The 57,671-nt window shown below is 50.9% G+C and carries 46 protein-coding genes (1 of these 46 running past the window's edge); 34 read left to right on the top strand and 12 right to left on the bottom strand.

Annotated elements, in window-relative coordinates:
- From fni to QZV31_RS05120, 6 genes are all read left to right on the top strand, one after another.
- Positions 1 to 973, top strand: the 3' portion of a protein-coding gene (fni, locus tag QZV31_RS05145) for a type 2 isopentenyl-diphosphate Delta-isomerase (RefSeq protein WP_295358754.1). Its footprint begins 83 nt before the window's first position; the window shows 973 of its 1,056 coding nt (coding positions 84–1,056); its start codon lies beyond the left edge, outside the window; the stop codon is at positions 971 to 973.
- 270 nt (positions 974 to 1,243) lie between these two features.
- Positions 1,244 to 2,953: a GGDEF domain-containing phosphodiesterase gene (locus QZV31_RS05140; RefSeq protein WP_295358752.1), complete on the top strand. Its 1,710-nt coding sequence runs from the start codon at positions 1,244 to 1,246 to the stop codon at positions 2,951 to 2,953.
- A 99-nt stretch (positions 2,954 to 3,052) separates the two neighbouring features.
- A complete protein-coding gene (locus QZV31_RS05135; protein WP_295358750.1) occupies positions 3,053 to 4,474 on the top strand; it encodes an aminopeptidase in 1,422 nt (473 codons plus the stop codon).
- Positions 4,475 to 4,598: 124 nt separating this feature from the next.
- On the top strand, positions 4,599 to 5,459 hold the full coding sequence (locus QZV31_RS05130) for a flavodoxin (RefSeq protein WP_295358748.1): 861 nt from the start codon (positions 4,599 to 4,601) through the stop codon (positions 5,457 to 5,459).
- A 19-nt stretch (positions 5,460 to 5,478) separates the two neighbouring features.
- Positions 5,479 to 9,141: an autotransporter outer membrane beta-barrel domain-containing protein gene (locus QZV31_RS05125; protein ID WP_295358745.1), complete on the top strand. Its 3,663-nt coding sequence runs from the start codon at positions 5,479 to 5,481 to the stop codon at positions 9,139 to 9,141.
- A gap of 1,039 nt (positions 9,142 to 10,180) precedes the next feature.
- Complete coding sequence (locus QZV31_RS05120; RefSeq protein ID WP_295358743.1) at positions 10,181 to 10,789, top strand: C-type lectin domain-containing protein; 609 nt, start codon at positions 10,181 to 10,183, stop codon at positions 10,787 to 10,789.
- A 166-nt stretch (positions 10,790 to 10,955) separates the two neighbouring features.
- Here the strand turns inward: QZV31_RS05120 and hemL are convergent, their stop codons facing one another.
- From hemL to QZV31_RS05090, 6 genes are all read right to left on the bottom strand, one after another.
- Positions 10,956 to 12,260 carry a glutamate-1-semialdehyde 2,1-aminomutase gene (gene hemL, locus QZV31_RS05115; RefSeq protein ID WP_366508689.1) on the bottom strand — a complete coding sequence of 435 codons (1,305 nt, stop codon included), beginning with the start codon at positions 12,258 to 12,260 and terminating at the stop codon, positions 10,956 to 10,958.
- 77 nt (positions 12,261 to 12,337) lie between these two features.
- Positions 12,338 to 13,324 carry a porphobilinogen synthase gene (gene hemB, locus QZV31_RS05110; protein WP_295358739.1) on the bottom strand — a complete coding sequence of 329 codons (987 nt, stop codon included), beginning with the start codon at positions 13,322 to 13,324 and terminating at the stop codon, positions 12,338 to 12,340.
- Between the two features lie 91 nt (positions 13,325 to 13,415).
- Positions 13,416 to 14,936: a uroporphyrinogen-III C-methyltransferase gene (gene cobA, locus QZV31_RS05105; protein WP_295358737.1), complete on the bottom strand. Its 1,521-nt coding sequence runs from the start codon at positions 14,934 to 14,936 to the stop codon at positions 13,416 to 13,418.
- Between the two features lie 234 nt (positions 14,937 to 15,170).
- Positions 15,171 to 16,094, bottom strand: a complete 924-nt coding sequence (hemC, locus tag QZV31_RS05100) for a hydroxymethylbilane synthase (RefSeq protein ID WP_295358735.1) — start codon at positions 16,092 to 16,094, stop codon at positions 15,171 to 15,173.
- On the bottom strand, positions 16,066 to 17,376 hold the full coding sequence (gene hemA, locus QZV31_RS05095) for a glutamyl-tRNA reductase (protein ID WP_295358734.1): 1,311 nt from the start codon (positions 17,374 to 17,376) through the stop codon (positions 16,066 to 16,068). Before hemA ends, hemC begins: the two co-directional genes overlap by 29 nt.
- Positions 17,345 to 18,001, bottom strand: coding sequence for a bifunctional precorrin-2 dehydrogenase/sirohydrochlorin ferrochelatase (locus QZV31_RS05090; RefSeq protein WP_295358732.1), 657 nt, complete (start codon positions 17,999 to 18,001; stop codon positions 17,345 to 17,347). The genes hemA and QZV31_RS05090 overlap by 32 nt, the downstream gene beginning before the upstream one ends.
- Before the next feature lie 395 nt (positions 18,002 to 18,396).
- Here QZV31_RS05090 and QZV31_RS05085 point away from each other — a divergent pair, with 395 nt between their 5' ends.
- Positions 18,397 to 18,894, top strand: coding sequence for a nitroreductase family protein (locus QZV31_RS05085; protein WP_176760472.1), 498 nt, complete (start codon positions 18,397 to 18,399; stop codon positions 18,892 to 18,894).
- 107 nt (positions 18,895 to 19,001) lie between these two features.
- On the opposite strand, the gene queC is transcribed toward QZV31_RS05085, so the two are convergent.
- Positions 19,002 to 19,697 (bottom strand): 7-cyano-7-deazaguanine synthase QueC, encoded by a 696-nt coding sequence (gene queC, locus QZV31_RS05080; protein ID WP_295358826.1) that lies wholly within the window; start codon positions 19,695 to 19,697, stop codon positions 19,002 to 19,004.
- Positions 19,698 to 20,049: 352 nt separating this feature from the next.
- On the opposite strand from queC, the gene QZV31_RS05075 reads away from it, so the two are divergent.
- The 6 genes from QZV31_RS05075 (at position 20,050) to QZV31_RS05050 (ending at position 26,566) form a co-directional block, all read left to right on the top strand.
- Entirely contained in the window at positions 20,050 to 20,331 is a 282-nt protein-coding gene (locus QZV31_RS05075) for a hypothetical protein (RefSeq protein WP_093730597.1), read from the top strand.
- A gap of 94 nt (positions 20,332 to 20,425) precedes the next feature.
- Positions 20,426 to 21,616, top strand: coding sequence for a D-alanyl-D-alanine carboxypeptidase family protein (locus tag QZV31_RS05070; RefSeq protein WP_295358728.1), 1,191 nt, complete (start codon positions 20,426 to 20,428; stop codon positions 21,614 to 21,616).
- A gap of 115 nt (positions 21,617 to 21,731) precedes the next feature.
- Positions 21,732 to 23,201: a PTS transporter subunit EIIC gene (locus QZV31_RS05065; RefSeq protein WP_295358727.1), complete on the top strand. Its 1,470-nt coding sequence runs from the start codon at positions 21,732 to 21,734 to the stop codon at positions 23,199 to 23,201.
- Positions 23,202 to 23,403: 202 nt separating this feature from the next.
- Positions 23,404 to 24,609 carry a dicarboxylate/amino acid:cation symporter gene (locus tag QZV31_RS05060; RefSeq protein WP_295358726.1) on the top strand — a complete coding sequence of 402 codons (1,206 nt, stop codon included), beginning with the start codon at positions 23,404 to 23,406 and terminating at the stop codon, positions 24,607 to 24,609.
- 253 nt (positions 24,610 to 24,862) lie between these two features.
- Positions 24,863 to 25,354 carry a YcxB family protein gene (locus QZV31_RS05055; protein WP_093730566.1) on the top strand — a complete coding sequence of 164 codons (492 nt, stop codon included), beginning with the start codon at positions 24,863 to 24,865 and terminating at the stop codon, positions 25,352 to 25,354.
- A gap of 168 nt (positions 25,355 to 25,522) precedes the next feature.
- Positions 25,523 to 26,566, top strand: a complete 1,044-nt coding sequence (locus tag QZV31_RS05050; RefSeq protein WP_295358724.1) for an AbrB family transcriptional regulator — start codon at positions 25,523 to 25,525, stop codon at positions 26,564 to 26,566.
- 264 nt (positions 26,567 to 26,830) lie between these two features.
- Here QZV31_RS05050 and thiD read toward each other — a convergent pair whose 3' ends face one another.
- The 4 genes from thiD to QZV31_RS05030 form a co-directional block, all read right to left on the bottom strand.
- Positions 26,831 to 27,631: a bifunctional hydroxymethylpyrimidine kinase/phosphomethylpyrimidine kinase gene (gene thiD / locus QZV31_RS05045; RefSeq protein ID WP_295358723.1), complete on the bottom strand. Its 801-nt coding sequence runs from the start codon at positions 27,629 to 27,631 to the stop codon at positions 26,831 to 26,833.
- A gap of 27 nt (positions 27,632 to 27,658) precedes the next feature.
- Positions 27,659 to 29,356, bottom strand: a complete 1,698-nt coding sequence (locus tag QZV31_RS05040; RefSeq protein ID WP_295358721.1) for an FAD-dependent oxidoreductase — start codon at positions 29,354 to 29,356, stop codon at positions 27,659 to 27,661.
- A gap of 220 nt (positions 29,357 to 29,576) precedes the next feature.
- Positions 29,577 to 30,089, bottom strand: a complete 513-nt coding sequence (locus tag QZV31_RS05035) for a C-GCAxxG-C-C family protein (RefSeq protein WP_295358720.1) — start codon at positions 30,087 to 30,089, stop codon at positions 29,577 to 29,579.
- A 329-nt stretch (positions 30,090 to 30,418) separates the two neighbouring features.
- A complete protein-coding gene (locus tag QZV31_RS05030) occupies positions 30,419 to 31,318 on the bottom strand; it encodes a hypothetical protein (protein ID WP_295358717.1) in 900 nt (299 codons plus the stop codon).
- A 211-nt stretch (positions 31,319 to 31,529) separates the two neighbouring features.
- Here QZV31_RS05030 and QZV31_RS05025 point away from each other — a divergent pair, with 211 nt between their 5' ends.
- Positions 31,530 to 32,240 carry a metallophosphoesterase family protein gene (locus tag QZV31_RS05025; RefSeq protein ID WP_295358716.1) on the top strand — a complete coding sequence of 237 codons (711 nt, stop codon included), beginning with the start codon at positions 31,530 to 31,532 and terminating at the stop codon, positions 32,238 to 32,240.
- Between the two features lie 140 nt (positions 32,241 to 32,380).
- Entirely contained in the window at positions 32,381 to 33,850 is a 1,470-nt protein-coding gene (locus QZV31_RS05020) for a bifunctional UDP-sugar hydrolase/5'-nucleotidase (RefSeq protein WP_295358714.1), read from the top strand.
- A 255-nt stretch (positions 33,851 to 34,105) separates the two neighbouring features.
- On the opposite strand, the gene QZV31_RS05015 is transcribed toward QZV31_RS05020, so the two are convergent.
- Positions 34,106 to 34,957: an undecaprenyl-diphosphate phosphatase gene (locus tag QZV31_RS05015; protein ID WP_295358713.1), complete on the bottom strand. Its 852-nt coding sequence runs from the start codon at positions 34,955 to 34,957 to the stop codon at positions 34,106 to 34,108.
- A gap of 420 nt (positions 34,958 to 35,377) precedes the next feature.
- Between QZV31_RS05015 and QZV31_RS05010 the strand changes: the two genes are divergently transcribed.
- The 19 genes from QZV31_RS05010 (at position 35,378) to QZV31_RS04920 (ending at position 57,473) form a co-directional block, all read left to right on the top strand.
- A complete protein-coding gene (locus QZV31_RS05010; RefSeq protein WP_093730575.1) occupies positions 35,378 to 36,124 on the top strand; it encodes an ATP-binding cassette domain-containing protein in 747 nt (248 codons plus the stop codon).
- On the top strand, positions 36,117 to 37,037 hold the full coding sequence (locus tag QZV31_RS05005; RefSeq protein WP_295358710.1) for a SufD family Fe-S cluster assembly protein: 921 nt from the start codon (positions 36,117 to 36,119) through the stop codon (positions 37,035 to 37,037). Before QZV31_RS05010 ends, QZV31_RS05005 begins: the two co-directional genes overlap by 8 nt.
- Entirely contained in the window at positions 37,034 to 38,527 is a 1,494-nt protein-coding gene (miaB, locus tag QZV31_RS05000) for a tRNA (N6-isopentenyl adenosine(37)-C2)-methylthiotransferase MiaB (protein WP_295358708.1), read from the top strand. Before QZV31_RS05005 ends, miaB begins: the two co-directional genes overlap by 4 nt.
- A gap of 116 nt (positions 38,528 to 38,643) precedes the next feature.
- A complete protein-coding gene (gene mutS, locus QZV31_RS04995) occupies positions 38,644 to 41,262 on the top strand; it encodes a DNA mismatch repair protein MutS (protein WP_295358706.1) in 2,619 nt (872 codons plus the stop codon).
- Positions 41,263 to 41,370: 108 nt separating this feature from the next.
- Complete coding sequence (mutL, locus tag QZV31_RS04990; RefSeq protein WP_295358704.1) at positions 41,371 to 43,425, top strand: DNA mismatch repair endonuclease MutL; 2,055 nt, start codon at positions 41,371 to 41,373, stop codon at positions 43,423 to 43,425.
- A 143-nt stretch (positions 43,426 to 43,568) separates the two neighbouring features.
- The gene (locus tag QZV31_RS04985; protein WP_295358824.1) at positions 43,569 to 44,351 is read left to right on the top strand and encodes a class I SAM-dependent methyltransferase; all 783 of its coding nucleotides are present in this window, start codon (positions 43,569 to 43,571) and stop codon (positions 44,349 to 44,351) included.
- A gap of 124 nt (positions 44,352 to 44,475) precedes the next feature.
- Positions 44,476 to 45,408 (top strand): tRNA (adenosine(37)-N6)-dimethylallyltransferase MiaA, encoded by a 933-nt coding sequence (miaA, locus tag QZV31_RS04980; RefSeq protein ID WP_295358703.1) that lies wholly within the window; start codon positions 44,476 to 44,478, stop codon positions 45,406 to 45,408.
- Between the two features lie 171 nt (positions 45,409 to 45,579).
- Positions 45,580 to 45,843, top strand: coding sequence for an RNA chaperone Hfq (gene hfq / locus QZV31_RS04975; protein ID WP_256324794.1), 264 nt, complete (start codon positions 45,580 to 45,582; stop codon positions 45,841 to 45,843).
- Positions 45,844 to 45,931: 88 nt separating this feature from the next.
- A complete protein-coding gene (xerD, locus tag QZV31_RS04970; RefSeq protein ID WP_093730599.1) occupies positions 45,932 to 46,819 on the top strand; it encodes a site-specific tyrosine recombinase XerD in 888 nt (295 codons plus the stop codon).
- 26 nt (positions 46,820 to 46,845) lie between these two features.
- A complete protein-coding gene (locus tag QZV31_RS04965; RefSeq protein WP_295358701.1) occupies positions 46,846 to 47,511 on the top strand; it encodes a hypothetical protein in 666 nt (221 codons plus the stop codon).
- A 56-nt stretch (positions 47,512 to 47,567) separates the two neighbouring features.
- Positions 47,568 to 48,809, top strand: coding sequence for an aspartate aminotransferase family protein (locus QZV31_RS04960; RefSeq protein ID WP_295358700.1), 1,242 nt, complete (start codon positions 47,568 to 47,570; stop codon positions 48,807 to 48,809).
- Positions 48,810 to 48,918: 109 nt separating this feature from the next.
- Positions 48,919 to 49,353 (top strand): aromatase/cyclase, encoded by a 435-nt coding sequence (locus QZV31_RS04955; protein ID WP_295358698.1) that lies wholly within the window; start codon positions 48,919 to 48,921, stop codon positions 49,351 to 49,353.
- Positions 49,354 to 49,491: 138 nt separating this feature from the next.
- On the top strand, positions 49,492 to 50,343 hold the full coding sequence (gene htpX, locus QZV31_RS04950) for a zinc metalloprotease HtpX (RefSeq protein WP_295358696.1): 852 nt from the start codon (positions 49,492 to 49,494) through the stop codon (positions 50,341 to 50,343).
- 145 nt (positions 50,344 to 50,488) lie between these two features.
- On the top strand, positions 50,489 to 50,905 hold the full coding sequence (gene ndk / locus QZV31_RS04945) for a nucleoside-diphosphate kinase (RefSeq protein WP_093730586.1): 417 nt from the start codon (positions 50,489 to 50,491) through the stop codon (positions 50,903 to 50,905).
- Between the two features lie 154 nt (positions 50,906 to 51,059).
- Positions 51,060 to 51,590, top strand: a complete 531-nt coding sequence (locus tag QZV31_RS04940; RefSeq protein ID WP_093730587.1) for a cob(I)yrinic acid a,c-diamide adenosyltransferase — start codon at positions 51,060 to 51,062, stop codon at positions 51,588 to 51,590.
- 220 nt (positions 51,591 to 51,810) lie between these two features.
- On the top strand, positions 51,811 to 52,260 hold the full coding sequence (locus tag QZV31_RS04935; RefSeq protein ID WP_295358695.1) for a hypothetical protein: 450 nt from the start codon (positions 51,811 to 51,813) through the stop codon (positions 52,258 to 52,260).
- An 80-nt stretch (positions 52,261 to 52,340) separates the two neighbouring features.
- The gene (locus QZV31_RS04930) at positions 52,341 to 52,760 is read left to right on the top strand and encodes a hypothetical protein (RefSeq protein ID WP_295358693.1); all 420 of its coding nucleotides are present in this window, start codon (positions 52,341 to 52,343) and stop codon (positions 52,758 to 52,760) included.
- Between the two features lie 192 nt (positions 52,761 to 52,952).
- On the top strand, positions 52,953 to 55,895 hold the full coding sequence (locus QZV31_RS04925; RefSeq protein WP_295358691.1) for an EAL domain-containing protein: 2,943 nt from the start codon (positions 52,953 to 52,955) through the stop codon (positions 55,893 to 55,895).
- Between the two features lie 354 nt (positions 55,896 to 56,249).
- Entirely contained in the window at positions 56,250 to 57,473 is a 1,224-nt protein-coding gene (locus tag QZV31_RS04920) for a DNA polymerase IV (RefSeq protein ID WP_295358690.1), read from the top strand.
- The last annotated feature ends 198 nt before the right edge of the window (positions 57,474 to 57,671 follow it).

Here is a 57,671-nt window from a genome sequence, read left to right as displayed (position 1 = left end):
TATCCGTTTTCTGCACAACTGCCTGACGCCGGTGGAACCGGACAGGGTGGATATACGCACCCGGATCGGCAACCTTAAACTGCCGGTTCCGGTGATGATTGATGCCATTACCGGCGGTGCGGACCGTGTAAAGGAAATCAACCGAAAACTGGCTGCAGTGGCAGGGCGTGCCGGTGTTGCCCTGGCGGTAGGGTCCCAGTACGGTTCTGTCAGAGAAGGGCAGCATGCAGATACCTTTGCGGTGATTCGTGAAGAGAATCCCGATGGCATCTTCTTTGCCAATGTCAGCGCTCTTGCTACGCCGGAAGAGGCAAGAGCTGCCGTGGATATGATTCGGGCAGACGCCCTGGAGATCCATCTGAATGTGACCCAGGAACTGATTATGCCGGAGGGAGACAAACAGTTTTCCCTGATCCGGGATAACCTGTCCCGTCTGCAGGATTGTACGAATGTTCCGATCATTATGAAAGAGACAGGCTGCGGCATGGCGGCGGAGCAGATACAGGAACTGCAGGCTATGGGCTTTTCCTGTTTTAACGTTGCCGGCCTTGGCGGCACCAGCTTTGCAGCCATTGAGGCTGCCCGGGGCCGGAACACACGCTATGAAAAGTTTACAAGCTGGGGGATTCCTACGGCCTGGAGCCTCATTGACGCGGCTCATGTGGCGAAACCATGGGACACGGTAATTGCGTCTGGGGGTATCCGTAACGGCTGGCAGGCGGCTCTGGCGATTGCGCTTGGCGCAGACGCTGTGGCCATGAGTGGAAACGTGCTGACAATGCTTATGCAGAACGGGGAAGAGGCTGCCGTTGCGTATCTGCAGGATGTAATCGCTGATTTAAAAGACATCATGGTGCTGACAGGCTGCCGGACTGTGCAGGAATTGCAGCGGGCACACCTGGTATATACGGGGGAAACAATGGATTTTATCCGGAGCAGGGGCTATGCGCCTTTAGATAGGAGAATACGGTGAAAAGAAGCCTCCGTTATGAAACAATTCCGAAACGATGAAATCTGATTGATGAATGATTCGAAACTCGCTGATGCATGCAAATGCAAAAGATAAGCTGGTGTGTTTTTTCTGGCAGAAGTCAGCTTTTTTTAGTATAATAAAAAGATAAGGATAGTACGAATCAGATGATATGAGTTAAGGAAACGCTGATTGATTCGTTATCGTACAAACTCATTGAATCAGCGTCTCCTTAAATGCCTCACCCCAATATTACCCGGAGGACGATGCAACGTGAGTGTAGATACCCTTTTAAAAAGGCCGCAGGAGAACCCGGTACCCCGGCTGACCATTGCCAAAGTACAGGAAATGCTGCAGGCTATGAGCCCGTTATATGAGATTGTGCGCCTGGTGAACCCCGGCGAATGCTTTGAACTTTCCGTCACCAAAAACGGAAAACTGAATTACGGGAAAAACTGCTTCTCCGTATGGGGACGCAGCAGCCGCTGCAAGAACTGTATCAGCTTCAACGCCTGTGTTTCCCATAAAAAATTCACCAAAACCGAAATTCTGGACGGGCAGGAGTATGTGATCAATGCCATGCCGGTGGAGGTGGAGATGGAAACCGGGGAGTTGATGAACTGTACTATTGAGATGGTGACACTGAAACCGTCGGAAATAGGGGAAAGTGTATCTGCCCGGGATGAGAGCCGGGAGAGAAGCAATTACACTACGGCTCTGTACAACCTGCGTCATGATCTGCTGACCCGCATTTATAATATGAAAGGTTTCAGCGAAAGCCTGCGGGAGCGGCTGAGCAGTGAGCCGGATGCGGACTTCGACCTGATCCAGATCAAAATCCGCGGCTTCGACCTGATCACCCAGCTCTTTGGCGCCAATCGGTGCGATCAGCTGCTCATTGGCCTGGCTCAGTATCTGGCCACGCTCCAAAAACCCTATGGCGCGTTGTACGGTCGCATCGGCCGGGATAATTTTGCGCTCTGTGTTCCTCATGGTGTCTTTGCGGACATCCCGCTGGAGAACGAACTGAAGATGCTGGCCGGGAGTCTCATGGGCCGGTCCTATCACGTACATTACCAGGTGGGCATTTACGAAAAGCTGGACAGAGGCTATTCCCTGGGTCAGATGCTGGACCGTACCACCATGGCCATCCAGTCCATCCGTACACAGGACGTGTATGCGGAACAGTGGTTTGAACAGAGCCTGCTGGAAACAGCTGTAAAGGAACGGCAGATCCTGAACGATTTTGACGATGCCCTGAAGAACGGGGAGTTGCGGCTGTTCCTGCAGCCCCAGATCGGTCTGGACGGAAAGATGCATCGGGCGGAGGCGCTGTCCCGCTGGTTCCACAAGGATCGGGGATTAATCATGCCAGGTGATTTTATCCCGATTCTGGAACGCTCGGATAACATTTACCGGATGGACCATTACATCTGGGAACAGGCAGTGAAACAGCTGGCCATCTGGGAAAAGTCCGGCCATGGGGATGTAAGCATTTCTGTGAACGTGTCTCCCAAGGATCTGTATTACGGTGATGTGGCAGACATCTTTATCCAACTGGCGGAAAAGTACAAGATCAATCCCGCCCGGCTCCATCTGGAGATTACGGAGTCAACCATCATCGAAAACTTTGATGCCTGCAATCTCATCATTGAGAAGTTGCGGGCCCGGGGGTTCCTGGTAGGGCTGGACGATTTCGGCAGCGGCTATTCGTCCCTGAACATGCTGCAGAATATCCAGGCTGACGTACTGAAGCTGGACATGGGCTTCCTCCGGAAACTGGATCACTGGGAACGGGGCAAGCAGATCATCAAACTGGTCATCGACCTGGCCAAGACCCTGGACATGGCCGTGGTGGCAGAAGGCGTGGAAACTGCCGAACAGGTGCAATACCTACGGGAACTGCAGTGTGATTACCTGCAAGGTTTCTATTTTTCGAAACCCATTGCGGTGGAAGAGTTTGAGAAAAAGTATTTTGCGTGAGCGCAGGGAAGTTTAAAATTGTATTTGCTGTGCATCCCGAAAGCCGGTTGCGCTGAAACCGTGAGGGTGAAAGGCAGCAAACAGAAAGGACGAAACAGATTGGAAAAGAAGAGCACGTGGGAAAACTATACACCGTCCCAGATTAAGGCCTGTCATGAATTCTGCAACGGATATCTGGATTTCCTGAGCAACGGCAAGACGGAACGGGAATGTGTGGAGCTTATCCTGGCGGAAATGCAGGAGGCCGGCTATAAAGACCTGGATGAACTGATCGCCAAAGGAAAGAAGCTGAAGACCGGGGACAAGGTGTACCGCATCAACATGAAAAAAGGCATTGCTATGTTCAATATCGGCAAAGAGCCCATTGAGAACGGCATGAATATTTTAGGGGCCCACATTGATTCCCCCCGCATGGATGTGAAGCAGAACCCGTTGTACGAAGACGGCGGCTTTGCCCTGCTGGATACCCATTATTACGGCGGTATCAAAAAATACCAGTGGGTGGCGATCCCCCTGGCGATCCACGGTGTCATCGTGAAAAAGGACGGCACGGTGGTGAAAGTTGCCGTGGGCGAAAAACCGGAAGACCCGGTGTTCTTCGTGTCCGACCTGCTGATCCATCTGGCCCAGGAACAGATGAACAAGAAGGCGACGACGGTGGTGGAAGGGGAAGCCCTGGATGTGATCGTGGGCAACCAGCCCATCAAAGTGGGCCGCAATGTGAAGGACGAAGACAAAAAGTCCGCAGGCAAGGAAGCCGTGAAGAAAGGCGTGCTGGCAATTTTGAAGAAGCAGTTTGGCGTGGCAGAGGAAGATTTCCTCTCCGCAGAGCTGGAAGTGGTCCCCGCAGGCCGCGCACGGGAAGCCGGTTTCGACCGGAGCATGGTGCTGTCCTACGGGCAGGACGACCGGGTCTGCGCTTACGGTTCCTACAAGGCCATGCTGGATGTGAAGGACGTGAGCCGTACCGCCTGCTGCATTTTAGTGGACAAGGAAGAAATCGGCAGCGTTGGCGCCACCGGTATGCAGAGTATGTTCTTTGAGAATACCGTGGCGGAGCTGCTGGAACTGCTGAGCAAGGGAACGGATCTGGCGTTGCGCCGCACCCTGGCCAACAGCACGATGCTCTCCAGCGATGTGAGCAGCGCGTTCGATCCGCTGTATGCATCGGCTTTCGACAAGAAGAACGTAGCCTACTTTGGCAAGGGCCTGGTGCTGAACAAGTTCACCGGCGCTCGGGGCAAATCCGGTTCCAACGATGCCAATGCGGAATACATCGCCCACATCCGCAGCATCTTTGCCAAAGAAAAGATTAACTTCCAGATGTCAGAACTGGGCAAGGTGGATTTGGGAGGCGGCGGCACCATTGCCTACATCATGGCGCTGTACGGGATGAACGTCATCGACAGCGGGGTGCCGGTGCTGAGCATGCACGCCCCCTGGGAAGCCACCAGCAAGGCTGACATATACGAGGCAAGACGGGGCTACGAAGCTTTCCTGAAACTTGCGAAGAGAGTGTGAAGTGGTCGAATTTGATGAACCGTCGCTGTGTGTGCAGCTGTGGGATGCTGCCCCAGGACAGAAATAAATTGTAAATGGAAGTTGTGAGTAATCCCTTTTCAATATTAATGGAGAATGTGACAATATGGCACAAGGAAAACGTTTTTATAAAAAGAATACCAATTCACCAGCAGGGCAGGGAACGCCAGAACAGAATGTAGCAAAGGCTGCCGGCGGAGACAGAGTAAATACAAATTACGAAAACAAACCCAATGCCGGTCAGGGCGGAAGACCCGGCAAACCGGGCCCGGGAACTGTCAACAAACCAGGCGGCAAACCGCCCCGCAAGTTCCGGAAGAACAACTGGGACGGCAATAAAGACCGGAATACGGTTGGTAAGGGAGCTAACCGTGAAGGTTACGCAGAACGCGGCGGCAAACGGCCGGAAGGCAAAGGGGAGGGTCCGGCGAACCGCAATGGTAACAGACCGGGGGGCAATCGTCCGTACAGACCGCGCTTTGAAAACCGGAAACCGCAGATGGCAGGCAAACTGCTGGTAGCGTTTTATTCCTGGTCCGGCGTAACGGAAAAGGCGGCTCAGAAGATCGCGTCTGTGGCAAAAGGCAATACCTACCGCATCCTGCCGGTGAAAGCCTATCCGTCCATGTACGGACTTTGCGTGGCCAAGGCCGGTATGGAAAAGGCCTCCGGGGCACGTCCGGAAATCAAAGGCTCGCTGCCGGATTGCAGTCGCTATGAGAAGATTGCCATCGGGTTCCCCATCTGGTGGTTCAGCTGTCCTAACATCATTCACTCGTTCCTGGAGAAGGTGAACCTGGAAGGGAAGAAGGTGTATCCGTTCTGCACCAGCAAGACCAGCGGACCCAAGAGCAGTGCGGACGCCATCCGCAATACCGTTCCCAAGGCGGACGTGAAAGATTGTCTGGATGCGAACAAGCTGGCTGAAATGAGTGACGAAGAGATTAAAAAGTGGCTGGAGATGTAAAAAGCTTACAAGGATAAGAATGAAAAGAACGAAACAACAATTGTTATTCAAGCGCAAACTGACATTTTTAACAGTTACGGTTTTCCTGGGGCTTTGCGGCTCTGTCGTACCTGGTACGGCAGAAGCTGCAAAGCTTATTGTTTCCGGTGGCGGGCGCAGCGTGTTTGATGTGAATTTTGTGAAGGTTACAGATCAAAACAAGGAAGCGGCCGGTGTACTGTTTGTTGATTATCTGGACGACGAAAGCAAGACCGTGATTCCCTATAACCATCCAGCGCAAACACAGAAAGGCGTTATAAATGGGGTGCAGTATTGGGCGGATATGCTGGGTTCCGATACAAAGAACCCTGTGCCGGCACAGATTTTCGTCAGAGGGAAGGCCCAACAAGGCAACGCATATGCGGCTTCGGTTGCTTTTAAGCAGGGAGAACCCGTCTCGGCCCACTATTGGATGCAATCGCTGCAGCAAGGGAAAGAACTGAACCGGATCGATGATTTTACAAAACTGAAGATGATATCTTCGGGCCAAGAAAAATTCATAATTTATGACGGGAAAAAACTGAATGATGAAGCCTACGGTATAATCAGCATAGGACAGTTTATGGGTGCGGACCGCAAGGGATGTGCAGATGGATGGTGGTCTCAGAAGGGAAATATCCTGCCGGATAATGAACAGGCGGCAGACTTGGCGGCTACCGTACGACATGAAATGGCCCATGCGCTTGGCTTCAATGTGATAACAGCATCCGTTGAGGATAAGAGAGGGAAAGAAATGGAAGACGCGGACGGTGTTCCCATCATGCAATTTCCCTCAGACATAACACAAGACAATGCTTGGATCTACCATCTGCGGGACCAGAACCTGAATCCGGCGACAAAAGGGAAGATGATTATTACTTCCCGTGAGTTTTCCAGAAGGAAAACAAAAGACCCATCATTACGGGAAGCTGATTTCTTTATTTTAGATAATAAGAGCACAACACAGCCCCGCTCTGGAAAAGCATACTTTGTTGGTGACGAAGTGACCAACGTATTGAAGGGCAAACAGTTTGACGGCGTGGACGGCCTGCCTGTCACCGGCTGGGAAACAAGTGGTCTGGACCTGTCCCATCTGGAAACCGGCGGGTTGATGAGTCATGCTGATTACCGGAACTACACTGTTTTTACAGAAGTGGAACTGGCGGCCATGCAGGATATAGGCTATCAGTTTGACCGTAAGGCCTATTATGGAAGATCGGTTTATAATGACGGACTGACCCTTATCAATACCCAGGGCTATTCAGCCCGGAATGCGGCGGGTACTGTCTATATTGCCGGAAAATACAGTGAAGTACCCTATGGCATAGGGCTTCATGTGTTCGGTTCCCGGAATACCATCACCCAGGCGGCGGATATCCTGACAAAAGGCGATGGCGCTGCAGGCATACGCATTGACGGTACGGAAAACACCGTTACCCTTGCCCGGGGGAATGCGGTCCATGCAGACGGCGCCAACGGGATCGGCGTACTGATCAGCTATGGCCGGAACCAAACGTTAAACCAGGAAGGGACGGTTACGGCGGACGGAACCGGCGGCAATGGAGTACAGTTTGATTTTGGCAGTAATATGCTGGGAGCGGGTTCAGAATACAGGGGGTCGTATATCCGCTTTTCCCGTAACGTGGATGCAGAAGACGGAGGTATAACAAGTTCCGTCAATAACCAGATCGATGAGACCGTTCCGGAACTGAATGGACCGCTGGTTACGGAATATAACCTGTCCGGATCCCTGTCCGGCGCGAAGAATGCGATTTATATCGGACGGAATGCCTTTGTCAGGTCGATTAATGTGAAGGAAGGGGCTTCCATCAGCGGGAACATAACTTCTGACTGGAAGCATTTCAAAACTGACGGCAGCTATGATGAAGTTCCGTGGGATAAAGTCGGTCAGGCACTGTGCCTCCAATATAATGGAAAAAACTATTCATATGACGTCTATATTCCCGACCTGGTGACGAACCTGAATTTTAATGCGAACATAACATATAACGGCAACATCTCCAGCCCGAACAATATGAAACTGAACGTAATGGGCGGAACGCTGACCTACGGAGGCAAGGCCGATGTGGTTGGGGTGCAGGTTGCCAAAGGCGCCAGCCTGTTTGGCGGCATCTATACGGTTCACGATATGACCGAATCTGTGGTGGACGATTTTGCCATGGAGATGGACAGTACGGATACGGGTTACCTGGTCAGTCACGGTACCATCGGCGCGCTCGACGATGCATCGTCTATGCATATTACCGGGAAACTGCTTTCCGACGGCATGCTGCAGGGCGTGGCCGGAGGAAAGGCCGGGACGATTCGTGTGAGTGATGAGGCAGAAATTGATGGTTCCCAGGTCATTGCGAAAAATCTGCTGCCGGATGAAACATTTGCGGTATTGCAGGCCGGTTCTGTCAGCGGTTCCGTAAAGAATACGGAAAACGCGCCGTATAAGTTCGGCATGCTGGATGAAATCGGTTCTGTGGAAGGGAACCAGGCGGTAGTGACCGGTAAAGCGGCCAACAACCTGGGCGCTGTAGATGCGGTGCAGAATGAAACGTACGGCGCCATGATGTCCATGTACAACAACCTGACTGCAAATGGAGATATGCGCCGTAATGAAATGCGTTCCCTGTTCACACTGACGCCTGCGGAGACAAAGAAAGCGCTGTCTTCGATTGCGTCCAACGCGTCGGCTAACAGTATGGCGTTGGCCCAGCGGAGCGTGATGACCCGTCACCTTTTGTCTTCCCGGCTTAACGAAGCCTTCCTGCCAAAACCGGTAAAGGTAAAACTGCCGGAAGCCAGTTTGGATGGAGGTAACGGCAGTGCTCTGGATGTTTCCCTGAAACTGCTGGAACCGGCGGAAAATGATATCTGGCTGAAGTTTGGCAAGAACTGGGGCGATTTGAAAGACGACGCCGATTACCACAGTTCCACTACATTACTGGGATGGGACAAAGCCGTTGCTCCCAATTGGAGGGCCGGGGTATATGCCGGTTACAGTAAAACTGCCTTTACGGACAGTACCGCAGGCAACGAACTGAAAGACACTCGCATTGGTCTGTACGCCGGTTACAACAAAGCCGGAAGGGAAGGCCTGGTGTTCCTGAATTATGGCTGGATGCGCAACAAACTGCACAGGGGTGTTATGGGCATGACTGCCAGCGCCGATTATCACAGCCGCATTCTGGAGCTGGGCGGCGAGTATCTGTACGACCTGCAGGCGCAGAAAGACGTTCCCTGGCATGTGCGGCCGTATGTGAACGTACAACTGTCCCGGCTGTGGCAGAACGGGTACAGCGAAACAGGGGCCGACGTATTTAATCAGGTCGTGGACAGCAAGCACAATGATTATTTTGGCGCAGGGGCAGGGGTAGAGTTCAAACGATATCTGTCCGGAGGGAATTACGCCATCCGGGTTGGTATCCGTCATGCCTTTGCCGGTGCGGAACCGAGACTGCGGTACAGTTACATGGGCAATCAGGCGAACAGCTATGATATGCGTAACGTACAGGACAAGACACACTTTGTTTTATCCATCGACGGGGAGACGGAACTTGCCAAAGGCTGGAGCCTCGGCGGCGACGCCGGCTTAACCCGCGGCAGTCACGACAAAGACTGGTTCTGTTCGCTAACGATAAAACGCATGTGGTAAAACGATATAAACTAAAAGTAAGAGGTATCGGATTTTGTCCGATGCCTCTTTTTTGCAAAACGATATGGTCAAAAATATCCATGTAATCAGGGGTATGCCATTAAAAAAACAAAAACCAGGAATACAATGATATTGAAAAGAAATCCAAAGATTCTGCTTCAGTGAATTACTGTTTTAACAGCAACATTATAAAGAATGGAGGTAAACAACGATGTTACGAAAATCCATACTGAAACGATTCATGATAGCTTCCATAATAACCGCGTGTCTGAGTACTACTTATTTTGCCGCAGAAGCCGCTCCGCCTAAGAAAGGCTATTATCCGAATCCTTCGCAACAGCAAAGTCAGCAGAACAGAAGACCGGCGGCGCAACAGACGAGACACAGCTCTCCACGCCAGACCATGCAGCAGCCAAGACATACATCTCCGAGGCCGGCGGTACAACATCAGAGACATACATCTCAGCGTCAGACAGTGCAGCAGCCAAGACACAACTCCCCGCGTCCAACGATGCAGCAGGCGAGAAACGGTAATCCGCGGCCGATGGTGAAGCAAATAAGACAGGGCTCTCTGCGTCCGACGGTACAACAGCAGAGAACCAGTTCTCCGCGCCCGGCAGTACAGCAACACAGAACCGGTTCTCCACGTCCGGTGGTACAGCAGCAGAGAAATACAACTCCGCGCCCGGTGGTACAGCAGCAGAGACAGAGATCTTCGAGTTCAACAAGGCAACAGACGAGACATACTTCTACGCAGCAAACGACGCAGCAGAATAAGCGTTGGAAACCAAAATATATAAAAACGAGTCATGAGAAGCCGCGTTTAAAAGTACAAGAACCGAAGCATAGTGTTGCGAAACCGATTACTCATGAGCCGAAGCACAGCGTTGCAAAGCCGGTTATACATGAACAGAAACGTTCCGTTGCAAAGCCCGTTAAACACGAACCCAAACACAGTGTTGCAAAGCCGGTTGAACATAAGGCAAAACGCGTTGAACACAGGAAACCGGGCCCAAGAAAAGATCTGCATCGCCCGCCTGTGAAAAGAACCTATAAAAATATGCATGTATGGCGCCGCGCCCCCAAACCTCCAAAAGATTACTGGTGGCATCATCGGCCCGCCCACAGGCCGGGGCGTTACAGAGGATATTATCACGGCGTTTACTATACGGACGTATTGTCTGTGTTGTTAGCAGCAGAAATTATTCATTCTTCGTACGATACCCATTATACAACCGTAATCAATCAGGCAGACGTCTCTGACTACGTCTTTATTCCTAAAGAAGCCATTAAATATAAAGGACATCACTATCTTGTATTCTCCGATATCGGCAAATCCATGGAAGACGCGCAGCAATTCTGCGAATCCATGGGCGGGCATCTGGCGACAGTCGGTGATGACGACAAGAATGAGCGTTTGTTCCGGCTGATCAACGACAGCGGGTATGATAACGAATCCTTTGAAAAAGAAGGCTATGACCGCTTCATACCCAATGAGCCTGTTACCTATGAAAAAGCGGTTTCGGATAATAATTCAGACGAAGAATTGTATTACGGACTGTATTACTGGAACTACAAGAACCTTAAAGAAGACGGTTCCATCGCCAGTACGGGCGGCAATGCCTTTGTCTGCGAATGGGATAGATGATTAACTAAACATAATAGATTGGTGTATCGTCAAGAATTGGAGACAGTAAGTAGACCCTCTGCACGTTCTGCAGAGGGTCCTTTTATACCAAAACAAAACCGACATCCGTTTTATCGGGTGCCGGTTTCTTATGTGAAGAGTGTACCTTTAAATTACATCGATGAAACTATTTGCTTTCTGCCACTTTCGTAAATGCAACTTTCGCTGCCGCTGCCGTCTTCGCGAAATCTTCGTCGCTGTGGGCCAGGGAGATGAAATTGGTCTCAAACTGGGAAGGCGGCAGGTAGATGCCCTGTTCCAGCATGCTGTGGAAGTAGATGCGGAAGGCGTCCAGATCGCAGGCGGTGGCGTCCTCGTAGTTGGTGACATCCTTCTCGGAGAAGAACACGGTGAACATGGAACCCAGGCGGGGAACCTGCACCGGAACGCCGGCTGCATCGGCGGCTGCTTTCAGCGCGTCTGTCAGTTCCGCATTCCGTTTTGTCAGCGTGGCGCAGACATCATTTTCTTTCATGTATGTGAGAGCCGCGATACCGGCTGCCATGGCCAGCGGGTTGCCGGAAAGCGTGCCGGCCTGGTACATGGGGCCTACGGGGGAGACCCAGTTCATGATTTCCCGTTTGCCGCCGTACGCCGCCACCGGCAGACCGCCGCCGATGACTTTGCCCAGGCAGGTGATGTCCGGTTCGATGTGATATAAGGACTGGCTGCCGCCTCGGGCGGAGCGGAAGCCGGACATGACTTCGTCGATGATCAGCAGGCTGCCGTATTTTTTTGTTAATTCGCGGATGGCCTGTAAGTAACCGTCTTTCGGCAGCACCAGCCCCATGTTGCCGGGGGTGGGTTCCATGATGACGGCGGCAATCTCTTTGCCTTTTTCCGCAAACACGTTTTCCAGCGCGGGCAGATCGTTAAAAGGAACGGAGAGGGTGGTCTCCGCCGTGCCTTTGGTCACGCCGGGGCTGTCGGGCACGCCGAAGGTGGTGGCGCCGGAGCCGGCATGTACTAACAGGGCATCGCTGTGGCCGTGATAGCAGCCGATGAATTTCACGATGCAGTCCCGTCCTGTGTAAGCCCGGGCCAGACGGATGGCGGACATGGTAGCTTCCGTACCGGAGTTGACCATGCGCACCATATCCATGGAGGGCACCAGTTCACAGACCAGTTTGGCCAATGCTACTTCCGCGCCGGTAGGAGCGCCGAAGCTGGTTCCTTTGGCAGCCGCTTCCTGCACGGCTTCCGTAACGACCGGGTGGGCGTGGCCTAACAGCAGCGGGCCGTAGGACAAAACATAATCAATATAGTTGTTACCGTCCAGGTCATACAGTTTGCTGCCTTCACCTCTGGTAATGAAAGGAGGATTGCCACCAACGCTGCGGAAGGAACGCACCGGGCTGTTGACGCCGCCGGGGATGTACAGTTTGGCTTCCGCAAAGACAGAAGAAGATTTGGATAAGGTATTCATTCGCATTCACCTGTTTTTCCTAAACTCATATAACATTGGCCGGAGCATTCGCAACCGGCCAAATTCATTTTTACTGTTTTTCGTTACTGTTCTTTCAGCCACTTTGCCACATCTAAGGCGTGGTAGGTGATGATCATCTTTGCGCCGGCCCGTTTGAAGCTGAGCATGGTTTCCATGACGATGCGCTTTTCATCAATCCAGCCTTTTTCAGCCGCCGCTTTCACCATGGCATATTCGCCGCTGACGTTATATACGCAGAGAGGACGGTTAAAGGTTTCGTGGGCTCTTCTGGTTACGTCCTGATAAGCCAGGGCGGGTTTTACCATGACGATGTCTGCGCCTTCTTCAATATCCAGCGCAATTTCCCGCATGGCTTCGTCGCTGTTGCCCGGGTCCATCTGATACCCCTTGCGGTCGCCTTTGCCGGGAGCGGAATCCGCCGCGGCACGGAAGGGGCCGTAATAGGCGGAAGCAAATTTGGCGCTGTAGGCCATGATGGCTGTGTTGGTGTAGCCCGCGTCGTCTAACGCTTTGCGCATGGTGGCCACGTAACCGTCCATCATGTTGGAGGGGGCGATGATATCCGCACCGCACCGGGCCTGGCTGACAGCCAGCTTGGCCAGGTTGGGCAGGGTCTTGTCATTGTCCACGGAGGCGCAGTCCGGGGTCAGAATGCCGCAGTGACCGTGGGTGGTGTATTCGCAGAAGCAGGCGTCGGTGATGACCACCATCTCCGGATATTTCGCCTTGATGGCTTTGCTGGCCCGCTGTACGGGTTCGTTGTCGTCCCAGGCGCTGCTTCCTTCTTCATCTTTGTAAGAGGGGAGGCCGAACAGCAGCACGGCGGGGATGCCCAGCTCTACTGCTTCGTCTACGGCTTCCATCACCCGGTCCACAGACCACTGGTAATTGTTTTTCAGAGTTTCAATTTCGTCCTTGACATTTTCGCCCGGTACCACAAACAGGGGGAAAATCAAATCTTTTACACTGAGGCTTGTCTCCCGGATCAGGCTGCGCAGGTTCTCGGTAGCGCGCAGGCGGCGGGGACGATAAATGGGAAATCCGGTCATGATGTAAACACTTCCTTTGGTTAAAATTTGATTATACTCAATATGCGGTTTTGCTTTTTGTAAATGTTTTTATCTGGGGCAAAACCCTATTTCATTTTACTGAATAAAAGGTATTCAGCGCTTCCACCAGGCCGTCGATGGTGTAGGTGTCGGCGCATACGGTGGGCTTCAGTCCGTTCTTTTCCATGGTTTTGGCGGTGATGGGACCGATGGCGGCCAGAGTCACACCCTTCAGCAGTTCTTTCTCGCTGTCCAGTGCTTTCAGCAGGTTGGTCACAGTGGAGGAACTGGTGAAGGTGATGCAGTCCACGGCTTTATTCTTTAATGCGTCCAGCAGCTCTTCCTTGTTTTCGCAGTCGCTGACGGTCTGATATACGGCAACCACATCCACATCGGCGCCGGCTGCTTGTAAGGAGTCCGGCAGTACGTTGCGGGCTTCTTTGGCCCGGGCCAGCAGTACTTTGCTGCCTTTGTGCAACTGTGGCAGCAGGGTGTCAATCAGGTCTTCCGCTTTGTAGGAGGCGGGGATTAAATCGGCTGTCAGTCCATACGCGGTCAGCATGTCTGCCGTGGCAGTACCGATGGCCGCGATTTTATTATGGGCAAAGGCGCGGGCGTCCTTGCCGTTCTGCAGCAGACGGTCGAAGAACAGGTCTACGCCGTTGGCGCTGGTGAAGATGACCCAGTCGTAGGAAGCCAGGTTTTTCTGTGCCGCATCCAGCGGTGCGAAGTCGTCCGGATCTGTAATCTTGATGGCAGGCACTTCCATCACCTTGGCGCCTTCCATTTCCAGTTTTTCCGTCAGTGCGGAAGCCTGGGCCCGTGCGCGCGTTACGACAAAGGTTTTTCCGAAGAGAGGCTTGGTTTCGAACCAGCTGAGGGAGTCCCGCAGTTTTACTACTTCGCCTACGATGAAGATGGCAGGCGGTTTCATGCCGGTGCGTACCACATCATCATACGCGTTGTCCAGTGTGGTAATGAGGGTACGCTGTTCCGGGTGGGTGCCCCAGCGGATCAGGGCGGCAGGGGTATCGGCCGGGCGGCCGTTTTCGATTAATTTCGCCGCAATATTCTTCAGGTTTTCCACACCCATGAGGAAGACCAGTGTATCGACGCCGGTGGCCAGGCCTTTCCAGTTGATGCCGGATTTTTCCCGGGACGGGTCTTCGTGGCCGGTGATTACGGCGAAGCTGGCGGCTACCTTCCGGTGGGTGACGGGGATACCGGCGTACTCCGGTACGGAGATGGCGCTGGTGATGCCGGGCACAAACTCAAAGGGGAGGTTGTTTTCTTTCAACAGCAGGGCTTCTTCGCCGCCCCGGCCGAAGACGAACGAGTCTCCGCCTTTCAGACGGGCTACGGTTTTGCCTTCCGCAGCCAGTTTAACTAACAGTTTGGAAATGTCTTCCTGCTTCATCACATGGTTGCTGGACGCTTTGCCTACATAGATGCGTTCTGCTTCCGGATTGACCCAGCTTAAGATGCGGGGATCCGCCAGACGGTCATACACCACCACGTCGCAGGCGGCCAGGCAGTCGCGGCCTTTTAAGGTCAGCAGGCCCGGGTCGCCGGGGCCCGCGCCGATGAGATACACTTTACCTTTTTGTTCCATAGAAATATCCTTTCTTACTTTTCATCTGCTTCAGTCAGAAAAAGACATCGTAAACACGTCAACGATTGTTATTCCATGGATTCATTCGCCTGTGGCTTCGAAACTCGGGGCTTCGCCCCTCAGACATTCTCGCCACGGACGGCTCATTTCATCTCATGGAATGACACAATCGTTTCCTACAGTTTGCTCATGTCTTTTCCTGACTGAAGGCTGATAGAAACTGACTAATAACCACTACAGTATTTCATCCAAAATCGCTTTGCCGCCGTTGTCCAGCATACGCTTGCCCAGCGTCTGCCCTAAGGTAACAGCGTCTGCCGCGTCGCCGTCGATTTCGTCCCGGAGCAGGGTGGAGCCGTCCAGGGAGGCGATGATGGCGGTAACATGCATCCTGTCGTTTTCCATAACATCCGCATGGACGCCGATGGGTACCTGGCAGCCGCCTTCCACCAATCCCAAAAAGGCACGTTCTGCGTCGGTACAGCTCTTGGTGGCGGGATGGTTCAGAAACTCCAGCATAGCCCGGACTTCGGTATTGTCCGTGCGGCACTCGATGGCTAACGCGCCCTGTCCTACCGCGGGAATGCAGAAATCGCAGGGCAGGGTCTCTTTGATCCGGTCCCCGTAACCCAGACGGGTGAGGCCTGCTGCAGCCAAAATTACAGCATCGTACTGGCCTTCGTCCAGCTTGTGCAGGCGGGTGTCCACATTGCCCCGCAGGTCCCGGATATCCAGATCGGGCCGTTTTGCCAGGAGCTGTGCCTTTCGCCGCAGGCTGGAAGTACCCAGCACCGCGCCCGCAGGCATCTCCGCGAAGGCGTTGTACTTGTTGCTGACAAAAGCATCGCCCACAACAGCACGCTCCGTAATGGCGGTCAGGCAGAGACCGTCCGGCAGCTTTGTGGGCATATCCTTCAGGCTGTGGACGGCCAGGTCTACTTCACCGTCCAGCAGCGCGGTTTCAATTTCTTTGGTAAACAATCCCTTGCCGCCGATCTTGGACAGGGGAACGTCCAGGATCTTGTCGCCTTTGGTGACAATCTTCTGCAGGCGGACTTCGCAGTCGGGATACTCTTTCTCCAGACAGCTTTTGATGTAATTGCTCTGCCAGAGGGCCAGCAGGCTTTTCCTAGTTCCAATAGTTATAGTTTTTTTCATCGTCAGGATTATCCTCGTCTTTGTCATCTAACATAAAAAAGCGGCTGATATCCGTTTTCACGTGTTCTTCTTCTTCCGTGCCGGCGGCCATGTTGATGTTGATCATGGGGTCCCGGAGAAACTTGTACATGAGCCGTTCGCTCATCACTTCAATTTTATGCTGCTGTTCTTCCGTCAGTTCCGGCATCTTGCGCAGGGTCTTGGCCAGGATGCGTTCACGCAGGAAATCAAACTTGTCGTGGAGGCGTACCATGACGGGCCGCATGGAAAGATACCGCAGCCGTTCCTTCAGGGCCTCGATATCTTCTTCAATCAGGAACTTCGCCGCTTCCGCGTCCTGGTTCCGCAGCTCTTTGTTGGTATCCACCACGTTCTTCAGGTCGTCGATGTTGTACAGGACCACTCGATCCAGGTCCGTGACTTCCGGATCCACGTCACGGGGTACGGCGATATCGATCAGAACCAGTGGATTAGGCTTCACGCGTTCTTCCAGGGCCAGGGCCAGCTGGTCGTGGTGGATGATGTAGTGGGTGGCTCCGGTGGAGGTGATGACGATGTCCGCGTTCACAACGTGGTCGATAAAGTCATCGAAACGGATGACGGAACCGTTGAATTTGTCTGCCAGTTCCTTTGCGTGATCGTAGCTGCGGTTGGTGACAAAAATGGAAGGGGCGCCTTTGTCCATCAGATGCCGGGCGGTGAGTTCGCTCATCTTGCCGGCCCCGATAACCAGGATATCCGCGTCGCTCAGGTCGCCCACCACTTCGATGGCCAGGTCTACGGCGGCGGAAGAAACACTGACGCTCCGGTACGCAATCTGGGTCCGGGTGCGGATCTTCTTGCCTGAGGAGATGGCCTGGTTAAAGATTGTATTGAACATGAAAGAAGTGGTGCCTGAAATGCGGGCCAGATGATAGGCGTCCTTTACCTGGCTCAGGATCTGTCCTTCGCCTACGATGAGGGAGTCCAGACTGCTGGCTACCAGAAACAGGTGACGGACGCAGTGGACACCGGTGAGAGTGTAAAAGTACTCTTTGTCAAAGGCTTTGCCGGCAATGCGTTTCACCGCATTGTGCAGCGCTTCCATGCCATCTTCCGGTTCCTGGGCAACCAGATACAGCTCCGTGCGGTTGCAGGTAGAAAGCAGGACTGCTTCCGAAAAGTCGTCGGACTCTTTCAGCAGCCGCAGCACGTGTTTGATCCGGCTGCGGGAAAAGTTGAATTTTTCCCGGACTTCCACAGGGGCGGTCTTATGGTTCAGCCCCAATACGATTAACTGCATGTATGATGATCTCCTTTGTCTGCTGCAAACGGCCTGCCTTGACCTGTTGCAGCAGCTGATTTGTGAGAGTGTTTCTCCAGAATTCCTGTCTGGCCTGTGGGTTGGGCAGACGCTGTTTTACGGTTTCCCGTTGCTCGTCCAGAAATGCGGCAAAGGCGGCCATGTCGTCGCCGTACTGCTGTTGCAGATCTTCCAGCAGCAGGTGGGTGAGGCGGGGATTGCCTCCTGTTGCCACGGAAAACAGCAGGTTGCCGTTTTCATAGGTACCGGCTACGGAAAAATTGCCGGCCTCCGGATTGTCCGCAACGTTTACAAGACAGTGATGTTGCGCTGCCTCCCGGACTACGGCTTCGTTGACTGTACGGCTGTCCGTGGCGGCCACTACCAGAAAAGCGTGACTGACATCGCCGGCTTGATAATTGCGCTGACACAGAGTCAAAGCAGGAAACTTTCTTTGTAACGTAATGATAGCAGGAAGAATATCCGGTGCGATTACCGTGACCGCTGCGCCGGCTTTCAAAAGTGACGTTGCCTTGCGCAAAGCCACGTTACCGCCGCCGACGACCACGCACCGCTGGTTTTCCATATTCAGCTGTACCGTATAACGGAACTGATTATAAGCCATACATACCCCGGTCAGATAATAACGCTTCCTCTTTATCATTAAGAAACGAAAAAGAATAAGTGTAAAGACACACCTGCTATATTTTACCACAAAACCGATAATAATGTTACCTTTTTCTGGTTTTCTTTTCTATATCTATAAGAATTTTTTGTGAAATCGGGGACAGGCGAGTCCGCATAGGTACGGAAACCGGTTCCTGTTTTCTGCCTGCGTTCCGAAATTTTGAGAGTATTGAATCAGTGTATCCGGAACACATTGTTTTCTTAACAACGCGGGGCCGGTGTGTTATAATGATAAGGAAATACACATTAAGCAGTTCTGTTTATTCCTCTCACACAAGCTCGTTTAATCCGTATTTCCGATACTATTACTTATTTAGGAAAGGAACTCAGATTATGAACATTATTTTCAAACGTAAGAGCGTGCGCACGTATCTGGATATTGACGTGGATGACGCATCGGTGGAACAGATCATCCGGGCCGGCATGGCGGCTCCTTCCGCCAAGAACCAACGGCCCTGGGAGTTTTATGTGGTGCGAAATAAGGAAACGCTGGCCAAACTGGCAACCTGCACTCCGTATAGCAGACCGGTGGCCAATGCGCCGGTAGCCATCGTGGCATGTTACCGTACCAACGATTTGTTTGCGCCCCTTATGCCCCTCTTGGATATGAGCTGCTGCTGTGAGAACATGCTGATTCAGGCTTCCGCTATGGACCTGGGTTCCGTGTGGCTTTCCTTCGCGCCCCATCCGGAGCGGCAGGAACCGGCCAAAAAGGCTCTGAACCTGCCTGAAAATCTGGAAGTGTTTGCCGTATTGCCGGTGGGATATCCCAAAGGGGTAGGCAAAGTGATTGACCGGTTTGACCCGGCCCGCATCCACTGGGAAAAGTAAGGTTTTCCGGTTTTGCCATAGTTCCGGTTTTGCCATAATTAAAACATATGACAGCGGTACAATGATGACGTGGGAGAATAACAACCTGAACGGTGCTATGGGTGACGTCAGGCATGCAGTGCAGGGTCTTTGACACCGTTGGCAGCGAAGGCTTTGGCCCGGTCAATACAGGTACCGCAGGCGCCACAGGGGGTGTCCGCTCCTTCGTAACAGCTCCAGGTCAGATGATAGGGGGTCTGCAGGCGCAGGCCCTCTGCTATGATATCTGCTTTATGCATATGCACGAAAGGCGCTTCCACGGTAACCTTGTCATACGTACCGATACGGATGGCGTCGGACATGCTCCGGTTGAATTCCGGCGAACAATCCGCATAGGCGTTGCCTGCTGCGTCATCTGCATGGGCGCCGATGTAGATTACACTTTCTTCATTGGGAAACAGGCTCATGGCCAGGCTGGCGCAGACTGACAGCATCAGTCCGTTCCGGAAGGGGACGTAGGTGGAAACGATACCGTCTTTGCGTTCGCTGATCTGTTCTGCATAGCTTTTATGGGAAATCGTTTCTGTGGAATCCGATAACAGAGAGCTGTTGGAGTATTGCAGGATCTGCTTCAGGTTGAATTCATAATGCTTCAGCTTGTAATACGCTGCAATCTTTTGTGCACAGACCAGTTCCTTGTTATGTTTCTGTCCGTAAAAGATGGAAAGGGTCACCACATTTTCCGCACCGTATTTTTCCACCGCCAGGGAAATGCAGGTGGTACTGTCGATGCCGCCGCTGGATAACACGATTGCTTTCATAATGAACCTCCGGTTTATGTGATTGGTTGTTACAGGCTATTATAGACAATAGGAAACCCTTAGTCAATTGTACTAAGGAAACACTGATTAATTCGTCTGCACGCTGACCTGTGCTTTTTGTGACTAACTGCGTCAATGTTCCTCAACGCAGCGACAGCTGCGCCTTCGGGCCATTTCCTTGTCAGTCGCAAAAATCCCTCGGTCATCGTACAAACTTATTTAATCAGTGTCTCCCTAAATCTTAAGGAGGTAACCTGCCATGAAAAAGACAATCAGTATTGCGCTCCTTGCCGCTGCCGTTCTTCTCTCTGCTTCGGCTTATGCTGCGGAGAATGTGCCGGTACCCGGATTACAGATGCCGCAGCAACTGATTCCCTACGGCGCCGTCAGTAAGGACGGCTATTTTAAAGGCATCCGTCTGGCCGGTAAGGTGAAAGTGGTTGAGAATTTTGCAAATATTAAAGTGCAGGTTGTCAACAGCTTTCCGGATTTAAAAGTTAAAACCGTGGAGAATTTCCCGAACAAGATCGGCGAATGGAAATTTGTGGAGAATTTCCCTGATTTCACGATTCAGTATGTTACCAGTTTCCCGGATATTAAAATCCAGTTTGTGAACAATTTCCCGGGTGTGCCGTGATAAAGCGTTTCGTGCACAGTGACGGGAAGAAAATTTTGTGCCGGTTCGGGCTATGATCCTGAATGCCCGCACAATTGTTACGGTGAATGATATAATGTCAAAGCTTTCTTCATTTCGATTCTTATTGTTGACATCAGTCTTTGTGATTTCCCACAGTATCCAGGTACTGGCAGCTCCTTCCATTCTGGCGGAGTCTGCCATACTGATGAACGCCCGGACCGGTGGTGTGATTTTTGAAAAAAATGCAGATGTGCGGCGTGCGCCGGCAAGCCTGACCAAGATGATGACCTGTATCCTGTGCCTGGAATCCAAAGGACTGAATGCGGAGTTTAAGGTGACACAGGCTGCGGCCGCAACGGAAGATTCCTACCTGAAGATGAAAGGTGGGGAGCGATTACTGTCCGGCGAACTGATGCGGGAAATGATGATGGAGTCAGATAACGGGGCCGCGGTTGTGGTGGCACAGAATGTGTCCGGCAGCATCCTGAAATTTGCAGACCGGATGAACGAAAAAGCCAAAGAACTGGGCTGCCGACGGACGCATTTCAGCAATCCCCACGGACTGACAGCTAAATGGCATTATTCTACGGCAAGGGATATGGCAAAGATTGCGGCCTATTGCATGAAAAATCCAGATTTCAGGAACCTGGTGAATCATCAGAAGTCTGTGATACACTGGAAGTCACCTTCCAGCAGAACCTATAAGTCTGAGACCACCAATGAGCTGCTGGCCAAATATAACGGCGCCAACGGGATCAAAACCGGCTGGACCAATGCGGCCAAAGGCTGTGTGGCCGCTTCTGCTAAACGCGGCAAGGTGGAACTGATTGCCGTTGTCATGAAATCCAAAGACCATGATACCCGTTTTGCAGATGCCAAAAAGCTGTTGGACTACGGTTTTTCCGTAGGCGGGGAAGGGACCATCGTGGAAGACAAGCCGGTGACATCGGATTCGAAACGGATGCCGAATGTGAAGAAGCCGGGAACAGCGGCGAAGAGTCAGGCTCCTGTCGGAAACAAGCCTGCGGGCGCATCAGCGCCTGAAACAAAGAAACCGGTTTCTGCATCTTCAACTCCGGAAACACAACAACCTAAGTCAAACCAGCCGGCGGCGACTTCAACACCTGCTGAAAAAACAAATGCTGAAACAACATCCGGAATCGCGATTACAAATACCGGGACGGTTAATACCGGAACAACGTCCGCAACACCTGTTGTATCCAATAAACCGGTTCCCAGGAATTCCGGTGTACGGATGCCCGTTTTGCGGAAACCGGGAGCATAATGCATGTTGGAATGTTACAATCAATATAACCTTTATAAACGGCTGCACTTCAGCATCAGCAGTACAGCCGTTTTTATGTGAATAGTAATCATATCTCTGAACAGAGGTTAATGCAATGGATAATCAACAGATTGCCCGGACCATTCTTACTGCGGTAGGTCCGGAAAACATAACCGAGGCCTATAACTGCATGACCCGGCTGCGGTTACGTGTGAAAGCGGTGACCGTGACTAAAGAAGAACTGAAAAAGATTGCCGGTGTTAAAGGCGTGATTATGAACGAGGGAGAAATCCATATTGTTCTGGGCCCCGGCAAAGCGGAAAACGTAGCAAAGGAATGTAAAGCGTTGCTGGCAGCCTGGGGGAAGAACCAATCTGCGACAAATACGATTGCTGCGGGTTCAGCAAAATCCGGTGTCGGCAATGAACCGTCAGAATCTGTCTCTACAGAGAGGCCGTCGAATCTTACCTTGGAACAGCAAGCCAAACACAAAATCGGCGATGGCAAAGAACTGCATGCCGAAATTAAAAAACGAAACAGCGAGTCTGCGGTCAAACGGATGCTGCAACGTGTCGGCCACATCTTTATCCCGCTGATTCCGGCATTCATCGGCTGCGGGCTGCTGACGGGACTGATCAGCCTGTTGCTGAAAATCAGTCCTGAAATGGCCGGCAATTCCTATGTCCAGTATCTGAAGCTGGCAGGTGGATCCATCTTCACTGTGTTGAACGCCTTTATCGGTCTGTATGCCTGCAAAGAATTTGGCGGTACCCCGGCTCTGGGCGGAGCTATGGCTGCTTTGCTGGCAGCGCCGGGGCTGGCTGATATTACCTTTATGGGAAGTCCGCTGATTCCCGGACGGGGCGGCATCTTTGCTTCACTGTTGGCCGGTGCGGCTACGGCCCTCATTGAAACACGACTGCGCAAACGGATTCCGGAATCTGCCAGCCTGTTCCTGACACCGCTGGTTACGATTACGGTGGTTGCCCTGGCCGGTCTGTTCATTTTCCAGCCGTTGGGAGGCGTTCTTTCCGATGTTCTCGGTTATTATACGGTACATACGATTCAGACAGGCGGTGCGGTCACCGGGTTTGTCATCGGGGGAATCTTTCTTCCTATTGTGATGGTAGGCGTGCATCACGGGCTGACGCCGATCCATGCGGATATGCTGGCGTCCATGGGCATGACGATTCTGCTTCCCATTGCGGCCATGGCCGGCTGCGGACAGGTAGGGGCTTCCTTTGCCGTGTATCTGAAAAGTAAAAACAAATATCTGCGACGGACCGTTCTGAGTTCGCTTCCCGTTGGTATGCTGGGCATCGGCGAACCGCTGATTTACGGTGTTACCTTACCCCTTGGCAAGCCGTTCGTCTGTGCCTGTATCGGCGGCGCCTTCGGGGGCGCGTGGCAGGCATATCACGGAATCGGTTCCTATGCCCTGGGCATTTCCGGGATTCCGCTGGCGGCTGCTACCAACAACGTATGGTTGTATCTGATTGGTGTTTTTATCGCGTATCTGGCAGGTTTTGCTGCTACCTGGCTGGTGGGGTTTGACGATCCGCCGGAAGAGGAAGAGAACATGTAATATCAGGCTTTTGATGTGGGAATTGTGATTTACTATCTGTAATCAGTGGTTGATAAACTGCTGATTGCAGATTTTTTATTGCGAGGTAGAGTGCGGGGAGAGACAGTTAAAATGTATACATGTATACATTGCGGTAAAATATAGATTAATTTGTGAAAAAATGGTAAAATACCCCTAACTTATATAGAAACGAGGGGATTTTATGAACTTATCTGTCCAAATTTTGGTTGCGTTGATCCTGTCTGTATGCGCCGGTCTGGTAATCGGACCCGAAGGCCTTCCGTTCGTTAACAAATGGATTGCGCCTATCGGTACCATCTTCATTAACTTCATCAAGATGATGATCGTGCCGGTTGTTACCTGCTCTTTGATCGTAGGCGTTACCAGCCTGGGCGGCGACAGCAAAAAGCTGGGCCGTATCAGCGCCAAGACCATCTGTCTGTATCTGATCACCACTGCCATAGCCATTGTTCTCGGTTTTGCCGTGGCCGGCATCATCCAACCCGGTGTGGGCCTGGATATTGCCGGAAAGGTTGCGCCGAAGGTTAAAGAAGCACCGACCTTTATGCAGGTCCTGGTGGACATGGTGCCTACCAACCCGGTTGACGCTATGGCCAAAGGCCGGATTCTGCCAGTCATCATTTTTGCGCTGCTGGTAGGTATCGGCATCACCCAGTTAGATGAAAAGCGTTCCCGCTTCCTGATGGATTTATATGATGCGGGTGCGGAAGTATGTTACAAGATCATCGCCATGGTTATGAAGTTTGCTCCTCTTGGCGTGTTCTCGTTACTGCTGCCGGTTGTCTGCAAAAACGGTCCCAAAGTACTGCTGCCGCTGTTAAGCGTAATTCTGGCTGTTGCTATCGGCTGTGCCCTGCAGTGCATCCTGGTTTATTCCACGCTGGCTTCTACCATGGGCGGCGTAAATCCGGTGAAGTTCTTCCGCGGCATGTCCGAAGCCATGATGCTGGCTTTCACCACCTGCTCCTCTGCAGCAGCACTGCCTGTTAACATGAAGAACTGCCAGGAGAAACTGGGGCTGTCCCGTGAAGTCACTTCGTTCGTACTGCCGCTGGGCTGCACCATCAACATGGACGGCACGGCGCTGTACATGGGCGTTTGCTCTCTGTTCGTGGCTAACGCTTTCGGCGTGAACCTGACTTCTTCCGATATGATCATGATCGTCTTCACCGGTACCCTGGCATCCATCGGTACCGCCGGTGTTCCCGGCGCGGGCCTCATCATGCTGGCCATGGTGCTGCAGGCGGTTCAGCTGCCTATGGAAGGCTTGGCACTGGTGGCCGGTATCGACCGTGTACTGGATATGTTCCGTACCTGCGTTAACATCACCGGTGACGGCGCGGTTTGCTGCGTAGTAGATAAGACAGAACGGAAACACGCGGCCTAATTGCGGTCAATCGTTGTGAATCATAATTTTAAATAATGGAATAGGGCGGCGTCTAAAAACGCCGCCCTAAAATTTTACTGTTTTATATATTTGCATTTTACGTGGGATGTGGTACAATACAAAAATGAGCAGTAATGAAGACGATAGGTTAAAGACTTTTAAATTTGTTTGTGCAACAATGGAAGCAAACGTGGGGTTACCTTAACCTGTTGTTTTATAATGCTAAGAGAGAAGCAAAGGGAGAGAAGTATTCATGCGTATCATTTATAAGACAAATACAACATACAGTGCGGCGGAATTCGGCAAGATGAACCTGGAGATTCAGAAGCACGACAGTAAGTTCAGAAAAGCACAGTATATTATTGCGGCTATTATTGCGGTAATCATTGCCATCTGTCTGTACAATGCGTGGTATATTGCTGCGGTAGCTATGGTAGCTGTAGGGGTAGCGGTATTTTTATATGTCATTCCGCATAACGTGCGGAAGCAGGCGGAAAAGGAATTTGCCAAGAGCCGTCTGGAAGGCACCCCCAGCAACATGACGTTCTATCTGGATCATTATGAAGAAGTGAACAAGATGGGCCGTGCTGCCTACAAGTATGTACAGCTGCGTCACATTTATGAAACGCCTACCAATTTTTACCTGATGCTGAACGATAAGCAGGGCGCTATTGTGGAAAAGGCCAACTGCAAACCGGAACTGATCAAGTTCATCGGTAAAATCAAGGCACAGTATAAACTGTAAGAGATTCTGGGAAAACCGGTAAGGGTTGCATTGCTGCAGGAAACTGCCGGAAACGAGTCAGGACGTTCGAGTGGTCCGTGACTTTTGTGATACATAGTGAAAAGAGCAACACCCTCTGTCGGCAGATGTGGCAGAGGGTGTTTTTATCAGAAACAGAGGGGACGGAAGATGAAAAAGCGGTTGACAGCCTTGGTGATGGCATTCCTGTTGGGGTTGCTGCTATTCCATTTCCGGATACCCATCCCGTTCATGCTGAGCGGAATCATTTCCGCCTCGGTGCTGAAATTCTTTGTCTGGACAGATATGCGCTGGCCTGTGCTGTGGCGCAATCTGGGACTGATGGCTGCCGGTTACGGCATCGGCCGGAGTTTTACCCATGATACGCTGGTGCAGATGTCCCAGCATATTGCGGGCGTTTTTGGGGCGTCCTTTGTAGCAATTGGCATATCGCTGCTGGTGGCCTGGTTCACCTATAAACATACCTTTGCCAATCTGCTGAGTTGCATTATGGGCATGCTGCCCGGCGGACTGAACCAAATGATGCTGATGGCGGATGAAGATCCGCGGGCGGATGCCAATGTGGTAGTCATGCAGCAAACCATCCGGCTCTTCGGCGTAGTCATTTCCGTTCCTTTTCTGGTAATCCATCTTCTGGGCGCTTCTGTCGTCCCTCAGGGACTGCTGGCGCCTGTGGGGGATAATACGGGGCTCACCTGGCTGCTTATGGTTCCCGTGGCCGGGATTGGTTCTGTGGTCGCCAAAAAGCTGAAGGTGCCCACGGCGGCTTTGATTGGCCCGATTTTCGCCACGGCGGCATTTTCCATTATCTGTGCGGTGAACCTGCAAAAGCCTCCGCCCATCCTTATGAATCTGGCCCAGTTGAATATCGGTCTTTATATGGGATGTATGCTGGACAAGGAACGGCTGCTACGGACACGGGTACTGCTGCCTTACGCCATTATCGGGACGCTGCTGATCATCGGCGGGAGCATCGTGGTGGCGGAGATACTGGTCCGTTATTACGGAATCCCCATTGTCACGGCGTTTCTGGCCATGGCTCCCGGCGGCATGACGGAGATGTGCCTGGCGGGCATGAGCATGGGGGCCGATGTGTCCATTATCCTGACGTACCAGATTGTGCGCCTCCTGATGATGAATCTGACGGTTCCGTTCATCCTCCGCAGGTATTTTGATGACAGTTATACGGGGTAGGGCATCCGTTGAAATATAGTAAATGAAGTAAATGTTGTCTTGCAACAAGCTTCTGTAGTTTTATATACGTCAGTGCCTGTGTGCAAAGATGAATCAAGCATAAAAATACGCAACGTTCTGTAGCTGTAAGAATCAGCAGTGAACGTTGCGTGTTTTTTATGATTTGTTTTCAACTAACATACCAGATTTTTTATGGGCGAAAAGGATAGAATATGATAACATCCTGACCCACCAATACGTGTAGTAAAGCCTGAACAATAAAATTTATTCTCTCCAGGCACAGTGCTTCAGCGCGCCGGACCACTGGTTCATACGGAAGGATCCCCGCAGGGCGGCGTAGATAAAGTTTTCCGCTGTTTCCAGGGCGTCCGTGACGGCCATGCCCTTTGCCAGGCAGGCGGTGACCGCAGCGGAGAAGGTGCAGCCCGCTCCATGGTTATAAGAATTGGGAATCTTCGGATGCCGTTTTTCCGTAAAGGTGTTGCCGTCGTAGACCAGTTCTACCGCATCGGTTCCGGGCAGGCGGTCGCCGGCTTTCAAAATTACGTTCTGGCAGCCTTTATCGTGGATTACAGCGGCAGCCTGTTTCATTTCCTCTACTGAGCTAATGGCAGCAGGCATATCTGCCAGGTAGGCGGCTTCCAGCAGGTTCGGCGTCATGACCAGCGCCCGCTTTACCAGCAATTCTTTAATGGCGGCCGCTGCTTCCGGAACCATGATGCTGTCGATGCCTTTGCAGACCATGACCGGGTCGATGACGACATTTTTCAATTCATATTTGTCAATGGTGGCAGCAATCAGTTCTACCAGATCGGCGCTGCCCAGCATGCCGGTCTTCATGGCGTCACAGCCGATGCCCTGGAGGATTGTGACAAGCTGTTTTTCGATAACAGCGGTTTCAATGGGATAAATCTCGTGGGCCCAGTCCGCATTGGGATTTTGGGCTACGATGCAGGTGAGGGCGGTCATTCCGTACACGCCCAGCTCCTGAAAGGTTTTCAGATCGGCCTCCATACCGGCGCCGCCGCTGGTGTCCGAACCGGCGATGGTCATTGCTTTATACATGGTTAAAATCTCCCCTCATTAAAAATATTATTTGAAATTATATTCTGTCACAATTTTTTCCCGGTTAAACAGCACATCCTGGGGATATTCATACAGGCAGATGGCCAGATAAGAACCTGCGATGTTGTACAGGTTATCGAAGCCGCAGTGCTGCAGGGCCATGATGGCATTGTAGCTGCGCTGGCTGGACCGGCAGTGGAGATAGACAGGCCTGTCTTTGGGTATTTCTTCCATACGCTGCCGCAGCTGGCTTAAGGGAATATTGATTGCGTTCAGCAGGTGACCGGCGTTGTATTCACCCGGTTCCCGCACATCGACGATGCAGGCATTGCTTTCCACCAATTCCCGCACCTTTGTCAGGGGAACCTGACGGTATACGCCGTGAAGCAGGTTCAGTCCTACCAGTGCGGCCATGTTCACTGCGTCTTTGGCAGTGCTGACCACCGGGGCGTAGCAGAGTTCCATATTCTTCAGGTCTTCCAGGGTGCCGTTCATGGAGATCAGGGCGGCGATCACATCGATGCGGCGGTCTGCTTCGCCCTTGCCGATAGCCTGGGCGCCCAGCAGTCGTCCCGTCGGTGTTTCAAAGACAAGTTTGACATGGATGGGGTGGGCGTTCGGCATGAGGCTCACCTTGTCGGAAGGGATCACATAGGCAATTTCAAAAGGTATTCCTGCTGCTTTTGCCGCTTTTTCGTTCAGGCCGGTGCTGGCAGCCAGCAAAGAAAAGATACGGATGACAGAAGAACCGATAAATCCTTTCTGCTGATTGCGGATGCCGTAAATATGATCTGCCGCGGCCCGTGCTTCCATCTGGGCGGGCCAGGCCAGGGCCAGCCGCATGGGTTTGCGGGTGAGGCGGTTGAACACTTCGATAGCGTCGCCTACAGCATAAATGGAAGGGTCGCTGGTCTGGAAGTTGGCGTTGACTTTGATACCGCCGGTTTTACCGATGGCCAGTCCTGCGTTTTTGGCAAGTGTGGTTTCCGGACGGATGCCAACGGCCATCACCACTGCGTCGGCCTTTACCTGTCTTCCGCTGGAGAGTTCGATGACATTACTGCCAATCTTTTTCACTCCGTCCTTTACTATTAACGTCATACCTTTATCCAGCATTTCTTTGTGCAGGATCTGGGCCATGTCGTAATCAAACGGCGTCATGACCTGGTCCATGGCCTCAATCAGGGTGACTTTGTAACCGGCATGCACCAGGTTTTCCGCAATCTCGCAGCCGATAAATCCGCCGCCTACGACGGCAATATCCTCCGCTTTGTGGTCGCGGATGTAGGCATCCAGCTTCGCAATGTCTACCACATTCCTCATGCCAAAGACATTATCATTGCGGATGCCTTCGATAGCCCCGGGCAGGATGGGTTCGCCGCCGGGAGAGAGGATCAGGGCATCGTATGTTTCTTTGTATTCTTTGCCGTCCGGGAGATTCTTTACCGTTACGGTCTTTTCTTCCCGGTTAATGGCGATGACTTCGTTTTCCGTACGCACTTCGATGTTATATTTCTTTTTGAACTGGGCAGGATCCATCATTACAAGGTCTGCGCTGTCCGCTACGGTGCGGCTTAAGAAATAGGGCAGGGCGCAGTTGGAAAAGGAAACATGGGGTCCCCGTTCAAATACAATGATTTCTGCATGTTCATCCAGACGGCGGGCCCGGGCGGCTGCTGAAGCGCCGCCGGCTACACCGCCGACAACCAAGATTCGCTTGCTCAAAACACTTCCTCCTTCGATCCGTTCTTTTAGGTTTCCCGGACAATTCGTGAACGGTTCGCAATCAACCTTTTTGCAAATACAAACTATGTTAGTAATACTTTTGTAATCCACACGTACGTCAGTGCTGCAGGCTGCCAATTGTCCGTTTGTTATAAATACCGGTACCAGTGAATACTGATACCGGTGACTGTGATTAAAACACGGTTACCTCAATAATATATTATTTCTTCAATGCAGCTTTCGTTGCTTCCTTTGCACAGAAACCGATGATCTTCTTGCAGTTACGGGCCCGCTCTTTCATGCCGTCTTTGGTGGATTCATCAAAGGGGAAGCAAAGGTCACGGCATTCGATGGTACCGTATTCCTTGATGACATCTTTCACATAAACGGCGTGGCGGGGATAGATGCCGGTCTCGTCGTGATGCAGTTCATCAACCCGTTCCTCGAAGGTCTCTTTGGCATAGGGGTTCTTGCGGCCGTGTTTGCTTCCGATTACAACCATGCCGGCGTTTACTGCGCCGCAGGTGTGTTTGGTAAAACCCATACCGCCGCCCATACCGGAAACCAGTGCAATGATTTCAGGCGGATGTTCACTGATACCCAGATCCAGGAAGCCCTGCAGCACGCATTCACCACAGTTCAGTCCGTGTTTGAAATGTTCCATGGCATTCTGGGAAGCTTTTTCCGCCAGCTGTTCAATCTCTTCTTCGGTGTAGATTTTCTTTTCTTCCATGATGATACTCCTCCTGTTGATAAACTTGAATGGGTTATCTGATTCATCCGCAATCGCGCACTGCTTACAACAGCAGTTTTTACGGAACCTGTTTCTCTAAATTCTATTATACCATGAATTCAGACCTGTTGAAAATAGCAAAGAAATTAACGGAAAAGTTGGAATAAAGCTGGAATAAATCAGAAACGTTTTCGAGCCAATAAACAAAGAAAACGGCACTGCAGTGTGGTTCGCGATGCAGACTGCAATGCCGTTAAGATCATTGGATAAAAAGGAAACAGAAAAGCGAGTGTTTACTTTACGTGAATTGATGTTTCATTTACTTGTTTCTATCTGTGTGGACGATGACCGCCGTGATGGGGTCCGCCATGATGGTGGGGCGGCGGCCCCGGTCGGTGGTGGTGATGACGGGGATGATCCCACCAGCCCCAACCCCAGCTCATACCGACATAAACGGGCACATAGGTCTGGCGGGCTTCATAAGCGGCGATATCCCGTTCGTCCATAACCGCAAAACGGAGCTTTTGTGTTTTTACAAAGCCGCCAATCTCCACTTCGGCCAGAATATCGGCGTACCCGCGGGCATTTCCGGTGATGCTTAACTGACCGTTTTCCTCCTGGATAGTGGCAACATTTTCCGTAAGGCTGGTCAATGTGAGGTCATAGGGAAGGTTGCCGGGTACCCGGATTAAAACCTTGCCTTTGCCTTTTAACGGAATGATGGCGCCAGCCCTGTAAATTTCAACTTTTTTCAGCAATTTTTCCGTAGTGCCTTCCAGCAGTTCGATATTACCGTTCTCCGGGAAACGGCGGAATACACAGCTTTTATCTTTCGCGATAAAATATTCTCCTACCAGCGTTTCCATATCGCGGGTGAAGGCTTTCACATGCTGGAAATAATCGCCGGTCAACGCTTTGTCCATACGGTAAAAATAGTGCTTTCCGGCGTCCAGACCGGTTTTGGCAGGAGCCAGTCCTTCCAGCAGTGAAACAGCTTTAGCCAGCTTTTCGCCGCTGGTGATGTAGTATTGGGATAAAGCTTTTTCCCGGGCCGCCAGTCGTGCCGCTTCAGACTGGGAAATCGGGATGACGGCGCCGTTTTTGAATTGCGTTTTGAACGTTTCTGTCTGATCGGTTGCCGCCGCACCGGCGATTCCGGGTAAAGCAAGGCCGGCGGTCAGGACGGAAACAGCCAGGATTCCCGTTACAGCTCTTTTCCATTTTTTCATAGGCGTTCCTCCAAAATTTTAAACTTACAGAAAAACATGTAATTGGTTTCTTTAAAGAATGAGTGATAACAGTAGTTTCTCTTTTGCAGTCAGTATACTGACTATTTTTGACAATTCTATGACGATTTACTAAAAACCGAAAATCGGTTAAAATATATAATAAGTTATTTAAGAATTATCGTTCGTTATCGTTAATGATGTGGGGGCTATTATGATTGGCAACAGAGTGATGGCCGTGGGCGATGTTCATGGTCAGTATGATAAATTAAAAAAGCTGATGCGGAAGATAAAGTTTGATCCGGCGCAGGATAAACTGATTTTTTTGGGAGACTTGATCGACCGGGGGCCGGAATCGTTGCAATGCTTTGATTATGTGATGCATTTGCAAAAACAGCATCCGGAGTCTGTTATTTATCTAATGGGGAATCACGAACGGGAAATGCTGGACTATTATGACGCTCTGGCAAAGACAAAGGATGAACTGGATGTGCGTCTTCTGAACCGGACCAGTCAATGGCTTGTGTATGGCGGAGATAAAACCCTGCCCCAATTGCAGAAACTGGGAGCCAAAGCCTTGCAGAACCGGCTGGATTACGCAAGAAATCTCCCTTTATATTACCGCATGGGGGATTTTTATTTCTGTCATGCAGGGGTAAAGCCGGGTGTTCCGTTGGATCAGCAGCAGGAAAAAGACCTGATTTGGATCAGAAGCGAGTTTTATGAAGGGTATCAGGGAAAAGAGACGGTTGTAGTCGGGCATACGCCCATCCAGAATCTGCAGCACATGTTTGAAGGAATAACCTGGGATATGTACCCGGTCATCCGGGACAATCATATTATTTTGTGCGATACGGGATCTTATATGGAAAACGGAAGGCTTTCCTGTATTGATGTAATCACCAAATACGTATGGCAGGCCTGATATAACCGGCTGTGTGTTATGCTGAATCACTGCGACGAAACGGTATAACACAGTGATACGGAATTAATGAATCGGATGATCTGTTCTTTTTCTAACAATGGTTTTTGCAGTACAAGAAAGAAAGAAGGAAAGGAAACACAATGAAACATTTAAAAAAGCTTACTTTGCTCCATTCCAACGATTTGCACGGCGATTTTCTGGTAGAAAAAGTAGATGATAAGCTGGTGGGCGGTGTTTCCATGCTGTCCGGTTACGTAAATAAGGTACGCCGGGAAGAAGAAAATGTGATCTACGCCATTGCCGGGGATATGTTTCAAGGATCTTTGATCGATTCGGAATTCAAAGGTGTGTCTACTATTGAAATCATGAATCTCCTGGCGCCGGATGTGGTTACCATCGGCAATCACGAAGTGGATTACGGGCTGGCCCATCTTCTGTTTCTGGAAAAGTGTGCCAACTTTCCCATCATCAACGCCAATTTGTACATGAAACACAATGGCAGGCGCCTGTTCCGTTCCCATCGGATTCTGGAGATTGACGGGATGAAGGTACTGTTTATCGGTATCCTGACAGAAGAAGTACTGCAGAAGACCAAGCTGGAAAAACTGATCGGCACGTTGGTGGATATCAGGGAAGCTGCGGAAGAAGTAGGGCGCATCTGTGATGCCTATCAGACAGAAGACATTGATTTCACCGTGTTGCTTACTCATGTCGGCATCGAGGCGGACCAGCAGCTGGCAGCGATCCTGGATCCCCGCTGGGGTGTGGACCTGATCATCGGGGGGCACAGTCATACGCTGCTGGAAAAACCCATTGAGGTAAACGGAATCCCCATTGTACAGGCAGCATCCGGTACCGATCAGATTGGCCGTTTCGATATCATGGTGGATACGGATCGGAACAGTATTGACAGTTACACCTGGCAGCTGATCCCCATCACACCGGATCGTTGCCCGGAAGATGAGACACTGAAAGAAATCATTGAAAAATATCACAACATTACGGAAACGAAATACAACCGGATTCTGACTCGTTTCCCGGAACGCTATACCCATCCTGCCCGTAACCGGGAAACCCAGGTGGGAAAAATATTTGCTGATGCCTTTAAAGATTCACTTGGACTGGATATCATGCTGCACGCTTCCGGAAGCCTCCGCAGCCATTCACTGGGTCCGATCATGACGCTGAAAGATTTACAGGAAATGGAACCTTTTGACGAAGAAGTGTACCGGTATGTAGTGACAGGGAGTCAGTTCCGCCATATGATGGAGTACATGCTGCGGGACGAAGCCTTTGACCCCAACGCTCATACGGAGTTTTACCAATTCTCCGAAGGGATGCGGATCGTGTACAATAAAAAGCAGAAAAAGGTTACCAGCTTTACCATGTATGGCCGGGAAGTCGGAGAGGACGAGAAGCTGCGGGTAGGTATGCATCAGTTCCATTTCAAAAACCTGAAGACCGGATTGGATATTTCCGAATCGGAGATTACCCGAAACGGCATGCCGAAGGTTATTGCGACACGCAGTCTGGGACTGCTGGAAGAGTATTTTTCTTCCCACCCGCATCTGACAGCACCGGAAGAACAGCGGCTGGTGATTGAAGAGTAAGTTGAGCGTATTTTCATTAACTCATTTTATCAGAACTTTCTTAAATAAAAAAACAGCAGCGGTAACGTATTTGCAAAACCGTCCGTGTTTGCAGTTTCATGGACTCATTCGCCTGTGGCTCGAAACTCGGGCTTTGCCCTCAGACAGCCTCGCCACGGTCGGCTCATTTCATCTCATGAAACTAAGCAAACGCTTCCGATGTTTTGCAAATACGTTACCGCCGCTGTTTTTACTTATACGAACTATTGATACGATTTACTTCAAAAACCAAAAATATCCCAGCACCATCAGGCCCAATACGATGCGATAGTAACCGAACACGATAAAGTTATGCTTTTTGATGTAACTCATCAGGAACCGGATGACCAGGATGCTGACTACAAATGCTACTATGCAGCCCACTGCCAGGATCAGTAATTCGTTGCTGTTAAATACGAAGCCGACCCGCAGAATGTATTTTACCAGTTTCAGCAGGGAAGCACCAATCATGACGGGAATAGCCAGATAAAAGGTGAACTCTGCGGCTACGCTGCGCTCCAGCCCGATCAGCAGGCCGCCGATGATAGTGGAACCGGAACGGGATGTGCCCGGCACCAGGGACAGCAGTTGGAAGATACCTACCTGGATGGCTTTGCGGTAAGAGATATCCTTTACGTTTTTAACGCTTCCGGAACCGATGTTACGGGACTCGATCAGGATAAACAGTATGCCATAGAAAATCAGGGTGATTGCTACAACTTCCGGTGTAAAGAAATGTTCCTCCATCCAGTCGTCAAACAGGATACCGATGACGGCGGCAGGCAGGCAGGCTACAATGATTTTTCCCCACAGGTCCAGGGTGGGGCGGTCCAGGGTGAGGGTCCCGTCTTTTTGTTTCAGAGGCCAGATTTTTTCAAAGTACAAAAGGATGACAGCCAGGATGGCGCCTAACTGGATCACAACTTCAAACAGCTTATAAAACTGGGCACTGACTCCTAAATGGATAAATTCGTCCAACAGGATCATGTGGCCGGTGGAAGATATGGGCAGCCACTCGGTGACGCCTTCAATGATGCCAAACAGTATGGCTTTAATAATTTCCTGCAAAATAAAAATCTCCTTATTCATAATAATACTTTCCTATTTTACCACAAATATAAAAAATAGCTATAGTTTTTTAAAAGTTTTGCAGACGGATTTTTGGAAACGCTGCACAATTCATCTCACGTGCGGCTGTTGTACCAACTCATTTGGCCAGTATTTCGTTGCTAATGAGAAGATAATACCATGTTGGTAGTGAGCGGTTTTAATACGTGCGGATAAGAGAAGGAAGTTTTCACAGATATTTTACTAAATTAAACATATCGCGGTATTGCAATTCCTACTAATCTGATATATATTATTATGGTATCTGTTACGAAGCAAATTGCTAAACGTATCGGCAGATTCATGGTATAATATCTGTAAAATCTGTGCAAAAAGGAGTAACAGGCTAACCATAGAAATATTAGAAAAGGAAGAATAGAGGAATCATAACACGGAGGAATCATGCTTGAGTTAAAAGACATCAGTTTTAACGTGCAGGATGACAGTAAAGAGAAAGAGATCATCCGGCATCTGGATCTGAACATTGACGACGGGAAGTTTGTTGTCGTGACAGGTCCCAATGGCGGTGGTAAGTCCACCATGGCAAAGCTCATCGCCGGCATTGAAACGCCGACAGAAGGAAAGATTATATTTAACGGGGAAGACATTACAGGCAAAAGCATTACGGAGCGTGCCAACCTGGGCATCAGCTTTGCGTTCCAGCAGCCCGCCCGGTTCAAGGGAATCACGGTACTGGATCTGCTGCGCATTGCAGCAGGCAAACAACTGACCGTCAGCGCCTGCTGTGAATTTTTATCGGAAGTGGGACTGTGCGCCCGGGATTATATCAACCGGGAAGTGAACGCCTCTCTTTCCGGCGGAGAGTTAAAGCGGATAGAAATCGCTACCGTGCTGGCCCGGGGAACCCAACTGGCTATTTTCGACGAGCCGGAAGCGGGCATCGACCTGTGGAGCTTCCAGAATCTGATCAGTGTGTTTGAACGGATGCGCACGGCCAATACCCGTTCCATTCTGATTATCTCCCATCAGGAACGGATCCTGCAGATTGCCGATGAGATCGTAGTGCTGGCCAACGGACAGGTCACAAAGCACGGACCCCGGGAAGAAATTCTTCCGGAACTGTTGGGGACAAGTGACGCAGTTGGCGTATGCGGCTGCCTGAAACGGGGAGGTGCGAACTGTGATTGATGCAATTCAGAAACGACTCCTGGCGGAGATTGCGGATCTCCATACGGTACCTACCGGCGCGTATAATATACGGGCCAACAGCAAGCTGGCGGCGCGGAACACGACGGCTAATATTGACATTGTTTCCAAGGCGGATGTGAGCGGCATCGATATCCGCATCAAACCGGGGACGAAAAAGGAAAGTGTACATATTCCGGTTGTACTCAGTGACAGCGGACTGAAAGAAACGGTTTATAACGATTTTTATATTGGTGAAGACTGTGATGTAGTCATCGTAGCAGGCTGTGGCATCCATAACTGCGGCGTGCAGGATTCCGAGCATGACGGGGTGCACCGCTTCTTTGTGGGCAAAAACAGCAAAGTAAAATATGTAGAAAAGCATTACGGAGAAGGGGACGGCCGTGGCAAGCGCATCCTGAACCCGGTGACGGAAGCCTATCTGGAAGAAGGCAGTTCCATGGAAATGGAAATGGCGCAGATCAAGGGCGTGGATTCCACGGTCCGCACCACGAAAGCGGAACTGGCAGCCAATGCGTCCCTGGTGGTCAGGGAACGGCTCATGACCCATGGGAACCAGAAAGCCAAAAGCATTTATGAAACCTATCTGAACGGAGACGGCGCTGCGGCAGATGTGGTGTCCCGCTCCGTGGCAAGGGAAGAGTCCTTCCAGGAGTTTTCTTCCCGCATTACCGGCAACGCGGCCTGCAAAGGGCACACAGAGTGCGACGCCATCATCATGGACAAGGCCCGGGTGCTGGCCATACCCCAGCTGGATGCCAACAATGTGGATGCGGCCCTGGTACATGAAGCGGCCATCGGCAAGATTGCCGGGGAACAGATCATCAAGCTGATGACCCTGGGACTTACCCAGGAACAGGCGGAAGAACAGATTATCAACGGATTTTTGAAATGAGAGAAGAAAAATATTATTCCATTTTAAATTACGGATGCCAGATGAACGAAAGCGACGCGGAGCATTACGCGGGACAGTTGGAGGAACTGGGTTACGCACGCACGGAAGAGTTAGTCCGGGCCGACGTGATCCTGGTGAATACCTGCTGCATCCGGGAAAGCGCGGAACTTAAGATTCTGGGAAAAATCGGTGAGCTGAAACGTGTGAAGGCCCGGCATCCGGGGCAGATTATCTGTGTGGCAGGGTGCATGGCGCAAAAGGACGGCGCGGCGCTGGTGAAAAAATATCCCCAGATTGATCTGCTGTTAGGTACTTCGTATGTAAATTCTTTCAAACAGATTTTGCAGGATTATCTGGAAGAACGCAAAAAAGGCGTGTTCACCAGCCTGGAAGTACAGAGCAGTGAGTTTGAAGGACAGCGCGTGCGGGAGAGCGGCTTCAGCGCCTGGATCCCCATCATGTACGGCTGTAATAATTTCTGTACGTACTGCATCGTGCCGTACGTACGGGGCCGGGAACGGAGCCGCAGCATTGAGAATATTTTAGAAGAAGTGCGATCTGCCGTGGCGGCCGGTTATAAGGAAATCACCCTCTTGGGGCAGAATGTGGATTCCTACGGCAAGGATTTTTTGCGGAACCATGAAGAAGAAAAGCTGCTGTCCGTCAGCAGCGCGGTGGGAGAAGGGTTTACTGAAGCCTTAAAGGCAGAGCCGTTTGCCGCGTTGCTGAAAGCGGTAGATCAGGTGCCCGGCGTGGAGCGGGTCCATTTTATGACCAGCCATCCCCGGGATATGTCGGAAGAAGTAATCCGAACGGTGGCGCAGGGGACGCATCTGTGTGAGCATTTCCATGTGGCGCTTCAGAGCGGCAGCAGCCGGATCTTAAAAGCCATGAACCGGGGTTACACACGGGAACGGTTCCTTGCATTGGTGAAGACGATACGTAAATACATTCCCCAGGCTTCCATTACCACAGATATCATTGTAGGGTTTCCCGGCGAAACGGATGAGGATTTTGCCGAGACCTGCAGTCTGGTGGAAGAGGTGGGCTTTGATTCCGCTTTTACCTTTATTTATTCCAAACGCAGCGGCACTCCGGCCGCCCGGATGCAGGACCAGATTCCGGATGACGTGAAGCACGCCAGGCTGCAGAAACTGATGGATGTGCAGAACCGGCAGTCCCTGTGTATCAATAAGCGTTTGGTGGGGCAGACGGTAGAAGTGATGGCGGAAGGTCCTACGGAAAAGCATCCGGAGACCTGGAGCGGCCGTACCCGGGGCAACAAACTGGTGCTGTGGCAGCAGAACATTGACGCATCGGATAAGGCTGTGGCAAATCCTGTGAATTTGCCTGACGATTCAGCTTCTGCCAACGTTTCTGTAAAAGGTACGGAAGAGGGAAGCAACCTTCCCATTCGTCCCGGGCAACTGGTGAAGATTCAGATTGAAAGCGCCCAGACCTGGCTGGTGAAAGGGAAAAGAGTCCGTTAGTTTCATGCAGTATTGTTTTTGAATATCCGGTTTGCGGTTATGTGTAATCTGCAAACATAGTTTTAGAAGATGAAATCCGAAATGTAATGTCCGTTACGGACGATGCAGGAGGAACTATGCCCAATGAATTAACGCCGATGATGCAGCAGTATCTCGATTTCAAAAATCAATACCGGGATGAATTGCTGTTCTATCGCAGCGGCGATTTTTATGAACTGTTTTTTGAGGACGCCAAAACTGCCTCAAGGGAACTGGGACTGACGCTGACAGGCCGCAACGGGGGTCTGGAAGAACGGATACCCATGTGCGGCGTGCCGTATCATTCGGTGGAACCCTATATTGCGAAGTTGATTAAAAAAGGCTTTCGCGTTGCCATCTGTGAACAGATGGAAGACCCGAAGCTGGCAAAGGGTCTGGTCAAACGGGAGGTCATTCGGGTAATCACCCCCGGTACCGCTTTAAATGAGGCGCTGCTGGAAGAGTCCGGCAACCGGTATCTGGTGTATCTGCAGGAAGACGACGGTGTACTGTGTATGGCCCTGGCGGATGTTTCCACCGGGGAATGCCGCTGGTACACGGCCAACGGTAGTGAACGGCTGATCTCTGTGGAAGAACAGCTCTTCCGCCTGCAGCCTTCGGAAATCGTATTGAAAAGCGGCATAGACCAGTGGGACGCGCTGGAAAACTGGCTGAAATCGAAACTGACAGACTGTCTCTATTCGTTTTATGAACCGGCTAAAGAACCGGAAGATTATGTCAAACTGCATTTCGGTACGCTGGAACTGGATCCTCTGGTCCGGTCCACGGTGCAGAACCTGCTGGCCTATCTTCATGAGACCATGATGACGGATCTGTCCCAGATCAACCGGTTGGAGAGGATTACCACGGAACAGTTCATGAATCTGGACGCCACGGCCATCCGGAATCTGGAACTGATCAAGAACATGCGTGACGGCAGCAAGCGGGGCACGTTGCTGGACATTTTGGATTTTACGGGAACTTCCATGGGCTCCCGCTGTCTGAAAAACTGGATCGAGTGCCCGCTGCTGGATATTGTAAAGATTCGGGAACGGCAGGACGCGGTGGAAGAACTGGTACTGAATCCCGCCCTCCGGGACAGTCTGCAGGAAAGTTTAAAAGAAGTTTTTGATTTGGAACGCATCCTTTCCCGTCTGGAAGTGGGCAGCGCTAACGCCCGGGATCTGGTGAGCCTGCGGGCGTCTCTGGCCGCATTGCCGGCGTTGAAAGAAAAACTGCAGGGCGCGAAATCCGGGTTGCTACAAAAATTATCAGCCAGCATCCACATGCACCGGGAAATCCATGATACCCTGGAAGCGGCCATTGTGGACGAACCGCCCTTTACCGTCAGGGAAGGCGGTATGATCAAAGACGGTTACGACCTGGAACTGGACGAACTCCACGACATTGCCCGGAATAATTCCCAGTGGATGGCAAACTTTGAACAGAAGATCAAAGAGTCAACCGGTATAAAAACCTTAAAAGTCGGCTTCAATAAAGTATTCGGCTATTATATCGAAGTCAGCAAGGGCCAGACGTCCGCCGTGCCGCCGGAATTTGTGCGGAAACAGACGCTGGTCAATGCGGAGCGCTATATCGTTCCGGAACTGAAAGATTTTGAGAACAAGATTTTAAGCGCCAAGGAAAAAATCGAATCCCTGGAGTATTATCTGTTTAATAAGATCCGGGACGAGATCCGGAAAGATATTCCGGAAATCCAGGACACGGCCCATGCCCTGGCCCGTCTGGATGTGCTGGCCGCATTAGCCCTGGCGGCGTTTAAATATGATTATCACCGGCCGGAACTGAACAACCGGGGGGAAATCCGGATTTTAGACGGTCGTCATCCCGTAGTGGAGCGGCTGCTGGACAAGGAAATCTTTGTACCGAACAATGTAACTTTGAATTCTGCCGATGAACGGATGGTGATCATCACCGGGCCCAACATGGCGGGGAAATCCACTTATATGCGGCAGGTTGCCCTTTTGGTGCTGATGACCCAGATGGGCAGTTTTATTCCGGCCCGGAGCGCGGATATCTGCGCGGTGGACCGTATCTTTACCCGGGTTGGGGCCAGCGATGACCTGGCTACCGGGCAGAGCACGTTTATGGTGGAAATGAACGAAGTGGCCCAGATTTTAAAATACGCCACGAAGAACTCCCTGATCATCCTGGACGAAGTGGGCCGGGGTACCAGCACCTACGACGGCATGTCCATTGCCCGGGCGGTGATGGAATACATCCAGACAAAAATTAAAGCGAAAACGTTGTTTGCCACGCATTACCACGAACTGATCACCATGGAAGATGTGCTGGAAGGGATTAAAAATTATTCCGTTGCCATTAAGGAACGGGGCAACGATATCGTCTTCCTGCGGCGCATCATCCGGGGCGGCACGGACCGGAGCTACGGCGTGCACGTGGCCCGGCTGGCAGGACTGCCCAAAAAAGTTATTGAACGGGCAGATGAAATACTGGAAGAGTACGACCGGAACAAAGGTTTTATCTGCGACGGAACTGCAACCTGCAACAGTGGCGGCGCCGCGCAAAATTCTGTAAAAGAAGAACCTGCCGATCTTGGCATGGGTTCCCTGTTTACAAGCGCCCTGCAGTCGGAACTGCTGCAACTGGACGTAATGAGCATGACGCCCATTGAAGCATTGAACGAGTTGTATAAACTGCAGCAGGAAGCGAAAAAGGAAAGCGGTGTGGTGTGACAGCCAATAACCTTTTGTGTTGCCGCTATAAGGTGGCATGAACAGTAATATGTAATTTAGTCATTGTTGATTTTGCCGTCTGCCGAGGACGGTGGAATGGAGTGAGGTATGCTTCAGGAACGGGAAGTCCGCTTGCTGGATACCAATACGTCGAACCAGATTGCGGCCGGCGAGGTGGTGGAAAAGCCTGCTTCGGTGGTAAAGGAACTGGTGGAGAACGCATTGGACGCCGGGGCGGACAGCATAGAAGTGACGATTTTTGAAGGCGGCACGGAATATATCCGGGTAGCCGATAACGGCTGCGGCATGACGGAGCAGAACGCCCGCATGGCGTTACAGCGTCATGCAACCAGCAAGATCCGTGAAGTGGACGACCTTCGCAGCCTCCACACCCTGGGGTTCCGGGGGGAAGCACTTCCCAGTATCGCTTCGGTGTCCCGGTTTGAACTGTTGACCAGACCGCAGCAGGAAGAACTGGCCACTTCTATTAAAGTGAATGGCGGTGAAGAGGAAGAATGCATTCAGACCGGCGGACCTGCAGGGACTGCGGTTATCGTTAAAGATTTATTCTATAACGTACCGGCCCGCCGCAAATTTCTGAAAACGGTATCCACCGAAGGCCGTTATATTACGGAAATGCTGACACGCATCGCCCTGGCCCGGCCGGATGTACGGTTCAAACTGACCAGCAACGATAAAGAAGTGCTGGTGACTCCCGGACTGGGCAATCTGAAAGACACGATTACCGCACTGTACGGGAAAAAAGTTTCAGACGATCTGCTGCCGGTAAAACTGGACGGTGTGTTTGCCGGTATTTTGGTACAGGGATTTATCGGCAAGCCCACGCTGCTGAAAGGTACCCGGGGCTGGCAGACCATTCTGGTAAATGGCCGCAGCATCAGCAATCTGATGATCAGCAAGGCCATCGAGCATGCCTATCAGTCCCAGATACCCAAGCGGGGGTTTGCCTTTGCCGTGCTGGATATCCAGGTTGACCCGGCTACCATCGACGTGAATGTGCATCCCCAGAAAAGTGAAATCAAGTTCAGTGACGAAAGCGCTATATATAAAGCGGTCTTCCGTGCCCTGACCGATGCGCTGACAAAGCCGATGCATGCGGAACAGGAAAAGAGTTTGCAGGAACAGAACCGGCAGGCTTTGGCAGCGGTACTGGAACGGGCGGAAAAAGGAAATGATTCAGCAACAGGACAGGGAACCGGTGCCGTACGCAATGAACCGGCCGGTCAGCAGACTATCTTCGGAGAGATAGCAGATACAGGGCGGCAGGGCCATCTGAACCGGGATTTCGGAGAAGACATAAATCGTTACGGTCATTACGAAAACAGGGAAACGCATTTCGGGAATCATCGGCAAAGCGGAGCCGCTTTTTCCCATCCCCGTCAGGAAATATGGAAACGACCGGACAACGCATACGGGGAAGAGTCACCGAAAGAACCGGTGTACAGTTTAGGCGAGACCCGTCAGCTCATGCAAGACCAGGCGCCGCTGCAGACAGACAATACGGTAGCGATGCAGCTTGCGGGTGAGGATACGCTGGAAACCATCTGGCCTATCGGGCAGGTGGACAAAACCTTTATCATCGCCCAGTCGGAAGACACACTGTATCTGATTGACCAGCACGCAGCCCATGAACGCATCTTGTATGACCGTCTGGTGCTGACCCACAACGATATTCCGGCCCAGCAGTTGCTGATTCCGTTGTACGTCACACTGCAGCCGGAAGATGTGGAGCTGTTGGAACAGCATCATGATGCGTTCTATAAATTAGGAGTGGACATTACCACAGCCGGGGAGAATTCTGTGCGGATTGCCAGCCTGCCCAGCGATATCAGAAATGAAGATGCGGAAGATTTTATCCGTGAAATCGCGCAGTATCTGCGGGACCACCGAACACCGGAAGCCAGCGAGCTGCGACAGGATGTGCTGCACATGACTGCCTGCCGGGCTGCCATTAAAGCAGGGGAAGTGCTGAATATGCGGCAGATGCGGCAGCTGATCATCGACCTGTGCAACACGACCCATCCCTTTACCTGTCCTCACGGCCGTCCCTGTATGATTGCCGTGACCAGCGATGAATTATATAAACTGTTTAAGCGCACCGGATTTGATCTGCCGGGGAAGAATGTACCCTATGACCGGTAATCAGAAAGGGTTGACCGGCAAATCATACATAACGTATTTAATGATGCTACGGTGTGCAAAGAGTATTCGTTGTTCGGTTTTTGCAAAACCATATAATAAATGGAACGATACCCTGCGACGTAAGGGAGACTGAGTTGGAAGCAGTGAAGTTTGCGGTAACCTGCAACAAAAATGATAACCGGATACTGAAAGAACAGGCCAGAGCCTGGGCGTTGCAGCTGCAGGTTCCGTATGTAAAACGTTATGATAACGGTTCTCTGGATGCGATGCTGGCGGACCATCATCTCGACGCGCTGCTGATTGCCGGAAAGAAAGGACCGCAGCTTTACTCACGGGAAGGCATGATGCTGTATCATCCGGGACTTGGAAAAGTCCGCTGGCAGCGTGTTGTGCAGCGAAACGAAACCGATAATTTTCTAACCGCCATGCATCTTTCCCCAGGTCAGCGGGTACTGGACTGCACCGTGGGACTGGCGGCGGATGCGCTGTTGGCTTCCCATGCAGTGGGAGAAACAGGGAAGGTTGTCGGGCTGGAAGCTTCGCTGCCGTTGTGGTTCCTTACCAGCCGGGGCGTAATTTCCTATAAAAGCCAAATCCCGGAACTGGTACAGGACCTGCAGCGCATTGAAATCATTCATGCAGAGGCATCCGCATTCTTGAAAACGCTGCCGGAAAACAGTTTTGACGCAGTGTATTTCGATCCCATGTTCCGTCAGCCTGTAAGGAAATCCTCGGAGATGGTGCCCCTGCGTCCGCTGGCGTTTCCGGAACCGCTAACGTTGGAAATGGTAGAACTGGCACTGAAGGCGGCGCCTCGTGTCGTGATCAAAGAACGCAGCGTGGAAATCCTGCAGGAATACGGCTGTACAGAGTTTGTCGGCTCGAAATACAGCGCCGTCCGTTTTGGAATACGAAAGAGACAGTGATGGTGCATACAGGAAACTGCGGTATAGTATGCGGTATAATATAATGTAAGCTGTTTGCAAATCGCACCGCCCGGGTGCGGTATTTTGACAGAATATGTCTGACGACGAAAAGGGGAAACCGACTTTGCCAAAAGAAAGAATAGTGGTAATCCTGGGACCGACAGCAACCGGCAAAAGCAATTGCGGCATTGAACTGGCCAAACGGTTCCGCGGGGAAATTATTTCCGGAGACAGTATGCTGGTTTACCGGCAGATGAATATCGGGACGGCAAAACCTTCCGCGGAAGAATTACAGATGGCGCCACATCACCTGGTGGACATTCTTCCGCCTGATGCGTCCTACAGCGTAGCTGATTTTCAGCAGCAGGCTGCGGAATTGATTTCGCAGATTACGTTACGGGGAAATCTGCCCATACTGGTGGGGGGAACCGGCTTGTATATAAAGGCTCTGCTGGAAGATTATCAGTTCAGCAGTGTGGAAGAAAACCCGGAACTGCGCCGGCAATTGGAAACTTTTGCTTCCGAACAGGGAACCGATAAACTGTATGCCCGGCTGAAAAAAGAAGATCCTGCCGCAGCGGAACGACTTCATCCCAATGATGTGCGCAGGGTGGTGCGCGCGCTGGAAACGGCATTATCCGGCGACCGGGTCTCCCAGGCAAAACAGAATGAACTGAAATATGATGCTGCTGTGTTTGGTCTTTCCATGGACAGGGATTTTCTCTATGAACGAATCAATCAACGGGTTGACCGGATGCTGGAAGAAGGGCTGGAAGAAGAAGTCCGGGCCCTGATGAAAGCCGGAGTTCCCACGGACTGCCTTTCCATGAAAAGTCTGGGATACCGGCAAATGGCGGAATACCTGACAGGCAAATGTGATTTCGCTGCCGCGGTTGACAACATTAAAAAAGGAACCCGTCATTTTGCCAAACGGCAGATTACATGGTATAAAAAAATGCCGTATATTCATTGGTTTACGGTAGACAGAAACCTGAACTATGAAAAAATTGTAACAGAAATGGCAGATATACTTGAGAAAAAAGTCAAAAGGATGTAAAATTTAAGATACTAACTGAATAAAAAAAGTTAGAAATCCGAATGGGATTCATGGAGATGGATTCCGATAGGAATGAAACGTGAATACAGCGAATGAAAAAATTATATAAAGAGAACGGTTAAGGAGACACTGATTAATCTGTGTTTCCTTAAAGAAAAGGAGCGTAAGAGCATGACAAATACAACTGGCAATAAAACCATGATGAACCTGCAGGACAGTTTCCTGAATCATGTACGGAAAGAAAATCTTCCGGTGGTGATCTATCTGGTAAACGGATTCCAGATCCGGGGGATGGTCCGGGGTTTTGACAACTTTACGGTAATCATTGAGAATGACGGGAAACAGCAGCTGGTATATAAGCATGCGGTTTCCACCATTTCCCCGGTAGCCAATATTACGATTATGCAGCCGGAAAAGGCCGAAAAGAAAGAGTAATGTGGCTGCAGAAGAAGGAAAACGGCGCTCCGGCGTTGTTTTTCTTTTTGCGACGGACTTGATGGAAAATCGGGGAAGGAGAAAAGGCATGGATTATCTTGCGTTATTTATGGAATATCTGCAGGTAGAGCTTGGCCTTTCGGACAATACCCGGATTTCCTATCAGCGGGATCTGCGGATCTTCTGCAAGGCGCTTTCCATTTCGGAAGACAAGCTGGCAGATGTGCAGCGTTCCCAGATTATCGGCTACATTACGAAACTGAAGCTGCAGGGCCGGGCGGCAGCGACCATTGCCCGGAAACTGGCAGCCATCAAAGCGTTTTACCGTTTTATGATTACGGAAAATTATCTGCAGACGGATCCTGCAGAAGCGGTGGAAGCGGGAACCAAAGGCGTGCATCTGCCAAAAGTTTTAACAGAGGCGGAAGTTCGCGCCTTGCTGGAAGCGCCGGACCTTTCCTCGGCGGAAGGACTGAGGGACCGGACCATGCTGGAAATGCTATATGCTACCGGCATGCGCGTTTCCGAACTTGTGACGGTGAAAACCGCCAGTGTAAATCTTTCCATGCGTTATGTGATTGCCTTCGGCAAAGGTTCCAAAGAGCGGATCGTACCCCTGGGCAGCGTGGCGGCGGAATATCTGCAGCGATATCTTACGGAAGCCAGAAGCAAGTTCCTGATGGAAAATGAAACGGATCCGGAAACCTTGTTTCTGGGGCTGGGCGGTCAGGGCCTGACCCGGCAGCGCGTGTGGGAGATTATCAAACAGTACGGCAGGCAGGCCGGAATATCCAAAACCATTTCACCCCATGTGCTGCGCCATTCTTTTGCCACACATCTGCTGGATAATGGAGCTGACTTGCGAAGCGTGCAGGAAATGCTGGGGCATGCCGATATTTCAACAACACAGATATATACGCACCTGACAAATAAAAGGCTGCGTTCGGTTTATGAGAAAGCACATCCGCGCAAATAGGGATGTGAAGAAAAGAGGGGCTGCGTATGCAGGATCAAAACAATTCCCAGGAAAGCAACAGAATCGGCGTGGGAATTTTTATCGTAATTGTTATCATATTGCTTATACTGGCCGGAGCTGCCGGCGTGTATTATGCTTCCCTTAAACAGGAAAAACCAAAGGATTTATCGGATACGACAGTTAAATCTTTTGATTTGATGGAAGAATCGAAGATGGTCCACCGGACTGTGGACGACGTATTGCTTATGAAACGGGAAAACTGGCAGCTGCGGGACACTGGGCGCAGACAGCACAAGGATCTGTTGGAAGTGTCGGGAGCCGATGTGGTCTGGACCGACCGGGAAGTCGCCGTAGGCGTGCCGGTGACGACCGAGCTGGAAGGAGCATCCCGCTGGGTACAGGAACATCTGCGAACTACCGATGTAAAAACTATCCGCGAAGAAAAATCCAAATGGCATGGGATGGAAGCCTGGCGGCTGGATGTGGGAATTGCGGTGAAGTCAGGCAAAGATAACGAGAGAAACTTTACAACGGATACCATATTCTTTTTCCATCACGGGAACCTGACCAACCGGGACAGGGATATTCCCCGCATTTCTAAAGAAGAACGCCGAAATGATGAGAAAAGCCGGAACAATGATGACAGAAGCCGGAATGACGACAGAAGCCGGACCGATGAAGGAAAAAGATAGAAGGCTTTTACTATGAACATGTTTAGAAACAGAGAGATCCCTGGTTGGAGGAATTTATGAATCCCGAAGAAGTAATGCAGAAATATGAAAAATACATCAATCCGTCTTCCACTAGATTGTTCCGTTTCATGGGACTGTCCAGCGTGGAAGCCCGGGCGGAAGGCTGGATCATCACCGATACGGAAGGTACCGAATTCATTGACTGCCTGGGCGGTTTCGGCATGTTTGCGGTGGGCCACAAACATCCGAAAGTTGTGGAGGCGGTGGAACGGGAACTGCACAACATGCCCATGTGCGGCAAAGTGCTGTTCAATGAACCCGCTGCCAAACTGGCGGAAAAACTGGCGGAAATCACACCGGGCGATCTGCAGTACAATTTTTTCTGCAACAGCGGGACGGAAGCAGTGGAAGGCTGCCTGAAGGTGGCGCGTCTGGCTACCGGCCGCAAAAAGTTCGTGGCGGCTCATAATGCGTTTCACGGCAAGACCTTCGGTTCTTTGACCGCCACCGGACGGGATATGTATCGCGACCCGTTCAAACCGCTGCTGGAAGGGTTTACTCATGTTCCATTTAATGATATCACTGCGCTGGAAGCGGCTGTGGATGAAGAAACGGCAGCCGTGATCCTGGAACCGGTGCAGGGGGAAGGCGGCATCAATGTTCCCGCTGACGGCTACATGAAACAGGCGGAAGAGATTGCGCATAAAAAAGGCGCGCTGCTGATTTCGGATGAAGTACAGACCGGAATCGGGCGCACCGGAACCTGGTTCGGGGTAGAACACGACGGGGCGAAACCGGATCTGATGGCGGTGGCCAAAGCCCTGGGCGGCGGCATTATGCCCATTGGTTCTGTAATTGGAACGGAAGCTGCCTGGAAAGGATTGATTGAAGCACCGTTCCTGCACACGTCAACCTTTGGAGGCGGGCAGATGGCCTGCGCCGCCGGGGTGGCGACCCTGCAGGTGATTGAAGAAGAAAATCTTCTGCAACGCAGCGCGGAGACCGGCGCGTATTTTAAAAAGGGTATTGAAGCCATTGCGAAAGAATTTCCCCAGGTTATTAAAGAAGTCCGCGGCCGCGGCATGATGATCGGTATGGATTTGACAAAAGAAGGCGCCGGCGGTATGCTGATGGCGCTGATGATCGACCAGCACATCATTGTTGCGTATACGCTGAACAACCCCAAGGTGATCCGCATCGAACCGCCGCTGACCATGCCGAAATCCGTAGTGGACCATGTGTTGGAAGTATTGCGCAGCTGCATTAAGCAGGTGGCGGAAGCGATTAACGATTTGTAAGGACGTAAGGAAACGCTGATTCATCAAGCGATTCTCTGGCGGTTTTTTCTCTGGCGCATGTGTACAAGAAAATATACAGCCGTTTAGAAAGGCTGGAAAAGGAGTTTATATGCCGTTTGTAAAATCTGAGATTGTGATCAAAGGCGAAAAACAGAAAATTTTTGATGTGATACAGGATATGGCTTCCTATCCGAAGTTCATGAAAAACCTTGTGAGCGTGGAAGTGCTGGAAAAAGGGGAGAATTACGACATTTCCCACTGGGTATCCAACGTGGACGGCCGGAAGATCGTATGGACCGAGCGGGACGATTTTTATCCCGAAACGTTTAAGATTACCTATAAGCAGACAGCAGGGGATTTAAAGAAGATGGAAGGCGCCTGGGAACTCGTTGACACGGAGGAAGGCGTTAATGTTTCCCTGGCGGTGGATTTCGAGTTTGGCATTCCCATGATCGCCGGGCTGTTAAACCCCATCCTGATCCGCAAGGTGCGGGAGAACAGTGAAGATATGCTGCAGGCGATAAAAGGAGAAATTGAAAAATAAGATAAAGTCTGTTATAATAGTTTAGCTATGTATTACCATAAAATTAAAAATACTTTTTGCCGTAGCTGAATCAGACAAAGCATTGGTATCAGAGATGGTGCCACGGCGTATATTGATGTGAGGAGTGTGTTTGTAACTATGAAGACCGCGTTGTTAATGACATTAATGACTCTGCTTCTGGTCATGGTAGGCGATTTTGCCGGCGGCCAGCAAGGCATGGTAATTATGTTGATATTTTCACTGGGCATGAACTTTTTTACGTATTGGAACAGCGACAAAATGGTGTTGGCCCAGTATAAGGCCCATCAGGTGGACGAGCATTCTGCGCCTGCCCTGTACGGGATTGTAAAACGCCTGGCAGAAAGGGCCAAGCTGCCCATGCCTAAGGTATATATCATTGACGACCAGGTTCCCAATGCGTTTGCTACCGGACGTAATCCGGAGCATGCGGCTGTTGCCGTTACCACTGCGCTGATGAATTATCTTTCCCCGAAAGAAATTGAAGGCGTGCTGGGCCATGAACTGACCCACGTCAGGAATCGGGATATTCTGATCAGTACCGTGGCGGCCAGTCTGGCCGGCGTGATTACGACGGTCTCCCGCTTTGCGTTATGGTTTGGCGGCGGCCGCGACCGGAATAACAACAATCCCATCGCGTCCATCCTGTTACTGATTCTGGCGCCGATTGCAGCCGCCCTGATCCAGATGGCGGTTTCCCGCAGCCGGGAATACAAAGCCGACGAAGGCGGCGGCGAATTATGTGGTAACCCGAACTACCTGGCGGATGCCCTGGAAAAAATTTTCCAGTACTCCACCCGCCGTACCATGCAGAATGCCACGGAAGCTACGGCCCACATGTTCATTATGTGCCCCTTCAGCGCCAAAGACATGCAGAAGCTGTTCAGCACCCATCCGTCCACCCAGGAACGTGTTTCCCTGCTGCGCCGGCAGGCGGAAGAAATGAAACGGCAGGGCAAACTGGAAAAATAAGTTCGGCAGATAACGTCTTTCGGCTTTCGGTTTGGCGGCAGTTGTTGTTATTTAATTTAACGGTGTTTTGTTATGATTCATACCGGACTGAATATCCGGATTGATACAAATTTGCAAAGTATAAATTTTTAAAGGAGAGAAAAACATGGATCAGAAATCATTAGTATTAGTTAAACCCGACGGAGTACGCAAACATTTAATCGGCGAGATCATTGCCCGCTTTGAACGCCGCGGCCTGAAAATCTGCGCGCTGAAAATGCTGGTTATGACCAAAGACCAGGCTAAATATCATTATGCGGAACATGTTGACAAACCGTTCTTCCCGGAACTGGAAGCTTTCATTACCGGCGGTCCGCTGGTTGCCATGATTGTGGAAGGCCCCAACGCCATTAAAGCCATCCGCACCATGATGGGCGTAACCGATCCGATCGAATCCACCCCCGGCTCTATCCGCGGCGACTTTGCGCTGGATAAAGGCGAAAACGTAATTCACGGCAGTGACAGCCCGGAAGCTGCAGAACGCGAAATCAAAAACTTCTTCAAACCGGAAGAGATTTATTAAGATTGAAAAGCTCAGACAATTTTGTCTGGGCTTTTTTACCCCGTACTCTCATTAAACCTGCGGGGATGTGATATTTTGGATCCATTTGAGAAATGGCAGAAATCATGTCCGTGTACCGTTACGGTACAAGCAAATTGTAAGGAGGTTATGAAGTATGTCGAAAAAAGCTGCAGTCTATACCCGTACAGGCGATAAGGGAACCACCGGGCTCTATACCGGGGAACGCGTTTCCAAATGTTCTACACGGGTAGAATCTTACGGGAACCTGGATGAAATCACTTCCGCACTGGGCCTGGCCCGTTCGCTGGTAAAACGGGACGACGTAAAAGAAGCTATATTTAATGTGCAGAAGCTGCTGATGTCCATGATGGCCGATGTGGCCAGCCTGAATCTGCCCCAACCGTATATTACGGAAGAGCATGTAAAACTGTTTGAAAGCACCATCGATAAATTTGACGCGATGCTGCAGCCCCTGAGTCATTTTATTATTCCGGGGGATTCGCCCGGCGCCGGCGCGCTGGATATTGCCCGCACCACCACACGCCGTGCGGAACGCCAGTTGTTGCGCCTGAATGAGACCGAACCGGTAAACCCGCAGCTGCTCATCTGCGTGAACCGTCTGTCCGACCTGTGCTTTATTCTGGCCCGTGTAGAAACAGAAGTGGGAGTGGAAAAAGAAAAATAAAATTACAGTGTAATGAATTAAGCCTCCTGACGCAGAGTCGGGAGGTTTTTTGCGGTATAGTGTTTAAGGAAACGCTGATTAATTTGTCTGCACGCTGACCGGTGCTTTGTGTGTTGGCAATTCGTGGTATGATTCAATCTCTTGACATGTTTTTTTACAAAATGATAAGATTGTCTTAATTCAAACAGAGAATTATGGTTTTCGAAAAGGAGGGGGCAACATGAAACTCTGGAAGAAAATTCTGATTGCGATCATTGTTTTATCCGCCATTGGCATTGGCTTAATCGGTTTCGGCATATTCGAAGCGCACGAGGCTTATAAGAATAAAATCGAGCCTGACATGAAACGCTATGTGACAATGACACAGCAGGAGCAGGACGAGTATGTGTTGTCCAAGCTTGAGCTTCTGTACAGTCTTTCCAATAAGAAAGACAATTCTTCGGAATACCAGGCGGCAATCAACGCACTGAAAACAGATCCTGCCGTCCGGAAGGCAGGCCTTGTCTGGGGACGCTCCCTTTGCGCGGTCATCATCACGAACAGCGATGACATTAAGGCCACACTCTCGCCACAGGACAAGGAAAAGTATGCAACAGAAGCTTTGGACTTCGATGCCAAAAGCAAATATTTCCAAACGGAAATAGAACGGGTCATGCCGAAGAAAATGTAAAAAGCAACATCATTTTTACGTGTACAATAGTGAATTATCCTGACAGTCGTGACAGATAAGTTAAACCCATGGTGAACAAAATGAAATTCAAATATGTCCGTATCCAGGGCAAGGCCTTAGCGAAGAATACAATGCACGCGAAAGGCATCTTCAGCATGTACTGGCAGATGATCCAGCAGGATGTTATGACCGGAGAGGACGCAGACCTTTTCCGGGAGATCGACAGCTGGTTTGCGGAAAACCTTCCGTGGCCGCCTCCCTGTAAAAAGCAGGAACCTGTTGTGTGCTGGTTCAAAACGGAGAATGCCGAAGAGATGCTGAAAATGATCCGGCCTGCCATGTGGCTGCTGGAACGGTACAACCATCCGTATTATGTTGTGTATACGAACACGCCGGGCGAAATCGTGTACGAGGATAAATACCAGATTGCGGCAAAAGCAGACGGGGTTCTCCAAATTGACGAGTTGCAACCGTCCTGGTCGCCGAAAGAAACGGAATGACAAATTCACATTTTTCTTATAAATGTATAAATAATGGTAGATTTTTCCCCGACAGTTTTGTTATAATAAACTGATAAGCTGATTATTACAGTTTGTTATCATAAACTAACAGGCTGACTATTACGGTTTTGTTATCATAAACCAATAAACGGATTGTTGATAAAGTAAGACAGCAAAGGAAGATGCATACGTATGGCTGGATATAAGTACAGTAAAAGTGCTCTGCAGGTTCTGGAACGTTCCGTAATTCCTTTTGTCGTTTTCCAGAGACTGGCCGATCGGATTGTGCCCCTTGTTATTTCCGCAGGGTTCTGTGACTTGTTTGCCCATACAAGAGAAGAAGCCCTTGCGCTGCTGAACCACGATATGTATATGAATGTGCATCCGGATGATAAGGACAGGCTCCTTGCCGAGGTCAACCGTTTTATTTCCGAAGGCGGAAGTTTAAATATCGTGTACCGGCTTAAAACAGAAAAGCGTAAAGACGATATGATCGTACATGTCCAGGGAGAACGGCTCGTTGCCGAAGACGGTACCCATCTGACTATCGTCTGGTTCACAAGCGAAGGCTTTTATTCCGCAAATAGTGTAGACCATAATGGGCTGGCCCGTTCCTTTAATGCATTGCTGCGTGAAGAGACCATGATCCGTAAGTCATCTTATGATGGTCTTACCGGTCTTCCCAACATGGCGAACTTTTTTAAACTGGCAGACGCTGCCCGGATCCGGAAGAAAGCCCTTATTTATTGTGATTTCTGCGGTTTGACCGGGTTTAACCGTAAGAACGGATATGCGGAAGGCGATAAGCTGATCCAGGCCTTTGCCGAACTTCTTGTAGCGTATTTCGGAAAAGAAAGCTGTTGCCGCATTGCCCAGGATAATTTTGCGGTTTATACCGACGCGGACGGTCTGGAAGCAAAACTGGAGAAGTTGTTTGAAGACTGTCATTCCCTGAACGGCGAAAATTCGCTGCCTGTGCGGGCCGGGATTTACGTGGATGACAATCCCCAACTGGAGATCGGCGTCGCCTGCGACCGGGCCAAGATGGCATGCAACGTGCACCGCAACAGTTATGTGTCGATTTATGAATACTTCACAGAGAAGTTGCAGGAAAAGGATGCGGTCCGGCAGTATATTCTGGATAATCTGGACAGGGCCTTGCAGGAAAAATGGATTAAAGCGTATCTTCAGCCAATCGTCCGTGCCGTCAATGAAAAGGTCTGCGATGTGGAAGCGCTGGCCAGGTGGGTTGATCCGGAAAATGGCGTCCTGTCCCCGGCCTCGTTTATTCCGGTGTTGGAAGATGCAGGACTGATTTACAAGCTGGATCTGTACATGTTGGACCGGGTTTTGGAAATTATTAAATTACAAATAGACGCAGGCTTTAACGTAATTCCCCATTCGATCAACCTGTCCCGTTCTGATTTCGATGCCTGCGACATAGTGGAGGAAATCCGCAAGCGGGTAGATGCTTCCGGAGTCGACCGCAATAAGATTACCATTGAAATCACAGAGAGCGTCCTCGGTAACGACCTGGTATTTATGAAAGAACAGGTAGAGAGATTCCGGAAACTCGGTTTTCCGGTGTGGATGGATGACTTTGGCAGCGGCTATTCCTCCATGGACGTATTACAGAGCATCCAGTTCGACCTCATCAAGTTTGATATGAGTTTCATGAAAAAATATGATGAGGGGGGCAATGCAAGAGTTATCCTGACCGAATTGATGAGAATGGCGACATCCCTGGGGGTAGACACTGTCTGTGAAGGTGTGGAAACCGCATCGCAGGTTCGCTTCCTGCAGGAAATCGGCTGTTCAAAACTCCAGGGTTATTACTACAGTAAACCTATCGCTTTACAAACGTTTCTGGAGATGGATCAAAAGAACGCCCTGATTGAAAATGAAAATCCGAAGGAGTCCGATTACTATGAAAGCATCGGGCGGGTGAACCTGTTCGACCTTGGGGTGATTGCCAGCGGGGACGATAATGCCCTCCAGCGTTCTTTCAACACGGTCCCAATCGCAGTTTTGGAAATTAACGGTGACAAAGCCAGATATTTACGCAGCAACCGTTCTTACCAGCTTTTTACCAAACGGTTTTTCAATTATGATATTTCAAATGATCCGCTTGACCTCAAGAATCCGGAAGGCGCAAAATGGTCAAATTATCTTTCGGAAGTTAAGCAGTGTTGTAAGAGCGGAAACAGTATATTCTTTGACGGAAAGGCGTCGGACGGATTCGTGTTCCATTTCTTTGCGCGCCGGCTTCACGTGAATCCGGTCACAGGAGCGACAGCTGTTGCTATGGCTGTACTCTCCGTCTCGGAACCGGATGAGAAGACGACCTATGCGGATATTGCGCAATCCCTTGCCGCCGACTACTACAATCTTTTTGTAATCGATCTGGATTCCGACGAATATACGGAATATTCTTCCCGAATCGGAGTGGAAGAGCTGTCGATCGTACGGCGCGGGAAAGATTTCTTTGCGTCGGCAAAGCGCGATACCATGACCCGCATCTATGAGGAAGACAGAGCGCCGTTTCTGGCACTGTTTACCAAAGAGAACGTTCTCCGTGATCTGGACAGACAGGGCGTGTTCACGACGACCTACCGCTTAATCGATACCGGAACGCCGATGTATGTGAATATGAAGATTACCCGGCTGCGGGGCGGGAACCGGCTGATTCTGGGCGTCAGTATTATTGATGCGCACATGAAGCAACTGGAAGAAGATAAAAAGCTGCGACAGGAACGGATCTCGCTAGGGAGAATCGCCGCCCTGTCTCCGGACTATATCGTCCTGTATACGATCGATCCTGTAACCGGTCATTATATCCAGTACAATGCGTCAAAGGAATATGAGAGCTTCGGCCTGGCAAAGCAGGGGGACGATTTCTTCGGCGACGTTGTGCGCGATGCTCCGAAAGCCATTGCTCCGGATGATATAGAGAGACATCTGCGTATTTTCACGAAAGATAATATGCTGCGGGAGATACGGGAACACGGTTTATTTATCCATAAGTACCGGTTGCTGCTGGGTGGGAAGACTGTACCGGCAGGTCTGAAAGCCACGCTGATCCGGGAAAGCGACGGAGAAAAAATCATTCTTGGCGTAACCATTGAGGAAGGATAAACCGAAAAACATTTGAAAGATTTCTTACATGAGCTCACAGCCGTGGAATTTATTTTCCACGGTTGTTTTTTTGTCTTCGTTTTACACAGCGGAAAAGGTTGGATAAAAACCAATGCAAAAATTTAATCAGCGTTTCCTTACTTTTGTTCCGGTCATGGTACTTATTTACTTTTCATTTTTCAAAAACTGTGATACAATATATAGCGAACAAAAGTTTTGATTAACGAAAAGTAAAAACAAATATTGCGAAAGAAACAAAGTTAAATCTAAATCGTATTGCATGAACAAATTTTTGAAATTGTTTCCACAATCTCTGAAAGCGTGTTTCGTATGCGTTCCATTCTGCACGTTGATATGAATAATTTTTACGCTTCCGTGGAGTGCCTGTACCGTCCGGAAATCCGCAATCATCCTGTGGCGGTGGCGGGAGACCCGCTGAACCGGCACGGCATCATACTGGCCAAGAACATGATCGCCAAAAAGCTGGGCGTGACCACCGGCGAAGCCATCTGGGAAGCGAAGCAGAAAGCGCCGGGGCTGGTGCTGGTGCCGCCGGACTACAAAAAATATCTGCACTTTTCCCGCATGGCCCGGGAAATTTATTACGAATACTCCGACCAGGTGGAGGCTTTCGGGCTGGACGAAAACTGGATCGACCTGACGCAGTCGCTGCCGTATCTGCACAGCGATCCGGTGAGCGTGGCCAACACGATCCGCCGGCGGGTGAAGGAAGAACTGGGCGTGACGGTCAGCGTAGGCGTTTCCTTTAACAAAATATTTGCCAAACTGGGCAGCGACTTGAAAAAGCCGGACGCCACCACGGTCATCCCGTACGAACGGTTCCGGGAAATCGTGTGGCCGCTGCCGGTGGACGATTTGCTGTACGTGGGCAAATCCACTGCCCGCAAGCTGGAACTGATCGCCGTGAACACCATTGGGGACCTGGCGCGGACGGACGTTGCCGTTTTACGGCGCAGGTTAGGGAAGTGGGGCGAGATCCTCTGGCTGTTCGCCAATGGCATGGACACCTCTCCGGTGCGGAAGATCAGCGAAAGCGAGCAGATCAAAAGCATCGGCAACGGCACCACCTGTCCCCGGGATCTGCAGACGGAGCAGGACGTGCGGCTGGTGTTTACCGTGCTGGCGGAATCCGTGGCGGCGCGGCTGAGGGACTGCTGCGTAAAATGCCAGGGCGTGCAGATCTTTTTGCGGGACAATGCGCTGTTCACCCTGTCACGGCAAAAGAAAATGGAATATCCCTGCTGCACTTCCGGACCGATCCTGGAAACGGCCATGGAACTGTTCCGGCAGCATTACCGCTGGCAGAAACCGCTGCGCAGCCTCAGCCTCTCCGCTATTTACCTGGTGACCGCCAACCGGCACATGCAGCTTTCCCTGTTCGATGACACGGCGGAACAGTTGCTGGTGCAGGAACAGATTGAAAAGACCATCGACATGCTGCGGTACCGTTTCGGGCACAACGCCGTGCTGCGGGCCAGCGCGCTGCTGGATCCAAAGCTGACAGGCTTCAACCCGAAGGAAGACCACACCATCCATCCGTACAGTTATTTCAGGTGACGACAACGAAAAAATTTGATTTATGGAAACGTGACGATTCGTCACCTTATTGTTGTTACGGCTTCTATGTGATATAATAATTCATATAATAGTTTTTTTAATAAAAATTTGAAACCTCAAATTGTGTAGGTAGTTATACCGCCTCATAGGGATTTAATAAAGACCTCCGAAACCGTTGAAAATAAAGGATTTTTCGCA

This window comes from uncultured Succiniclasticum sp. (genome assembly GCF_902793885.1).
Classification (GTDB): domain Bacteria; phylum Bacillota; class Negativicutes; order Acidaminococcales; family Acidaminococcaceae; genus Succiniclasticum.
This window is presented reverse-complemented; position numbering and strand designations above follow the sequence as displayed.

Excerpts from the sequence above, each read along its gene's own strand:
- ndk (WP_093730586.1), top strand. The coding sequence starts at position 50,489 with ATGGATCAGAAATCATTAGTATTAGTTAAACCCGACGGAGTACGCAAA.
- QZV31_RS05050 (WP_295358724.1), top strand. The coding sequence starts at position 25,523 with ATGAAAAAGCGGTTGACAGCCTTGGTGATGGCATTCCTGTTGGGGTTG.
- QZV31_RS05015 (WP_295358713.1), bottom strand. The coding sequence starts at position 34,957 with ATGAATAAGGAGATTTTTATTTTGCAGGAAATTATTAAAGCCATACTG.
- hemA (WP_295358734.1), bottom strand. The coding sequence starts at position 17,376 with ATGCAGTTAATCGTATTGGGGCTGAACCATAAGACCGCCCCTGTGGAA.
- QZV31_RS04965 (WP_295358701.1), top strand. The coding sequence starts at position 46,846 with ATGCAGGATCAAAACAATTCCCAGGAAAGCAACAGAATCGGCGTGGGA.
- QZV31_RS05065 (WP_295358727.1), top strand. The coding sequence starts at position 21,732 with ATGGATAATCAACAGATTGCCCGGACCATTCTTACTGCGGTAGGTCCG.
- QZV31_RS05090 (WP_295358732.1), bottom strand. The coding sequence starts at position 18,001 with ATGGCTTATAATCAGTTCCGTTATACGGTACAGCTGAATATGGAAAAC.
- cobA (WP_295358737.1), bottom strand. The coding sequence starts at position 14,936 with ATGGAACAAAAAGGTAAAGTGTATCTCATCGGCGCGGGCCCCGGCGAC.
- xerD (WP_093730599.1), top strand. The coding sequence starts at position 45,932 with ATGGATTATCTTGCGTTATTTATGGAATATCTGCAGGTAGAGCTTGGC.
- hemB (WP_295358739.1), bottom strand. The coding sequence starts at position 13,324 with ATGACCGGATTTCCCATTTATCGTCCCCGCCGCCTGCGCGCTACCGAG.
- QZV31_RS04940 (WP_093730587.1), top strand. The coding sequence starts at position 51,060 with ATGTCGAAAAAAGCTGCAGTCTATACCCGTACAGGCGATAAGGGAACC.
- hemC (WP_295358735.1), bottom strand. The coding sequence starts at position 16,094 with ATGAAAAAAACTATAACTATTGGAACTAGGAAAAGCCTGCTGGCCCTC.
- QZV31_RS05085 (WP_176760472.1), top strand. The coding sequence starts at position 18,397 with ATGAACATTATTTTCAAACGTAAGAGCGTGCGCACGTATCTGGATATT.
- mutS (WP_295358706.1), top strand. The coding sequence starts at position 38,644 with ATGCCCAATGAATTAACGCCGATGATGCAGCAGTATCTCGATTTCAAA.
- miaB (WP_295358708.1), top strand. The coding sequence starts at position 37,034 with ATGAGAGAAGAAAAATATTATTCCATTTTAAATTACGGATGCCAGATG.
- QZV31_RS04920 (WP_295358690.1), top strand. The coding sequence starts at position 56,250 with ATGAATAATTTTTACGCTTCCGTGGAGTGCCTGTACCGTCCGGAAATC.
- htpX (WP_295358696.1), top strand. The coding sequence starts at position 49,492 with ATGAAGACCGCGTTGTTAATGACATTAATGACTCTGCTTCTGGTCATG.
- QZV31_RS05020 (WP_295358714.1), top strand. The coding sequence starts at position 32,381 with ATGAAACATTTAAAAAAGCTTACTTTGCTCCATTCCAACGATTTGCAC.
- hemL (WP_366508689.1), bottom strand. The coding sequence starts at position 12,260 with ATGCGAATGAATACCTTATCCAAATCTTCTTCTGTCTTTGCGGAAGCC.
- QZV31_RS05030 (WP_295358717.1), bottom strand. The coding sequence starts at position 31,318 with ATGAAAAAATGGAAAAGAGCTGTAACGGGAATCCTGGCTGTTTCCGTC.
- QZV31_RS05130 (WP_295358748.1), top strand. The coding sequence starts at position 4,599 with ATGGCACAAGGAAAACGTTTTTATAAAAAGAATACCAATTCACCAGCA.
- QZV31_RS05070 (WP_295358728.1), top strand. The coding sequence starts at position 20,426 with ATGTCAAAGCTTTCTTCATTTCGATTCTTATTGTTGACATCAGTCTTT.
- QZV31_RS05010 (WP_093730575.1), top strand. The coding sequence starts at position 35,378 with ATGCTTGAGTTAAAAGACATCAGTTTTAACGTGCAGGATGACAGTAAA.
- QZV31_RS04925 (WP_295358691.1), top strand. The coding sequence starts at position 52,953 with ATGGCTGGATATAAGTACAGTAAAAGTGCTCTGCAGGTTCTGGAACGT.
- hfq (WP_256324794.1), top strand. The coding sequence starts at position 45,580 with ATGACAAATACAACTGGCAATAAAACCATGATGAACCTGCAGGACAGT.
- QZV31_RS05035 (WP_295358720.1), bottom strand. The coding sequence starts at position 30,089 with ATGGAAGAAAAGAAAATCTACACCGAAGAAGAGATTGAACAGCTGGCG.
- QZV31_RS05060 (WP_295358726.1), top strand. The coding sequence starts at position 23,404 with ATGAACTTATCTGTCCAAATTTTGGTTGCGTTGATCCTGTCTGTATGC.
- thiD (WP_295358723.1), bottom strand. The coding sequence starts at position 27,631 with ATGTATAAAGCAATGACCATCGCCGGTTCGGACACCAGCGGCGGCGCC.
- QZV31_RS05055 (WP_093730566.1), top strand. The coding sequence starts at position 24,863 with ATGCGTATCATTTATAAGACAAATACAACATACAGTGCGGCGGAATTC.
- QZV31_RS04955 (WP_295358698.1), top strand. The coding sequence starts at position 48,919 with ATGCCGTTTGTAAAATCTGAGATTGTGATCAAAGGCGAAAAACAGAAA.
- mutL (WP_295358704.1), top strand. The coding sequence starts at position 41,371 with ATGCTTCAGGAACGGGAAGTCCGCTTGCTGGATACCAATACGTCGAAC.
- QZV31_RS05125 (WP_295358745.1), top strand. The coding sequence starts at position 5,479 with ATGAAAAGAACGAAACAACAATTGTTATTCAAGCGCAAACTGACATTT.
- QZV31_RS04960 (WP_295358700.1), top strand. The coding sequence starts at position 47,568 with ATGAATCCCGAAGAAGTAATGCAGAAATATGAAAAATACATCAATCCG.
- QZV31_RS04935 (WP_295358695.1), top strand. The coding sequence starts at position 51,811 with ATGAAACTCTGGAAGAAAATTCTGATTGCGATCATTGTTTTATCCGCC.
- QZV31_RS05075 (WP_093730597.1), top strand. The coding sequence starts at position 20,050 with ATGCCGCAGCAACTGATTCCCTACGGCGCCGTCAGTAAGGACGGCTAT.
- QZV31_RS04930 (WP_295358693.1), top strand. The coding sequence starts at position 52,341 with ATGAAATTCAAATATGTCCGTATCCAGGGCAAGGCCTTAGCGAAGAAT.
- QZV31_RS05025 (WP_295358716.1), top strand. The coding sequence starts at position 31,530 with ATGATTGGCAACAGAGTGATGGCCGTGGGCGATGTTCATGGTCAGTAT.